We start from the raw sequence: 57,671 nt of genomic DNA, 5'->3' as shown, positions 1-57,671 counted from the left end.
CAAAAGTAGAACTTTTACAACAAAACTTACAGTGAAGTTATTAAAAGTTATTATACACCAATAGGAGACACTTATTGAACATTGTCAGTAATAAAAAACCCCGAGACATCCTTGCTTTACAAAATGTACGGGGTGGTTTTCTTTAGAAATTAATTGAGCTGTTTAAAACAACTTTTTAAACAATAAATAAGCACCATATTTTCCTACGGAGTTCAATACCAACTGCATCCAATTGGAAGGCCGCAAATCCTCCTTCAAGCCGCCTTTAACGCCTTTCAGTTCCTCCAAAGCAATCTTCCGTTCCAAATCCAATCGCTTTAAATCGTACTCTATCTCTGCAAACGAATTATACTTTTTCATAAAAATCAATTAAAGAATTTAGGTGACATGATCTGTATCACTTTTTTGTTGATAATATGTCGAAGCAGATACACCAAAAGGGCCATTAGCAAAAAGAAACCTCCTACGATGGTTGTGGATAAGGCATAGTCGTCCAAAATTCTCCCTAAGGCGATGGCTGCTGCAATGGCAAAAAAGAAAAAGCCGATCAATACAAAACTTCCTATTAAAAGGGCTTTGCCTAATAAGCTCATAGAAATAGTGAGCTGTTCAAAGACCTTTAACTTCGCATACTCCTTGGATTTGATCAAAAATACTTCGCCTGAATCTACAGCTTTGGATGATGCTTCATTTAATGACTCAAACAAATTCATACTAGGCTTTTTGATATTTCTTGTTTTGAGCTTTTAGGTCCGCCAATTTTTTCTCCAACACAGAGATAACGTCCTCCGCTTTCACACTAGCCTCTTTAACCAAGCTTTCTAAATTGGATCCAAGCGAATCCTTGTCATGGCTCATAAAACTTGAAACCTTATCTTTTAAGTCGTGTGCCTTGGAACTGGCTTTATCCTTTAAATCATGTGCGGTACTGTTAAACTTGTCCGCTGCCGACATGGCTTCATCCGCAATGCGTTGTCTTGTAACACTACCCTTTTCTGGTGCAAAAAGAATTCCTAAAGTAGCGCCAACCGCGGTTCCTACCAAAAGTCCGAAAAGTGAATTACTGTTGCTCATAATACTATGTTTTTTTATGGATTAATATTTTCAGTGCTTGCTACTAATCGAATCGAATCTACAAAATAACCATTTTATATTTCGTACACTAAAATTAACGCTAAAACCTTAATTAACAATGATTAAACAAAAATATTTTTGCAAATTTCAAAAAAAATGGCCAATCAAAATTGATTGGCCATTTAATATCAAATTGAGCTAGGTTTAACTAGTAAAATACGATAGGATAGCCACCACTATGACAATTAAAAGTACCGAAAGCACAATATCAATTGTAGCATAACTACCTTTTGAAGCCGCCCTGTCTTCAGCTGTTAAGGTCCCAAAAGACAGACCACTGATTTTCGCATAATTTGGAGCGCCCGTAGCCAAACTAACAGTTACACATAAAATCACGGAGAAAATAAACATGAAGATAGCCATATGGGCAAAGTTGATCGATGCAAAAGCAAACATAAGGCTATCCACCGTTTCCCCTGAAGCAATTTGTGGCTGGTAATAAATTTCGGCTCCCAAACGCAAAATCAACAATACCAACCCTGCCATTAAAGTGGTAATGGCCGCTTGGGAGTTGACACGTTTCCAGATAATCCCTAAAAGGAATACTGCTGTTACTGGAGGCGCTATATACGACTGTACATTTTGAAGATATTGGTACATCACTCCTCCTCCAATTTTTTCCATAATAGGAATCCAGATAATCCCCAAAACCACAATAAAACTGGTCGCCACTTTACCAATGGTAAGCAATTCCCGTTCACTTTTTTGTGGTTTTAACTTCTTATAAATATCAATAGTGAAAATCGTAGAACAGGAATTAAACACCGAAGCCAAAGAGCTCATCAAAGCCGCCATCAATCCTCCAGCTACCAAACCTTTCAAACCTACGGGCAACAAAGTTTTCACCAACATAGGAAATGCTCTATCGGCTTTCTCTACACCAAACATTTCAGGGTTTTGAATGGTCAAGGCAAACGCGATGATACCAGGAATCAAAAAAATCAAGATAGGTAACAACTTTAAATAGGCCCCAAAAATGGCCCCTCTTCTACCAATTTTAATATTATGGGCTGCCAAGGTACGCTGCACGATATATTGATCCGTACACCAATACCAAACCCCAACCACGGTCCCTCCAAACAACATCCCAGTCCAAGGAAAATCGGGGTCACTTATGGGGCGCCACATATTGAAATGGTCTGGGCTCACGGCTGTCACCGTTTCCCTTAATTGCGACCATCCTCCAACTTCCTGCATTCCTAAATAAGTAATGATCATGGATCCCAAAATAAGGATAACCGTTTGAAGGGTTTCCGTATAAATTACAGCTTTCATCCCTCCTACTACGGTATAGATTCCTGTGAAAATCACAATGCCAATCGCTCCGTACCAAAAAGGAATCCCCAACAATTCAGAAACCACAATTCCTCCGGCATAAATGGTTACCGATACCTTTGTCAACACATAGGCCAACAATGAAAAAACCGACAAGAACCATCTCGAGCGACTATCGAATCGTTTTTCCAAAAATTCAGGCATGGTAAAGGCACCGCTTCTAATGTAAAAAGGCAAAAACAACCATCCCAAAAGCAGTACAATCCAAGCATGAAGTTCGTAATGCGCCATTGGAGTTCCCGATTCAAAACCTGTTCCGGCCAAGCCAACCACGTGCTCCGACCCGATATTGGAAGCAAAAATAGAGGCCCCAATGACGAACCAGCCCACATTACGGCCTGCTAAAAAGTAATCTTCTGTGTTTTTATTCTTTTGAAGTACCACCCATACCGCCACGGCAATTAGGGCCAAAAAATAGAGTCCCAAAACCCACCAGTCGGCGGTTTGCAAAACTGTTTCCATAAATATTAGTTTAGTTATTAGGTATTATGATTTTTACAGATGTAAGGTAAGACTTATATTTAAATTATTATTTGATAATTTCGAGGGTGGTCACACTCTTTGGAGCTACCAAATCCAAAGCCACCTTCAAATCTTCTGTGATGGTTGCCGACTTACTTTCCCTATTCAATAATGCAGATGTTTCAAAAGCAGAAACCGAACTGACTTGAGGTATTTCAAAATGAATTTTACTCACCGTAGAAATGCTTTGATTCAAAATAACAACCACAATTTTATTGGGGCTGTCATACGCCGTAATGTGCAACCCTGAATTATCTTGATCGGTTAGGCCTACCCTAACATATCCAGGTCTCACAAATTTTGAATAATGAGAAAAGGCATAGCCTCGCTTCAATATTTCCCCTGCTTGGGTACCTTCGGTTCCGTCCCCGATAAACGAATAATAGCGTTGGATATACCACCAAATATATGCATTCCAATTATGGCTCATGGCATTATGCATAGATGCCAACATTTCCATAGTTTCCTCCCAAATATCGGCTTCACTATAAGTACTCCATGCAGGCATATCGGGATTTCCTGTATTTAAGTTCATTAAATATTCGGTCATCCAAATGGGCTTGTCATGTTGTTCTGCCAAAGGAAAGTCTGCCAATCCTCCTCCGTAAATATGCCCTCCTACTATATCAATATTGGCAACCGCCTCAGGCCTATTCAACAAGGTATTTGTAAACGATTGACTAAAATTAAATGATTCCGGAGCCACCAAACTGGCATTGATATCACCGCCAAAGGCAGCTATAAAATCTCCCATTGTTGTGGCATTCCAATCACAGGATTCATAACTTACCTGTATTTCCGGTTCGTTTTGCACGGAAATGGCATCTATGCTCACCCCTTGTCCTGCCATAAAACTTAAATACTCATTAAGGTGATTTTTATAGGCCTCATAATATTCGGGTAACAAATGTCCGCCTACTGTATTGTTATTGCTCTTTAGATTGGCCGGTGGCGACCAAGGTGAAGCCATCAAGGTGACACCATGGTTTTGGGCTGCTTGCAGGGAAGCTACGGTTTGTGACCATTGCGATGGGTTTGGTGAAATACGGTCTCTAAAAATACTGAGCCCCAATTGGTCTTCTCCCAAGCCAAAGGCTTTTTCCGCTGCTTCTCCAGACAAATAATTGGATGTCCACATCCTGTTGGCCCCACCAAAACCAGAAATAGTCTGATATTGCTCTTCCAAATTAATGGTAACTACTTTGGCTGGTGTTGGGGAAGGGTCAGGGATTTCATAGTCGTCTCCTCCGCAATTGAACGAAAGCAAAGCACCTGTTAAACAAAGAGATATGATGAACAAAGGTTTGTACTTTCTCATAAATAGAATGGTCTAAATGTATTGGCTAATAATGTTCTCAAACAACTCCTGCTTACCACTTTGCAGAGGGATTTCTCCTTCTTCTGCAGCGATATCATATAAGTCTGACAGGTCCAATTTTCCTTTTTCAAACTCTTTCCCTTTACCTGAATCGAAAGAACTGTAACGTTGTTTTCTTAAGGAATCGTAACCCGAATATGAAATGATTTTGTCCGCAGTAATCAAAGCCCTTGCAAAAGTGTCGGCACCACCAATATGGGCTAGAAAGAGATCTTCCAAATCTGTAGAATTTCGGCGGACTTTAGCATCAAAGTTCACGCCTCCTCCTTGCAGTCCGCCCGCTTTTAAGAAAACTAACATCGCTTCGGTAACTTCCTGTATATTGTTAGGAAATTGATCGGTGTCCCAACCATTTTGGTAATCCCCTCTATTGGCGTCGATGCTTCCCAACATTCCCGCTCTGGCAGCCACTTCCAGTTCATGCTGAAAGGTATGCTGCGCCAAGGTGGCATGGTTGACTTCCACATTGATCTTAAAATCACGCTCCAAGCCATATTCCTTCAAAAACCCAATGGCCGTAGCCGTATCAAAATCATATTGGTGCTTAGTAGGCTCCATAGGTTTGGGTTCAATGAAAAATGTACCTTTAAAACCTTGTTTTCTGGCATAATCGCGCGCCATGGTTAAAAATTGTGCTAAGTGGTCCAACTCCCTCGTCATATCCGTATTCAACAGGGACATATAACCTTCTCTACCACCCCAAAACACATAGTTTTCTCCATTTAAAGCGATGGTGGCATCAATGGCCAATTTCACTTGCCCTCCTGCTCTTGCCAATACTTTGAAATCCGGATTGGTGGCAGCACCATTCATATATCTTGGATGTGTAAAACAATTGGAAGTTCCCCAAAGCAACTTTTTCCCACTGAATTTTTGTTTGTCTTTGATATAATCTACAATGGTACTCAAACGCTTCTCGGATTCGGCAAAAGTGGGAGCTTCTTGCACCAAATCAAAATCGTGGATGCAATAGTAATCAAACCCTATTTTGTCCATAAACTCAAAAGCGGCATCGGCCTTATCTTTGGCTGCCTGCATTGGTTCTGAGGATTGGTCCCAAGGAAAATTCTGGGTACCAACTCCAAATGGATCTGCTCCCTGACCGCAGAAGGTATGCCAATAGGCCACTGAAAATTTGAAATGCTCACGCATGGTTTTTCCAGCTACCATTCTGTTGGGATCGTAATATTTAAACGCCAATGGGTTGTGGGACAAATTCCCTTCGTATTCAATATGCTTAATTCCCTTGAAATATTCTTTAGTTGCCATTTTAATAATGTATTTTTTTATGTTATGATGTATTTTATTTGCGAATAATGTGTTATGGATTATTTATATACCGTTGTTCCAAATCCTGCTCCCACAGTTGAAATGCCTCAGTATAGGGAGCTTTATCCTTTACGGGACCATAAGTACATACCTTCTCGTTATCTGAAAAAACTTCTTCCAGACTATTAAAATCTCCCATGCTTACTCCTGCCGCCCTTGCGGCTCCAATAGCTCCGGTAGTATCTAGGATATCTATTTCTGAGTCAATAAGGGTTGCCAAAGTACTAGCAAATATTTCCGATTGGAACAGGTTATCATTCCCTGCCCTAATGTTGGATACCTTTACCCCATCTCCCTTCATAATGTTGACTCCATAAACAAACGAAAAAGCAATGCCTTCCAAAGCGGCCCTAAACAGATGTTCTGCATGGTGTTTATTAAAATTTAGGTTGAATATGGCCGCGCCATCATTTGTGTTGTTCATCATGCGCTCCACGCCATTTCCAAAAGGAATGACACGTAAACCTTCTGCCCCAATAGGAACATTGGCCGCCATAGTATTCATCTGTCTATAATTTTCGCCTTTCAAAATATGCTCCTTCATCCAACTATATTGAATCCCTGCGCCATTAATATTGAGAAGCTTACCTATTATTGGATTCTCTTTAGTGTAATTTACATGGGCAAAATTGTTGATCCGTAAACTCTCTGAACTTTTTGTCTCATCAGTCACGGCATACACCACCCCCGAAGTCCCGCCCGTAGCGGCTATCTCCCCTGGACGCAAAACATTCAAGGACAAAGCATTGTTGGGCTGGTCTCCGGCACGATACAACACAGGAATACCACTTGGCAATCCAGTGCTCTTGGCGGCTGTTTTTGTAACCGAACCTTGAACAGAGAAGGTGGGAACTATTTTAGGAATCAAACTGCGATCAATTGCCATATAATCAAACAACCAATTGGCAGTGGTATTAGCATTAAAATCCCACATGATCCCTTCGGAAAGTCCAGAAATTGTCGTAGTGGCTTCTCCTGTAAGCTTAAGAGCAATAAAATCTCCCGGCAATAAAAACTTATGCACCTTTTCATATAGGGAAGGTTCGTTGTCCTTGACCCATTTTAGCTTGGAAAGTGTGAAATTCCCAGGGGAATTCAATAAATGAGACATGCACTTTTCTTCTCCCAAATAATGAACTACCTGATTCCCTATTGCCGCAGCCCTACTATCGCACCAAATAATTGAAGGTCTCAAAACCTCAAAATCCTTATCCACCAAAACCAAACCATGCATTTGATAGGCAATCCCCACACCTTTTATTCTAGCTTTATTTACCCCTGTTTGCTTTATCAATTTTTGAGTAAGCACCCCCAAATATTCCCACCAAAGGTTAGGGTCCTGTTCCGCCCACCCTGTTTTTGGAGACATGATTTCCATTTCCTTTTCTGGATATTGGGTCAGCCCTATAACCTTGCCTGAAGCTGCATTGACCAATGCGGCCTTAATAGATGAACTTCCTAAATCATATCCTATGTAATACATCACTTAGTTATTAATTAAAATGACCTTAAAAATGCTCGCTGGAAGCGTACATAGCCAACATGCTCCCCACAAATCCTTTCGCGACCTTGGTGCTCAATAATGAAGCATCAACATTGGCCTTTAGCAACCGCCAATCGTCATCTTTATTTTGTTTATAATAGAAATCGTAATACTTGGTGCGTCCCACAATTTTCACCCAAAGATCATGGCTGCTTTCTTCTAAAACTTTGGAGGCCAAAATCTCCAGTGAATCCCCAAAACTTTGCTCTAAAAACACCTCTGTGTTACCTTGCTCATTGAAACGTTTCCCAATGAATAGGTAATGTTTTTCATTTTGAAAGGCTACCAATCCAGACGCTTGAGATGTTTGGGAAGGTTGGAATGAGAATTTTGAGGCCACCTCAAAACTAGTATGCTGTTGCCGCCTTCCGATAAAGGAAAACTTGGATTCGTCATGCATACTTTCGGTTCGGGCCTCCATCAGCAGTTGTCCATCTTTAAAATGGTAAAATGGCCCTTTTGGAGTTCTAAGAAAATTCCAAACCAGATCCAACGAACCCGATGAAAATTCGTCTCTAGACAAAAAATTGCCAGTGGTTGGATCCACCTTTTCTTTGCTTAAAGGTAAATCTGGTCTTTCATGTACAAACGGATGGGCTTCTGTGCCTTTTACAAAAACAGGCCAACCATTCGCCTCCCAGGTCACAGGCAGCATAAAGGTTTCCCTCCCCGTGTTATAATAGTCATCATCGTAAGGACGGCATCCCAAATACACGCCCCACCAATCGCCGTTTGGCAATTCCACAAAATCCGCATGGCCTGCAGTGGTAATTTGGTCTGGACGATCCTTGGACAAATGTCTTTGGGTCAATATAGGATTGTTCTCATAGCTTACATAAGGGCCGTAAATATGTTTGCTCCTGAACACCACTTCGGAATGGTTATACCCTGTCCCCCCTTCGGCACAAAACAAATAGTAATAGCCATTCTTTTTGAAAATATGTGGGGCCTCAATCCACACAGGCTCCTTGGCCATATCGGTACCGCCGTCAACCAACAGCTTTTGGTTGGAGACTATTTTTTGACGTTTCAAATCGTATTCCCAAGTATAAATAGCTCGATGCCCATTGTGTTTTGAAATATTTCCTGGCGGCGGACCATTATGTGTGATGTAGACTTTACCATCGTCATCAAAAAACAAATCAGGATCTATACCATCAATTTCAGGTAACCAAATAGGATCAGACCAACCTTCTTCTGGATTTGTACTGGTAACAATAAAATTGCCTTTGGAGCTAACATTGGTGCAAATCACATAAAAAGTCCCTTGATGAAATCGAATGGTTGGCGCAAAAAGTCCTCTGGACACCCCTCCTGTAAAATCTGCTTGCGATTTTCGGGTGATGACATGACCAATCTGCTTCCAATTAACGAGATCGGTGCTTTTAAAAATAGGAAGCCCTGGGAAATATGAAAATGAAGAGGTTATTAAATAATAACTATCTCCTGCCCTACAAATACTGGGGTCTGGGTAGAAACCCGCCAATATAGGATTTACATATTCATTTTGTGTTGGACTATTGTTTTCAAAAACGGCATCTTGTCCTTTATATTCAAACCAATCGAAAGCAACAGTTGGATTGTACGCAATCGGTTGCTTTAAATTGGAAAAATTTTTGGTATTGGAAATTAATCCCAAACCTAAGCTCAATACGGCAACCGACAAAAACAATTGATTTTTGAAACTCCTCATAAATGGCAACTAAGTGTGTAACCTTCTTTTTAATTCTTGACAATTTACAAAAGTTTTATATAAAATTTAACAATTAAATAATTTTTATCCCTAAAATTTTAACATTACTAATTTTTGAACTAAAAAAATTCAACAATCGGTAATTTGTTAAAAAAGATTATTTTTGTAGGTACGTTCAAAATTGATCTATGACACAAAAAAAGGACATAACCATCTATGATATTGCCAAGGCCCTCAATTTATCCACTTCCACGATTTCCAGAGCCTTAAAAAACCATCACAGCATCAGTAAAAAGACCATAGAAAAGGTAAAACAAGCGGCTCAAGATATGGGCTATTCCCCCAATACGATTGCCGCCAGTTTACGTAACAACAAAACCTACACTATTGGCGTCCTTATTTCAAGGATCAATCGTCCCTTTATTTCGGCTTTGATTAGTGGTATTGAAGAACGCGCGCAAAAGTCGGGATTCAATGTCATTATTACCCAGTCCAACGATTCTTATGAAAACGAAATCAATATGGCACAGGCCCTTTATAACAGTAGGGTTAGTGGGATTATTTGCTCTCTGGCCATGGAAACCAGGGACACATCTCACTTTAAACAGTTCATGAACAAAAATATCCCAATTGTGTTTGTGGACCGTGTGCCCAAGGACATCGAAACCTATCGAGTGATGATCGACAATTACTCCGCAGCCTATAAAGCAACCAAGCACTTAATTGAACAAGGCTGCAAGCGAATTGCCCATTTTGCAGGATCCCAATACATGAACATTTATAGTGAACGGAAACGAGGATACATGGAAGCTTTACGTGATTACAATTTGGAGGTAAACGAAGACCTCATCATCCCTTTCAGTACGTTAAGTTATGAGGAGGGTGAAAAAGCCACCAAAAAACTACTGAAAATGGAGAATCCCCCTGATGGTATTTTTTCCGCCAATGACACTACGGGTGTAAGCGCCATTCAAATAGCCAAGCGACTCAATGTGAAGGTTCCCAAAGAATTGGCCGTCATTGGGTTTAACGATGACCCTATTGCATCCATCATCGATCCAGGCCTATCGACGGTAACACATCCCGCCTATAAAATGGGACAAACCTCTGCCGAAAAAATAGTAAAGCACCTTAAAAATGCCCTTGATGATGATATTACTGAAGTTACATTTCTAAACACAGAAGTGGTGGTTAGAGAGTCGTCAAAGCGAAACTAAAACACAACGCAATAAACCTTGGTCTACTTTAGTTCTATAGTAACTTCTCCCATTTTTGGAGCGCCCAATACAATACTTTTTTTCATGGGACTGGAACCTCCAATATAGATTTTGAAAGTCCCTGATTCAATAAGTCGTTCTCCTTTGTCGTTTACCATTTCAAAGGCCTTTGGCCCCAACTCAAAGGTTAAGAGCTTGCTTTCCCCGGCTTTAAAATGACTTCTTTTCACTCCTTGCAACTGAAAATTGGGAACCTCAAAACTCGCATCCATATCAGTCACATATAACTGTACCACTTCATCGGAATCTACCTTGCCTGAATTAGTAACCTCAACCGTTACCTTTACGGTTTCATTTGAGCTAATGGAATTAGAAGACAATTTTGGAACGCCATAAGAAAATGAGGTATAGGAAAGTCCAAATCCAAAGGGGTACAAGGGCTCCTTTTCCATGTATTTATAGGTACGTCCTTTCATGGTGTAGTCCTCATAGGCCGGCAGTTGTTCATAAGATTTTGGAAAAGTAATTGGCAATCGTCCCGAAGGAGACACCTTCCCAAAAATAATATCTGCAATGGCATTTCCGCCTTCTTCTCCCGGATACCATACAAACAACACCGCATCCGACAAAGCTTGCACTTCTGCCAGATCAATGGGGCTACCACCTGTAACCACGGTAATGATTGGGAGCTGTCCTGCTTCTTTTCGCAGTTTTCTCAAAAATTCCAATTGGTTCGCTGGTAATCCATATTCAAAGCGATCTCCAAGAGTGGCTGAAGCTATAGACTCTCCTTCCTCCCCTTCCAATAGTCCTGAAATCCCCAAAACAGCAATAGTGGCATCACTTTTCCCAGCATTTGGAGTGGTCCAGTCCTGAGGGTTGGCATTTGGACGGTCCAACATAATTCCCATTCTGTATTGCAACTGACTGGCATGGTCTACCGCTCCTGCAGTGCCTTCCAAAACGGTGACCAACTTAGGATTCACTCCAAAATAATTCCCCAGAAGAACATCGCTATTTGCCGCATGAGGACCCGTTACAAAGTATCGTGCCAAGTCATTCTTTAAAGGCAACGCACCATTATTCTTCAACATGACTATCCCCTTTTGCGCTACCTCCCTGGCCAAGGCTCTATGCGCTTCACTATCCACAACATCCACAGAAATATCATCATAGTGATGACTCCCTGCCGGATCAAAAAGTCCTAATTTAAAACGAGTTTTCAATAAAGTGGCCAACTCCCTGTCTACTTCGGCCTCAGTTAAAAGCCCTTGTTTTACCGCTTCTGGAATCCCCTCCAAATAGGTGCTACCACAATTCAAACTCACTCTACTTTTAACAGCCAAAGCTGAGGCTTGGGCCGCTGTTTTTACGGTTCCATGTCCGCCTTTATCAGACGGCGTGTAAAAATCCACGATGGCCCAACAGTCACTCAATACATGTCCCTTGAATCCCCATTGGTCCAAAAGCACATCCGAGATCAAATATGTATTGGCACAGCAAGGCGCACCATTCGTACTGTTATAGGCACACATAACGGCTTCTACATCGGTATTTACCAAGGCCTCAAAAGCAGGCAAATAGGTTTCCCACAAATCTTTCGGATTGGCTTTCGCATCAAACTCATGGCGTAACTTTTCAGGCCCACTATGCACCGCATAGTGCTTGGCACAAGCGGCCGTTTTTAAATACTTGGGATGATCTCCTTGAAGCCCCTTTACGAAAGCAGTTCCCAAACGCGAGGTCAAATAAGGGTCTTCCCCGTAGGTCTCCTGGCCCCTGCCCCATCTAGGATCTCTAAAAATATTGATGTTTGGCGTCCAAAAAGTCAAGCCACTATACCGTTTAAAATACCCTTTGGCCTTTGAGGCATTGTGCATGGCTCTGGCTTCATCGGAAATTGCCGAGGAAACCCGTAAGGCCAAATCCTCATCAAAGGTAGCTCCCAAACCTATGGCCTGTGGAAATACCGTAGCCACTCCAGAGCGCCCCACCCCATGCAAGGCTTCGTTCCACCAACTATATGGCGGGATTCCCAGCCGTTCGATGGCATTGGTATTGTGCATCATCTGGTCGGCCTTCTCTTCCAAAGTCAATCTTGAAATCAAATCTTGCACCCTGTCATCCAAGGATAAGGATGGATCATAAAACGGAAAATCGTAGTCTGGCCGGGACTCCGTTAAAGCTATTTCCTTGGAAGGATTTGAAGCCTCCTTGGAACCAAGCTTTTTCTGGCACCCTAAAACTGTCAAAAGAACGGTTGCTACACCTAGTAAAACAGTAAGAGATTTCGTTCCATGTATTGAAAAGCGCATAATATTATTAAATTGATAATAAAACCAAATATCAATTAAAAAAACAATAAATGCAAACGATTGCATTTATTGTTTTGACAATAGCTTTATTTTTGTTTATTTTACACTTAATTCCATTTTGAGGTGTTTTAGCCCTTCAAAATATGTCGTAAAATAATCTTTTCACCCATGCCTAAATATTTAAAATGGCTCTTTACTTTTGGTGTTGTTCTGGTCTTACAAAGTATGGCTTACGCAACCGATGGCTATAAACTATGGTTGGACTATAAGACCATTTCCGATAGTACACTTTTAAAAGAATACCAATCGTTGGTAGGAAGTGTTCAAGCTTACGGAAACTCAGAAACCATAGAAAAAGCCAATAGGGAACTCCATGAAGGGCTCTCAGGTTTATTGGGAATGAATGCCAAAAAACTCAAAGGAACATATAGCATTGTTATTGGCACTTATCAAACCCTACCAAAAGATATTGCCTCACAGTTTTCGAATGGGTTGGAGAACATCAATGAAGAAGGGTATGTGATAAAATCACTTGGCAATCACATTGTGATTACAGCGAAAACTGATATAGGTGTCCTGTACGGAGCCTTTAACTTTTTAAAACGTCTTCAAACCCAACGATCCATTGAAAATTTAAATATTACTGATAGTCCTAAAATAGATATAAGAATTTTAAACCATTGGGATAACCTAGACCGCTCGGTAGAGCGCGGTTATGCGGGGTTTTCCCTTTGGAACTGGCACCAACTGCCGGATTACAAAGATCCCCGTTACGAAGATTATGCAAGAGCCAATGCTTCCATTGGCATTAACGGCACCGTACTTACCAATGTCAATTCCAATGCTTTGGTGCTTACACCTCAGTATTTGGAAAAAGTGAAAGCCTTGGCGGATATTTTCCGTCCTTATGGCTTAAAAGTATACCTCACCGCACGATTCTCGGCTCCTATGGAAATTGGAGGCCTACAAACCGCCGATCCCTTGGATGCGAATGTCAAAACCTGGTGGAAAAACAAAGTGGAAGAAATTTACACCTATATCCCAGATTTTGGAGGCTTTTTGGTCAAGGCCAATTCCGAAGGACAACCCGGACCTCAAAACTATGGTCGCAACCATGTGGATGGTGCCAATATGATGGCAGAAGCTTTAGCCCCTTTCAACGGCGTGGTTATGTGGCGTGCCTTTGTATATTCGGAACACGATGCTACCGATAGAGCCAAACAAGCGTACAACGAATTTGTACCCCATGACGGGCAATTCAAGGATAATGTCATTATTCAGGTGAAAAATGGCCCTATCGACTTTCAACCAAGGGAACCCTTCCACCCTATGTTTGGCGCCATGCCCAACACCAACCTCATGATTGAATTTCAAATCACTCAGGAATATATGGGAGGTGCTACCCACCTCGTCTATCAACCTAAATTATTTGAAGAAGTTTTTGAAGCCGATACCTATCAAAAAGGTAAAGGCTCCACGGTGGCAAAGGTGATTGATGGCAGCTTGCACAACAAAAAAATTACTGGTGTTGCTGGAGTTTCCAATATTGGCACCGATCGTAATTGGACTGGACACCATTTTTTACAAGCCAATTGGTATGGGTTTGGTCGCTTGGCTTGGGATCCCTATTTAAATTCTGAAGACATTGCCAAGGAATGGACAAGAATGACCTTTTCCAACAAAGCAAAATTCGTAGATAAGGTAGCGGACATGATGATCACCTCACGGGAAGCTGTGGTAAATTATATGACTCCTCTTGGCTTACACCATATCATGGCAACCGGCCATCATTACGGCCCAGGTCCTTGGGTGGGCAATCTTTCTAGACCGGAATGGAACCCTGTCTATTACCATAAAGCGGATAGCAAAGGGATTGGTTTTGACCGTACCCCTTCAGGCAGTAATGCTACAGCGCAATATGCGCCCGAGGTGGCAGCCATGTTCAATAATCTTACAAGCTGTCCTGAAAAGGATTTATTGTGGTTCCACCATGTACAATGGTCCTACAAACTAAAAAACGGCCACAGCCTCTGGAATGGTATGGCCCTAAAATATCAAGAAGGCGTTAATCAAGTGGCACAAATGCAAACTACTTGGAACCAATTGGAAAACGATGTCGATGCGCAACGCTTCAACGAAGTGAAAATGATGCTGAATATTCAATATAAAGAAGCCAAATGGTGGAAGGATGCCTGCCTATTATATTTTCAACAGTTTTCAAAAATGGAGCTTCCAAAAGGAGTTGAAGCCCCTGCACATACACTAGAGTATTATCAAAATTTACAATTTCCATATGCCCCTGGCATACGGCCACAATGGTAACAATTAAATGACAAAAAGAACACATGAGTAAAATAGCAATTGTAACAGGAGGAAATTCGGGATTAGGTTATGCCACCGCAAAAAAATTATGCGATAATGGGATTGTTACCTATATCATTGGACGGTCGGAAGACAAAACTAACGCGGCCTGTGAGGAAATAGGTCCAAATGCTGTTCCGGTTATTTTCGATTTAAATAATTTAGAAGGTATTCCGGACATGATTCAGGATATTGCCGGTGATGGAAACATAAACATCCTAGTGAATAATGCCGGAATCAACCTTAAAAAACCTTTCGAGGACGTCTCTGATGAAGAATTTTCAAGCATTATTCACACCAATGTTTTGAGCGTGTTTGCCGTTAGCCGAGAGGTGGTTAAAATCATGAAACAGCACCAAGGTGGAAGCATTGTCAACATCAGTTCTATGGCGTCTCAATATGGCATTCCAAAGGTAATCGCCTACACAGCTAGTAAAGGCGCTATTGAAGCTATGACACGCTCTATGGCCGTAGATCTGGCCCAGTACGGCATTCGTGTCAACTGTATCGCTCCTGGTTTTATTAAAACCAAAATGTCGGCCAAAGCCTTGGACAATGATCCTGAACGTAAAAACAAAGTATTGGGCAGAACCCCGATGGGTGTTTTGGGAGAACCTTCCAACATTGCAGATGCCGTGTACTTTTTCGCCCTAAATGAAGCTAGTTTCGTCACTGGTACTGTATTACCTGTGGACGGTGGTAACAGTATTGGATTTTAAAATTTAGAGGCCATGATACAAATGCAACAAACAATGAGATGGTTTGGGCCTAATGATACCATAAGCCTAAAAGACCTGAGGGAATGTGGCATCACTGGTATTGTAAGTGCCCTACACCACATTCCTGTGGGGGATGTATGGGAAATTGAGGACATCCAGAAATATCAGCAAACTATTGCCGATGCAGGACTGGAATGGACCGTTATTGAAAGTCTTCCAGTTCACGAAGACATTAAGCGTCGATCAGGGAACTACCAAACCTATATTGAAAACTATAAACAAAGTCTCAAAAATATTGCCCATTGTGGCATAAAGGTCACCACCTACAACTTCATGCCCATTTTGGATTGGGTAAGAACTCATCACAGTTTTACAAATCCAGATGGAACCAAGGCGCTATTGTATAATCCCAAAGCTTTTATCTACTTTGATGTGTTTCTGTTGAAACGCCCGGGAGCTGAAGTTGACTATTCCGAAGATCAAAAAGCGGCCGCCCTAGCTTATGGGGAACAGCTTTCACAAGAAGATAAAGCAACCCTCTTTAGAAATGTACTCTTGGGACTTCCGGGAAGCAAAAAGAACTTTACTGCAGAAGAAATCCTGTCTCTTTTAGATAATTACAAAGGCATTGACGACGATGCCTTACGAAACAATTTAATTCATTTTCTTAAAGAAGTAGCACCAGTGGCAGAAGCCTTGGATTTAAAACTTGCCATCCATCCAGACGATCCGCCATTTTCGGTACTGGGATTGCCTAGGGTGATGTGCACATCCAAAGACGTTCAAGCCATTTTTGACGCAGTGCCTTTAAATGCCAACGGCCTATGTTATTGCACTGGCTCTTTTGGGGCCCATCCCGATAATGATTTAGTTCAGATGATAGACGATTTTGGAGAGCGCATTCATTTCTTGCATTTGCGCAACGTCACCAAAGAAACAGAAGGTGTCTTTAGAGAATCTGAACACCTTTATGGCAACAATCCAATTGCGCAAATTATGGAACGTCTTATTGCTCTTATGCAAGAGCGACAAATCAGTCTTCCTATGCGGCCTGACCACGGTTTTTTACATTCCATTGAAGAAGGCAAAGAGCAATATCCCGGCTATTCCTTGGTTGGCCGATTAAAAGGATTGGCTGAATTGCGAGGATTGGAACTTGGCATCATTCACGCTTTAAAAGGTCATTGAAATGAAAAGATTTACAAAATTTCTAATCATATAAAACCAAAGTAATGAAGGCACTTGGTATGAACCTACTAAATATTGCTTTGGGGCTTCTTTTACTTTGTAAAGTTCAGGCCATCCATGCGTCTTCCGGTCAATCCAATGACTCTATTGGTTATATTTCTGTTCACCCAATCGAACAAGGGTTCGCAATTTTCCATGACCAAAAGATTGCTCCAATCATAGTAAGTGCTGAAGAATACCCCGGTGTAAAGCGGGTTGCTACCCACCTTCAAAATGATCTTGAAACAGTCACCTCATCCAAGCCCAAACTTCAAAATTCAATTCCCAAAAAAGATAAAAACATTATTATAATTGGCTCTTTGGAGAGTCCAATTATTCAAGAGCTTGCCCGCACTGGAAAACTTGACATCAATCCATTAAAAGGTCGCTATGAAAAACACATCATTACAACGGTAAAGGCCCCTTTTAAGGGTATTGACCAAGCCTTGATCATTGCGGGAAGTGATAAACGAGGAACCATTTATGGCATTTATGACCTTTCTAATGAAATTGGGATAAGCCCTTGGTATTATTGGGCTGATGTCCCTGTTTCTCAAAAGGAAACCCTTTTTGTAAAGCCAGGAACCTTTACCAAGGGAGAACCAAAAGTCAAGTATCGCGGTATTTTTATAAATGACGAAGCTCCGGCACTTCGAGGATGGGCCAAGGACAAATTTGGAGGTTTTAACGCTCAGTTTTATGACAAAGTCTTTGAACTTATCTTAAGAAACAAAGGCAATTTTTTATGGCCTGCCATGTGGCAGCCCTCTGCTTTTGCCGATGACGATCCAGAAAATGCGCGATTAGCAGACGAATATGGCGTAGTGATATCTACCAGCCACCACGAACCTATGATGCGCGCCCACGACGAATGGCGACGCTACGGAGTGGGCCCATGGAATTTCACAACCAACAAAGAACAGCTACTTGAATTTTGGAACGGAGGCATTCGGCGTATGAATGATTACGAAAGCATTGTCACTCTTGGAATGCGTGGCGATGGAGATGAAGCTATGAGTGAGGACACTGCGGTAGATCTATTGAAAGAAATCATTTCTGAACAACGTGGAATCTTAAAAGAGGGCACAAAAAAACCTTTGGAAGACATCCCTCAAGTGTGGGCACTCTACAAAGAAGTTCAAGATTATTACGATAAAGGAATGCGGGTTAACGACGACATTATGATTCTTTTTTGTGATGACAATTGGGGTAACGTTCGCATTCTACCCAAAAAAGAAGACCTTGATCACAAAGGCGGATTTGGGATGTACTATCATTTTGATTTTGTTGGTGGTCCTGTTTCATACAGGTGGTTAAACGTCACTCAAATTGAACGCGTATGGGAGCAAATGAACCTTTCTTATCAATGGGGTGTAAAAGATTTATGGCTGGTTAATGTTGGCGACATAAAGCCCATGGAACTCCCCATTAGCTTCTTTCTCGATTTTGCCTGGAATGCCGAAGGAATCAAATCTACAGACCTCCCCGCTTATTATACCAATTGGGCCACACAACAATTTGGTCCAACACATGCCAATGACATTGCTGAAATATTGTCGCTTTATACCAAGTACAACGCAAGACGTACCCCTGAAATGCTAAAACCAGACACCTACAGCATCGAAAACTACAGGGAAGCAGAAAGGATTATTCAAGAATATGATTCCTTAGTTGAAAAAAGCAAGCGTATTTATCAGCAATTGGATGAGAACTATAGACCTGCATTTTATCAATTGGTACTTTCTCCTGTGGAGTTATGCAGTAATCTTAACAAAATGTATGTCGCTATTGGAAAGAACAGGTTATACAGTCAACAAGGAAGAGCCTCTGCCAATAACTATGCCGAAAAGGCTAAAGAACACTTCTTAAAAGATTCTCTGTTAACCGAACAATACCATCAATTGAATAATGGCAAGTGGAAGCATATAATGTCGCAAACCCATATAGGTTATACCAATTGGAACAATCCACCCGTAAACAAGATGCCAGATATTTCGGTTTTCAATGCTCATGAGAATGGCAAGCTAGGCTATGTAATTGAACACGGCAAACCTTCCGACCCCGAAAAGGATCAAACCGATAAGTCAGGAGTCTATAGTCAATCCTTTTCAAGCTTTGACCCTATCAACGACCAAACCTATTACATCGAGATTTTTAATAAAGGGCAAGAAACAATAGATTATGGGTTACATGCAAAAGAAGAATGGATTAAACTTTCATCCAAGGGAGGAACCCTACAATATGATGACAAAATATTTGTAAGCATCGATTGGGACCTAGCTCCCAAAGTTAAACACCTAGGGGAAATCCTTATGTCCTCTAACGGAAAGGATATATCGCTTCAGGTCCCTATTTGGAATACTACACAAACAGCCAAAGGTTTTGTTGAAAACAACGGGGTGATAGCTATTGAAGCCTCACACTATTCAAACAAACACGACTCTAAGGAGGTGCAATGGATTGAGGTTCCCAACATGGGAAGAACCCACTCTGCCATAACCGTAATGCCTTCCAATTCTGATACGCAGGAACCAGGTCTAAACACACCTTATCTTGAATATGAATTCACTATATTTAAGGATAGTGAAATCGTGGTGGAAACCTATCTTTCCCCCACCTTAAATTTCAAGAAAAATGAAGGGTTGCAATTTGCCATCGCCATTGACCAAGAGGCTCCTCAAATAATCAATATGCATGAGGGCGAAGACGTACCTGATTGGGAATACCCTGAGTGGTGGAACAAATCTGTGGCAGATCATATCAAGAAAAAACTTTCGAAACACGACAATATTAGCGCAGGGACTCACAAATTAAAAGTATGGATGATAGATCCCGGAGTTGTATTTCAAAAGTTTGTTATTGACCTTGGAGGATTACGGCCAAGCTATTTAGGGCCTCCAGAAAGTAATTATGTAAAAAAGTAGTGGAAACAAGCCGAAAAACCACCTAAATTTTGGAGTAGGCATAAAGAAAAATCATTTAAAATGAAAAAGATATTTAAGCTCCTTATCTGTGTGCTCATCGTTTCCTGCAGTAGCAGTGATGATGGAGGTAGCGGCCCAATTGTAGGCGGTCCAACCAACCCCAATCCAAGCACATCAGACTATTTAAAAGATCAAGTGAATTTTCCAATAGGAAATACAGTTTCTGCAGCTGAACTAGCCTCTAGTTCAACAACCAACACGGCCTTTAAGGAAGTATTACTTAACGATTATAACAGTATTACGGCAGGCAATGATATGAAAATGTACAACATGTACATGGGACCAAACAATTACGATTGGAGTGATGGAGATGCTATCGTAGACTATGCCAGAGACAACGACCTACGCGTTCATGGCCACACTTTGCTTTGGCATCCAGAATATGCCATTCCCAATTGGTTGGAGAATTTCTCCGGAACCGATGCCGAATTTGAAACCCTTGTGAAAGACTACATTCAGGCCGCAGTAGCGCATTTTTCGGAAGCTTTGGATAATGAGGGCAATCCTATAGTACAGAGTTGGGATGTGGTAAACGAAGGCTATGATGGCGGTGCTTTAAGATCTACCTTATTTCAGCAGCGTATTGGGGATGATTATATTGCCAAGGCCTTTCAATGGGCCAGGGAAGCCGACCCAGATGTAAAATTATTTTACAACGATTACAATATTGCAGGGACGCCTGCAAAAAGAGCTGCCATCCTAAATATGGTCAGCCAATTCCAAACCAACGGTACTCCAATTGATGGTATCGGGATGCAAATGCACCTCAACCACAATTGGCCTACGAGCGATCTACCATTGGCCATCCAGGAAATTGCCAGTACAGGCTTATTGGTTCATGTTTCGGAATTGGATGTGAAAGTGAATTATGCCGATGATATCACAGAATTGACTGCAGAAAGAGCAGCTCTGCAATCAGATCAATACCAACGTGTGTCCTATTACTACAAAACTATGGTTCCAATCAGTCAACAATTTGGAATCACCATTTGGGGTGTTAGGGATGTTGATAGCTGGCTGTATGACAATGGTACCGAATGGCCTTTGATGTATGATGCAGACTTTGAGCCCAAACCTGCCTACGATGGATTTAAAGATGGGCTAAACGGCATGGACGTGCAATAAAAAACATAGATAAAAGAAAAAGCCTGCACAAGAGTGCGGGCTTTACTTTTTTAGTTAGTTAGTTAGTTAGTTAGTTAGTTTTTCCAAAATAGCTATTTATGGGCTTGGTTGGCTTTAATATTTTTAATCACTTCCAACATCGTATCCGTCCAAATAACACCTTCATGAGCCTTTAAATAGCGTACTAGAGCTTCATGGGCCTCCAAAGACACATTCAAGGAATGTCCTCCACCTACACCATGGAATAAAAACACCAAAAGCCCTTTCGATTCCATAGCCTTTTCTACTTCGGCAATCAAAGCTTCCCCCGATTCTCCATTCACTCCAAAACACTTGATAGCGTAAGGGTCAATGGCCTCAATGGTTTCAATGCCTTTATTCACGGTTCTAGCACCTGCCAAATCCTCTTTCAACAAATCCATAAAAGTTCTGTCTCCTATGGACATATCTCCACAAGTAAAGGCAAAGGTGCGTTCGGTTTGATGATCCAAAACACCCAAGAAGGCATTGGTCAATCTAATTTCCTCCACCATTTTGTCAATACTGTAAGTGCTTAGATCATAATTGGGATTGACCCATTCCCTGCCTGGAAGATTTCCCAAACAAGGATGGTAAAGGGTATGATTTCCCAATTCGTGGCCATGAGTAGCTAAAGTTTGCCATTCCGCTGTACGGGATGTAAACCCATTGGCACCTGCCGTAATGTAAAAAGTGGCTTTCATTCCCAATTCATCCAATAAGGGAGCTACGTTGTCCAAGTGCACATCCAAGGCATCGTCATAAGTCAACACCACTGCACATTGCTTTCCTTGCCAAGGCTCTTTATTTAAAGTTTCAGGGTCATAGTTTCTAAAGGGGGATGCCGGTAAGCCTTCTTTGTTGTATAAATTGGCTTCCACTGGATTATTACCCCACGCATATCTTACATATTGGGGATTGGAAATATCGGGATGACTCAACACTACCGTATTGTTTTCAATTTTGGCATTCGCCTTTACAAATTGTAAATCGGCTCCAGCTATCTCAAAACCTCTCAAGGTTTTCCCATAAGCAATCAAACCGCCTCCTACATGATTAAAATTGACCTGCAAAGCATTATTATTTTTGGTACTAGAAGTGAACAAGGGCCCCGAAGCCACCAAGTTTTGTTCACCATAAGCCAAGGAACGTGCCTGTAATGCCAAGCGCTTTCCAACAACCTCCTTATTCAAGGGGTGGATGTCATTCCATTCTCCTGCATCTATAGCGACTGCCATTCCGGTATTTGGTATGTATAATGTTTTCAATTGAGCCTCCCGTAATTGCGCCCACTGACTTTCTTTTTCCCTATTGAATTGCTGCATATAATTGGGCAATTGTACGTACAGAAAAGGGAAATCACCTTGGTTCCATTGTGTTCTCCAATCTTTAATAAGAGCTGGAAATTGTTTCGCGTACAACTGGGGATCAAACGTATTAGACTCTCCTTGGTAAAAGAGCACGCCCTTAATTTTGAATTGCGTTAAAGGAGCTATCATCTTGTTGTACAGCCCCAAGGGCTTCCACCTGATAAAAGTTCGCGAAGCCAAGGGCGACATGGAAGTACCCAAACGATAATTCCATGTTCCCTTTAAGTCAATTGTATCCTTGCCAACAGCAAGGTAATAAGGCTTATCGTAAAAGAAACCTCCCTTTCCGGATTGGTTTACGACCCTAACGGTAATGACATTTTTACCAGCTTTTAAAATATTGGGAGCCACCTCATAGCGCCTTGGCGGATATTGGTAACTAATACTCCCCACCTGCTGCCCATTGATATAGGTAAAATCTTGATCGACCATACGCCCCATCATAAGCTTTGCCGGTTTACCGACCATCGACTTAGGCAAATCGATTGTTTTTCTGAACCATACGGCCCCATTCACAAATCCCAAGGACTGGTCTGCCCAAAACCCTGGCAGCATCATTTGGTCCCAAGTGGAATCGTCATATTGGATATCATACCATTTAGTGCGCTCATTCATTCCCAAATCATTTGCATTCAATTCACCATACCAAGACCGTTCCCTTTTTTGATCCGCTTGAGTAATAGCTTCTATAAGACTATCATTTTTAAACTCTTGAGCCTCTTGGTAATCCTTTGGAAACTCCTTAAGTGCCTCTTCACTCAAAAAACAAGACACACGGGCTCCTCCAAGAGCAGCATTGACCAACCCTATGGGCACTTGGTAGGTTTCATATAATTCTTTGGCAAAAAAGTAGCCCACTGCAGAAAACTTATAAATGGTTTCGGGGCTAGCCTCCAACCATTGCATTGGGGCATCAAAATCGGTTTGAGGTTGATGGAAATCGTAAGCATCGACCACCTCAACTTGGCGGATAAAGGCATTTTTTGAAGCTGCAATTGCCTTTGGATATTTCTCCTTGACCCGTTCCATGGAAATTTCCATATTGGACTGTCCAGAACAAATCCATAGATCTCCAAAAAGAATATTGTTCACTTCAATTGTATTACTGCCTTTAAAAGTCATTTGGTAGGGACCTCCCGCCTTTTGGGGCGCCAAGTAGAATTCCCACTCCCCGACTTCATTCGAAACAGTCCTAAAATTTTGATTGTTGAATTGCAAATGCACCGTTTCTCCAGCAGAGGCCCAGCCAAAAAGCCTGAGTTCCGTATCTCTTTGCAAAACCACACCATCGTTTAAAAGTTTGGGCAGCCTAATTTGAGCCATCAGGCTTGATGAACAAACAAAAAGCACAACAATTGCCACTGACATTTTTAAGATTGATTTGGAGTCCATAGGAAAATTATTTTCTATTTTTTTAAATGTAGTTATAAAAAAACCGTCAGGCTTCAACTGCCTGACGATTTCACAACTAATTCAAAACTAATTCTAATTTACTAACGCTGTTTCTATGTTTTAATCGCAGGCATCGTATGGCACCACCGACACATCATCTACAAAGAATGTTTGTGTAGTTGCCCCCATATCGAATAGCAATCTGTACTCCCCGGAAGGGACTGTAGCTGCATTTACCACGAAAGAATAATAGGTCCAATCTTCTGGGATTGATAAATCATCTGAATAAAAGAAATCGGAACCGTTACCATCCCATTGCGACATGGAGATTCTGAATACGCCATCAGGTCCTGCAGCTTTTGCCCAGAAACTAATTTTGTAGTCATTTCCGGCCTCCATATCCATTGGGTCTGATGCCATTTGCACATCCCAAGGGTTACCACCTGTACCGGTGGACGTCATGGAAGCCGATCCCGAATGGGCTTCTGCTGTTGAAGTATCATGAGTTCCATTTAAGGTATTCCACCCCGTAAGACCATCTTCAAAGCCTCCATTGGCAGCCAAACTACTTTCAACAACTTCATATTCTTTTACCGTTACTGCATCTACAAAAAAGGTTTGTGTGGTGGCTCCCATATCGAAGAGTAGTCGATACACCCCTGAAGCAACAGTTTGAGCTTCTACGACAAATGAGAAATAGGTCCAATCTTCCGGAATGGATAAATCATCCGAATAGAAGAAATCAGAGCCATTGCCATCCCATTGCGACATGGAAATTCTAAAGATGCCATCAGGTCCTGCTGCCTTAGCCCAGAAACCAATTTCATATTGAGTTCCCACAACCAAATCCATCGGATCTGAAGCAATTTGTGTATCCCAAGGATTATTTCCTGCACCAGTTGCGGTTAAGGATTGATCACCACAATAGGCTTCTGAAGTTGATACGTCATGTGCACCATTTAAAGACTCCCATCCCGTTAAACCATCTTCAAAACTTCCGTTTGATAATAATTCAGGTGGTCCTGCCACTGCCGCAAATGCTCCTGGAACCAAAGCAATATGGTCAATCCCGAATGGCACACTTCCCATTCCCATATCCAACACCACTTTGTGAGTTGGCAGATCATTGGTCACCGTGAAGGTCCAAGTATATGGCAACCAATCCGCATTGGAAATCTCAACGGTGTCGCCATAAAAATAATCGGCCCCATTTCCATCCCATTGAGAGACAGACACACGCATTTGAGCTCCTGCAGACTCTGCTTTTGCAAATACGATAACCGTATACTGTTCACCAAAAGTTAAAGGCGTTGGTGTACTGGCAAACTGACGATCCCAAGGATTGCCTCCTGCCGGCTCCACTCTCATGGAACGTCCACCTCCATAGGCAGCATCTCCCGTTAGTTCGGTCATTGTTTCACCTCCATTAAGCTTTTCCCATCCTGGAAAATCATCTCCAGAGCCTTCACTTAATGTACTATTCACTAGAAAATTATGTCTTGCCACAAAAGCTGTTGAGGCAGTAGTTTCTCCAAATTCATTACTAACGGATAGATCCAAAAATGCATTGTCATCAACCCCAGCTGGTACGGTCACCACAAGTTCGGTATCGGTATTGGACACAATGGTTGCAGGCACATCATCTATTGTCACTACAGGATTATATTCAGCATTAAAACTGGTTCCTGTTATTGTAACGTTGTTACCGATAGCTACAAAAGCATCAAAGTTTTGTATAATAGGTACCGGAGTTAACAATACTTCTATATTAAAGTGTACTCTATAATCATTTACCATGGCCAAAGTCACCACATTGTTTCCAACTTCGGCATTTTCAGGAACAACAAATGTTAGAGAGCCATCCTCGCCAAGAGAAAATTCCGCTTGTTTATCTCCAACAAAGACAAACTGTACATAATCGAAATTTGAGCCTTGTATGGTTACACTTTCCAAAGGATACACCGATGTAGGATTTACCTCTGTTACCGAAACTTCAGCAAAATCGTCATCATCGTTACAGCTCACTATTGAAGTTGCCAAAACAACTACTGTACATAGATAAAATAGATTTTTAATAACGTTTTTCATAATAATCGATTTTTTAGTAACCAGGGTTTTGTTCTACGCCAAGCTGATCCACAAAATTCTGGGGAATCGGCCATCTTGTATGTTTTTCTTGAATGTTTGCGGAGGCACTAGGGTTGTGCATTTGCACGCGCTCCACTAAAATTCCTAATCGTTTAAGGAATCCCCATCTATGTCCTTCATGACCCAATTCTCGGGCATGCTCTTCAATAATGTTCTCCATACTCAATGAAGAAAAATTGTGAGAAGCATCTCCAAAGGCACGCTCCCTAAGAGTATTGATGAGGTTAAGTGCACCTCCCTCATTACCGTTTCTCAAATGAGCCTCAGCTCCTAAAATATAAGCTTCGGCCAATCTATAAACAATAACGTTTCTAAAACCTTGTGCCTCGGACTCCAATCTTCCATAAGTACCATCTTCCCAATTTTTGGAGCAAGAAGGATCCAAATAATGAATTTGATCATCATTTGAAGCCCATGCAAGAAAATAAGGGCTTTCTGCTGTTAGCTCATCTCCTGCTTGCAAATCACTTCCACCTTCTAGTCCAGTATCAATATTATCAGGGTCATCTACAGTCCATGATAGCTTATGCCATGCTTCTAAACGCCCATCCCCCTCTTCAAATAAACTCCAATAGTAATCCGTTGGGGATAAACGAGACCATGGTCGTCCCCCTTGTTCTAGAGTTCTTGCAACTCCAGGAACCCTATCATATAAAGGCACATACATTTGTATGGTACGCTGAGGTCTGTTTTGATCGGCTGGGTTAAAAATCCAAGAGAAAATTAATTCTTGATTATTTTCTTCTCCTGTTTTACCTCCTACCGTTCCAAAGATGCCATCCAGAGGTTGCAGTTGTGCACCCAAAGCAATTACATTTTCTGCAGCAGATGCCGCTTCTGCCCAATTGCCTAACCATAAATGCGCTTTTGTTAACATTAAATAAGCCATCTCTTTAGAAGCTTTCCCAACATCATTGGTTTCCATCCTTGTTCTTAACAATGGAATGGCCGCTTCCAAATCGGAGATAACCAATTGCATCAACTCATCTCTATTTGACAAATCTGCAGTGAACACAATATCATCAACGCTTTGGGCCAAATTCGCTACCACTGCGTTATCCCATCTTGTCGCCAATTCTAAGTAGGCATATGCCCTCAAAGCGTAGGCCTCCCCAATAAGTTGGTCTCTTAGAATTTCTTCCTGAGTATTATCTACAGGAGTTTCTCCTCCAAATGCAATCACCACATTACAGCGGTCTATTGCCAAATACAATTGGTTGAATACATCTTCCACTCCTGAAGCATCACCGATACCGCTAGTGGCATCAAAGGCATTACTATACTCCATCATACCGCGCATACCACCTTGGGGCACGTCATCCATATTGGTACCCGACATAGCAATATCAGTTCCACATTGTTTGTAACAAGAAATATCGTTGGCTTCGTGAATGGCTCTTGCATTTACATAAACATCCAACATTGTGGTTTGTAATCCATTGATACTCGCCACAGCAGATGATGTGGGAAGTCGATCCCTTTCGGTTAAATCTAATATTTCATCCTCACAACTCGATAGAGCAAGTAGCGATGAAAGGCAAACTATATAAATTCTTAATTTTCTCATATCTGTTTTTTTAAAATGTAATAGAAGCACCAAACGTCCATGTTCTTATGATAGGGTAACTTCCTATACCTACTTCCGGAGAATAGGAGTTATCAAAATCGGTCCAATATTTTAAGTTATTTCCTCTAGCGTAGATAGATAATCCCTTAACAGTAGAATCACCCAACAATTCTCTAGAAAAATTATAGGTCAAAGAAATATTTCTAAGGGCCACAAACGATGCGTCTTGGGTTTTCACTGCGTTACCTCTAATACCACTCCAATCAGGACTCCCTGCTCTAGGGAATCTATTAGAAGGATTATCTGGAGTCCAGTAATCCACAGCTACTTGATTCCCCCTACCTGTATAGGTTCCATAAAAATTATTGATTTTAGTAAGCCCTTCCACTACTTCCACCAAAGCCGAAAGTTGAAATCCTTTAAAGGTTAAAGTATTGGTAATTCCTCCATACCAATCTGGGGTATTTTGATTACCTAAAAACACTCTATCCTCTCCTGGGGTAATAGCTCCATCATCGTTCACATCCAAGAATTTGGCATCGCCTGGGACCTGCCCATAAGAAGCTGCTTCATCCGCCTCTTCCGTTTGCCAAATGCCAATAAACTTATAGCCGTAAAGAACATCTATACTTTGTCCTATCCACCAACCGTTGGCAGGATCATCCTGAGGATTTCCATTGGCATCAACTTGGTTAAGACGGACAATCTCATTTCTATTGGTAGCCCAGTTAATTGCTGCATCCCATACAAAATCTTCAGTCTGGATAATGCTTCCCTTTAAAGTTACTTCAACTCCTCTATTTTCAGTCTCCCCAATATTGGTAATATAGCTGGTATAACCATTTATAATAGGAATTAACTGAGGTAATAACAAATCTGAGGTTTTGGTATTATAAACATCAATAGTACTGGTCAATCGATTATTGAAAAGTCCAAAATCCAATCCAATATTAAACTGCTTACTGGTTTCCCATTTCAAATAAGGATTCCCCAAACTTCCTTTGGAATATCCTACAATATTTTCTTCTACCACATCTTCAATGGTGTTAGGGTCGCCATCTTGATCAACCAATATTGTTGAACGAACAACATTAGGATTTGACAAGTAACGATAAGTCCCGATACGATCATTACCTAAAGTTCCATAACTTACACGCAACTTCAAGAAATCCATAAAGCTGCCATCGCCCCAAAAAGGTTCATTATGAACGTTCCAGGCTCCTGATACAGATGGAAAAGTTCCCCATCTATTGTCATCCACAAACTTTGAAGAGCCATCTCTACGAAGCGTTCCTGTTATAATATAACGGTTATCAAACCCATAACTCACTCTTCCTACATAATAAACCCTACCGCTTTCATCGGTATCCCAAGCAATTCTTTGATCATCCGTAGCGGTATCGTCAATTGCGTGATACCCTAATAAATCTGTTGCTAATTTATCAGAAAAGGCATCCATACGTTCCCATTCATCCTTTTGGAAACCATATACGAATGTTGCATCTATACTATGTTTCCCAAAATCCTTCTTATAGTTTAAAATATTATCTACTAAATAGTTTACAGAATTAGTTTTCTGTATTTGAGCAGTACTAGGATCACCATCAATATAATCACTGGAAGTAAATCTTCCAAAAAATTCATTTCTACCTTCTGCAAATGTATTCAGTGTATAAGTTAGTCCATTAAATATCTTGTACTCTATGTAAGGGTTGATATAGGTTCTGTTGATTTTTCTATCCACGATAGACTCATTATATCTATGGAATGGGTTTACCTGAAACTGATCATCTGTAATAAACTTGGCATAACTACCATCTTCATTGTACAAATCTCCCAGAGGCGTATTAGTAAAAATTGGAATAAACGGTGCAAAACCACCATTTACGTTAAAATCTGTAATGGACCTTGTACTTGTCTCGTCGGCATCACTTAGCGTATACTGCACTCTAGCTCCTATCTTGAACCTATCTGTTGGACGATACTCACCATTAAAACGGAATGAATATCGATTGTAGTCTGATGCAGTTACAATCCCTGTCTCCCGATACATATCTCCATTCATATAAAAGCTAAGCTGCTCGGTTCCTCCAGACACAGAAAGGTTGGCATGTGTTGTAAATCCTTGTCTAAGAATTTCATCCTGCCAATCCACAGATCTACCTGCAATATAATTTTCATATTCATTCGGATGCAGTGCTCCACTCAAATCGGTTCCCTGCCCAGAATCTAAGAGATATTTTACATACTCATCTCCATTCATGATGTTAACCCTGCTCCCTACTTCATTAATAGCAGAAGACGCATTAACGGTAATCGTAGGCTTGCCCGCTTTACCAGATTTAGTGGTAATCAAGATTACACCATTGGCTGCTTGAGATCCATAAATGGCTCCGGCACCGGCATCTTTAATAATGTTTACCGATTCGATATCGTCTGGGTTAATTTCATTGATGTTTCCCGGCAAAGGCACTCCATCTACCACAATAATAGGTTGGTTGGCATCAGCTATGGAAGCACTTCCTTCTCCCAAGGAATTCGTTCCTCGAATCGTAAAATTCACACCTGAACCAGGCTCCCCACTTCCTCTAGTGATACGTAGTCCTGAAACCTGCCCTCTAAGCGCTTCAACCGCATTAGGGACTTCAACCTTTTCAATATCTTCCGCATTCACCGTGGTAATGGCACCCGTTACGTTACTTCGTTCCATGGTACCATACCCTACAACCACTACCTCACTCAATTCTTCAAGGTCCGGTTGCATGGTTACATTAATAATACTACGTCCGTCCACCACAATTTCTTGGTCTACGTATCCTAAATAGGTATACACCAAAGTAGCGTTAATCGGAACGTTATTCAGCGTATAGTTCCCATCAAAATCGGTAGCAGTTCCTGTCGAGGTCCCCTTTACAATGATACTGACTCCCAATAATGGGCCATCGGCATCGGAAACCGTTCCTGAAACACTAACCGTTTGTGCTTGCACTGCCAGGGCAAAGGCCATGAGCAGCAATGTTAAAAAACCCTTTTGGGGTCTCTTCCTGTAATTACTTTTGAATTGATCGGTCATTTTGTCAAAATATTAATTTAAGGTCTGTTAATTTAAGGTTATGGTATTTTTAACCTAGTATAATTTTGATTTTGATAAATATACGCAATTATTTCATTTACTCAATCGGTTGCGTTATTTTTTTGTTAATTTTTTACAACAACTCAACGTAAATCAATAATTCAAAGCTAAATAAATTACGATATTCGCATAAAAATGAGTATTTTTACATGTGTTAACAGGGCGTGATTTTTGATATTTCTTCGATTTAATCAACTTTCGTGCAATTTTTTTAAAAGCGATCCGTCATGAAAAAACTACTCCATTTTTTAGCCATTTTTATACTTATAGTATCCTGCAACAACTCTAAATCCTCTAATGTTTCGGAAGCCATTGAGCCCGAAAAAAAAGATAAAATGATGACGCAAAAAAAGTCCCTGGAAGGTGCCTGGGAATTGGTTAGCTTTTATAATTATCAGGACAATGAAATAGTCGATTCTTTCCAAACCAGCGAAGGCTACCGCCAAGTGAAAATGTATACAAAATCAAAGGTCATGTGGTGTAAAAATGTACCATCGGACTCATCCGAATGGTTTGGATACGGACATTACGAGATCAAAGGGGATACACTCACCGAAGTTTTGGATTACGGGTCAAGGGTCATGACCAAAATCATCGATTTAAAAACCGAATTCAACAACGAACTCCAGCTGGGAGAGGATTCCTTTACCCAAATTGAGATTGATGATGAAGGAAATCGCATCTATTCCGAAAATTACAAACGTATAGAATAGGCCCTACACAACATATTATTAATAATTCCCTCCTGTTCACCGCTTTGATACAACTAGACACCTCTTTTTTTTTCAAAGAATTACCTTTAATAGGTATTTTTGATATATGAATTTCAGCCCTTTTAATAACCGATACCTCCTTATCAATTTATTAATAGGTATTGGCTTGGTCAGCATTCCGTTTTTAACCTCTCCCGATCTAGGATCAGGTTTGGAAATGCTAAAAGTAAAACCTTTTCAACGTAGCCTTTTAAGCTACATCCTATTAGTATTGGTGTTTTATGGCAACTACTATTTTATTGTCCCCAAGTTCTACATAAAAAAGCGTTGGCTTTGGTTTTTGGGGCTTTCCCTTTTAGGGTATTTGCTGGTATTTAATTTGCCACAAATGCTCATCCCGGAACAGCTTCCAAATTCTATGGGAAGGCCCATGATGCCTTCTTTTCCCCCACAGCCAAGAAACCCTTTATTGCCATTTGGCATCTTTTCAAGAGACAGTTATTTCTTCCATTACATCGTAGTATTTTTATTGTCTTTGTTTTTAAGATTGGAAGAACATTTGCATGCCGTACAAAACGAGAAATTGGCTACCGAGGTTTCCTATTTAAAAGCACAGATCAACCCCCATTTTCTGTTCAACACCCTGAACAGCCTATATGCACTCACCCTAACAAAGTCTGACGAAGCCCCTAAAGCGGTAATCAAATTATCTAATCTTATGCGCTATGTGGTCACGGAAAGCGACCAAAAAATGGTAGATCTTAAAAAAGAAATCGACTATATTCAAAATTTTATTGCTCTCCAAAAGCTTCGTCTTTCCAATGACACCACAGTGACAGCCAATTTTACCGGGGACTTTTCCAATAAAAAGATAGCTCCCCTGTTGCTGATTAATTTTATTGAAAATGCCTTTAAGTACGGCCCTTCTGCAGGAAACAACTCAGAGATTGTTATCGACCTCTCTGTAAACAAGGAGAATTCCTTATTTTTGATAGTGGAAAACACCTTTTCAAACAAATATCAAGACGAACAATCCTCTACCATGCAAGGCCTAAAAAACACCCAACGCCGCCTAAACATAGTATACCCAAATGCGCATAAATTAACAACCTCTGTTGATTCTGGAAGGTTTAAAATTGCTTTAAAACTCGACTTGTCATGATAACTGCGGTTGCTATAGACGACGAACCATTAGCACTTAAGGTCATTGAGACCTTTTGTGAGGCAATTTCAGATATCCAACTTGAAAGAACCTTTACCAATCTTACAAATGCAAAAAAATATATCAACAAGTTCCCTGTTGATGTAATTTTTTTGGACATTGAAATGCCCAATATTAACGGTATCGATTTTTATGCCTCCCTTGGCAAACCTGTTAAGGTCATTTTTACCACGGCCTATGACGAATATGCCGTAGAAGGTTTCAACTTGAATGCAACAGACTATTTGCTAAAACCCTTTTCTTTAGAGCGTTTTACGGAAGCTGTGTCAAGAGCCAAAAAGAGCATTGACCTTGAAAGAAGCCAAGAAAACACGACGTCAATACTATCCATTAGGGCAGACTATAAATTACATCGTATCCCCATTGGTCAAATCCTATATCTGGAAGCTATGGACGATTATGTAAAAATTCACATCCAGGACCAAAAAAGTTTAGTGACTCGCTCTACCATGAAAGGGATCCTTGAAAAATTACCGAAAACACAGTTTGCCAGAATTCACAAATCCTATATAGTACCATTACACAATATCAAGAGCATTGGTGCACAGGAATTGGATCTTGGTTATGCAAAACTTCCCATAGGTAACAGCTACAAAAAGAACTTAGATGCACTCTCCTAAAAGTGCATTTAGTTAATAAACCGCAAAATTTCTCGCATTCCCCTCTATTTATTCGTTTTTTTTAAGTCATTTCATAATTTGCTTGCATAATTAAAAAAATCCTACTTATGAAACGAAAAGATTTTTTGAAAAACGGACTTTTGGGAGTTGGAACCATTGTTGCCATTCCAACCGTTCTAACAGGCTGTTCCAGCGATGATGATGGCACAACCGGTGGTGTAACTGGAGATACTTCCGGGAATAACTCTGGGGGAAATTCAGGTAACACCTCAGGGGATTGCGAACTGTCCCCTAGCGAAACCAAAGGCCCATTTCCCATCAAAACACCATCGCAGCTGGTTAGGGAAAACATTATAGGAGATCGTTCTGGAGTAGCCTTCCTCATGACCCTTACCATCCAAGACAAAGATAACGACTGTAATCCCATACAAGGAGCCATGGTTGATGTTTGGCATTGCGATGCAGACGGCAATTATTCGGAATACGGTGGGGTGCAAATGCAGCAGGCCGATTATACCAATGAGCATTTTTTAAGAGGACGCCAAACTACCGATACCAACGGACAAGCCTCTTTTATCAGTATTTTTCCAGGATGGTACATGGGGAGAGCCCCACATATCCATGTAGAAATTTTGGACGCAAATGGCAATTCCTTAAGAGTCACACAAATTGCTTTCCCTAAAGATATTTGTGATACCGTGTATGCTACTTCAGGATACCACGGTACCGCAGACACGGCCAATGAAACCGATAATGTGTTCTCTGACAGTTTAGATGATAACATGGCCGATTCCATCACCGGAAACACCACCGATGGATACACCCTAACAAAAGTGATTACGGTATAAACTAGCGTGAAACTTCAATAACAGTGAAGCTTTAGTAATTACTTAAAAATTCCAATGTTTCCATTTTTAGAGTTGTTAGCCGAAAAGAGGTGTCCTAATGTTGGCACCTCTTTTCATTTCTCCTGCCCCTCAACGTCCTTCCCTATTCACTTTATTTCAACAACTTAAGCGTATGGCTGAAAATTTTTAAAGAAATTCTCTTGAATTCACTTTTTTTATCATAATTCACTAATTTTCAGATTTTTGTAGTAAAAGTTAGACTTTTTTTTTACATTAGATACTGATTATCAAGCCCTTCTATAATTCAGTTCCTACTTACAGCTATTAATTAATCATTTAATCTCAAAAATCATGACACAAAAACTTCACCCACTAAGGATGATTCTTTTGCTGCTACTGCTGCCTTTGTTCACCTTCAGCCAGAACAAACCAAACATTTTGGTTATCTGGGGAGATGATATTGGTACTTGGAACATCAGCCACAACAACCGAGGTATGATGGGTTACAAAACCCCAAACATTGACCGGATCGCTAAAGAAGGGCTTGCCTTTACCGATTATTATGCCCAACAAAGTTGTACGGCAGGTCGTGCTGCTTTTATTGGAGGCAATGTACCGGTAAGAACAGGAATGACCAAAGTAGGATTGCCTGGAGCTGCCCAAGGTTGGCAAAAAACCGATGTGACCATGGCCACCGTTTTAAAAAGCCAAGGCTATGCTACAGGCCAATTTGGTAAAAACCACCAAGGCGATTTGGACGAACACCTCCCAACCATGCACGGTTTTGATGAGTTTATGGGGAACCTTTACCATTTAAATGCCGAAGAAGAGCCGGAAAACTATGATTATCCAAGAGATATGAAAATGAAAGATGGCCAAACCTTTTTGGAAAAATTTGGTCCTCGAGGCGTGCTTCATACTTGGGCCGATGGCAAAGGTGGACAACGTATTGAAGATACCGGACCATTGACCAAAAAACGCATGGAAACTATTGATGACGAAACCGTGGCTGCTGCCAAAGAATTTATAAAAAAACAAAATGCAGCAGGAAAGCCATTTTTTGTATGGTGGAATGGCACCAGAATGCACTTCCGCACCCATGTTAAGGAAGAACATCGCCATCAAGGCAATGACGAATATACAGACGGGATGATAGAGCACGATATGCATGTTGGGCAACTTCTGGATTTACTGGATGAATTGGGAATAACCGACAATACCGTGGTGATGTACTCTACAGATAATGGTCCACATTACAACACATGGCCAGATGCTGGAACCACGCCTTTTAGAGGAGAGAAAAACTCCAATTGGGAAGGTGCTTACCGCGTTCCAACCTTTATCAAATGGCCAGGGCATTTCCCTGCAGACAAAACTTTAAATGGTATTGTATCGCATGAGGACTGGCTGCCTACCTTTGCGTCCATAGCGGGAGCTCCTGGCATCAAGGACAAAATCAAAAGCGGTGCATCTCTTAATGGAAGAAGCTATAAAAATTACATTGATGGATATGATTTAACCGATTACCTCACAGGAAAAACTGAGGAATCACCTAGACACGAATTTTGGTATGTCAATGATGACGGGCAAATTGTAGCCGCACGTTATGATGACTGGAAAGTTATCTTTTTGGAAAACAGGGGTGAAAAATTTGGCGTCTGGATGGAACCCTGGGCAGAGCTTCGGGTCCCAGTTATTGAAAATTTAAGACGGGATCCATTTGAAAAAGCCCAACATAACTCCAACACCTATTACGATTGGCTTTTGGATCGTGCCTATGTATTGGTCCCAATACAGGCATTGGCAGCTAATTTCCTAATGACCATGAAAGACTATCCGCCTAGTCAAACACCAGGCTCCTTTAATTTGAGTGCCGTTGAAGAAAAACTAAAATCAACTATAGGCGGAAACTAAAAAACACTCAATACATATTAAATCCAGTTTCAAGCAGAAAATAGCGTGAAACTGGATTTTTTATTTAGAATTCAAGTCTTAAGCTAGTGGATGCACTAACGCTCCTACTTAAGCAAATGTCCTTCGGACATTCACGATAACTTCAAAAACTGAACCAAAGGGTTCGGACTGCATATAAGATAAAAAATCGTTCATTTTACCATTTTTATATCGTAACTTTAAACCACCTTACGCATAATCAGTCTTTTACAAATTATTCACAGACAAGAAAAGTTAAGAATAACTGCTTCATAAAGATTGACACCTTAACAAAACTACACGCTTCTAGGTTATAAGCATTCATAGGTTCTAAACATTCAAAAACAATTATTTTGAACGGTTCATCATTAATCAAAAAACCATAAAACCATGAGAACAAATGCTTTAATTATTTTATTGTCTATATTCATTTTGAACTGCGAACCCACTGATAGCCAAGTTAACATGATAGACATTGAACCAGACTTGATTGCTAAAGACCAACTTTATGGGGCTGGAGCTGAAGGAATAGTAGAACAGAAAACAATTATTACCAATGAAAGAGCCTGGAAAATTCTATTAGCCCAAATGAATTCTGTAAATAATGTTTCAGATAATTTTTCGGAAACAGATATTGATTTTTCTCAATACTTAGTAATTGCCGTATTTAGCGAAGTCCTTACTAATGGAGGCTATAGTCTTGAATTTAATATGACTACCACCCCCGAAAACATCCTATTTAGGGTACACACTATAGGTGCCGACGATATTGCAACTACTGTAATGACACAACCTTTTCTCATTGTTAAAATTCCAATTTCCAATTTGCCAATTGTATTTCAATAAACCACTTCTTACAGCTATCATAGTTCATTGCGTTGGATTTCAAACTGAAATTTAACGCAATGATACTTTTATTCAATTCCAACTAAAAGCAAAATATTTAATGGCTACCACGACTAAAAAATATCACATATAAATTCTAATTTTACGTGATTTTAGTAGTTAACACATTTTAGGGTAACATATGATGTAGCCCAATAAAACACAATACTTTCCAATAAAACCAAATACAAGGGAGTTTAGTAGCAAAAACACAACAATGAACAAGAAGCATTACGGAGAAAAACCCAGCAACGACCATTTAACCAAATATGCCAAAAGCCCCAATTGGCGCAAGGACAAATTTCAAAACTTGGAGGCAACCTCGATGTCAATCAGCATCCAAAACCTTCCAAAGTTACTTTACAAACAGTTTTTCAAAAAGCTGAATCGTGAACCAAAAATGCCGCTCCCAATAGAAAGGTTTGACAAGGAACAGTTCCTTTCCGCTTCGGATGGCACCAAATTTATTTGGTACGGCCACTCCGTGGTCTTAATGCGCATGCTGGGAAAAACCCTACTGATTGATCCCATGTTAGGACCAGATGCAGCACCAATTGCGCCCTTTCCTGTAAAAAGATTTAGCAAAAACACCTTGGACCTGATTGAAGAATTCCCAGAGATTGACCTTGTGTTGATAACCCACGACCATTACGATCATTTAGACTATAAAAGCATCAGAAAACTGAGGTCAAAGGTGAAACAGTTTTATGTGGCCTTGGGGGTGGGGCGTCATTTGGAGAAATGGGGAGTTCCTAATGATCAAATCACCGAATTCGATTGGTGGGAAAAAAGTTCCTTTGAAGGGATCGATATCTCCTTTACTCCTACCCGCCACTTTTCAGGTAGAGGACTTACCGACAGGGCCAAATCCCTGTGGGGAGGATGGGCCTTTAAAACACCTCATGAAAACGTATGGTTTTCTGGCGATGGTGGCTACGGCAAACACTTTAAGGAGATTGGCAAACGTTTGGGACCTTTCGATTTTGGGTTTATGGAGTGCGGCCAATACAATCATAATTGGCACCTTATTCATATGTTTCCCGAAGAAAGTGTACAGGCGGCCCTGGATGCAAAAGTACAATGCATCATGCCTGTGCACTGGGCAGGTTTTTCCTTGGCGCAGCACAGTTGGCAAGAACCCATAGAAGCTTTTTTAGATGCTGCACAAGGCAACAAGAGTGCCCATATCCATCCAAAATTGGGTGAATTGGTCGATTATAAAAATCATGAGAATACAATTTGGTGGAAATAAGGCCCATTGCAAACTGCTGAACATAATTTTCAATTACCCTAATATTCCAAAAGAGACTGCATGAAAAGTCATGTCAGCCTCTTTGTTTTTTTATCTAAAATATTTATCAAATATGCACTTCGATATGAAAAAAACACATCATTTTCCTTCGACAGGTTAACAGTCATTGAAGGGAATTTCTATCTATAACTGTCAAAATACATCAATGGCGTCCACCCCCATAAAAATCCACACCTACATGAGGTGATACATGGGGTCCATTAGGACCGAAGCGCATGTCAACACCCACGTTGGTATGGGCAGAGCCACATGCGGCCAAAAGGAATAGAAAAAAAACAGCTACGATTACGAATAAGGATTTTTTTATTTTCATTTTAAGGAGTTTTAATGTTATTGATTCCAGATTTGAATGGCAAAAGGAGCCCCGTTAGGATCTTGGATAATGGCAACAGTACCATTTCTAATATTATCTTGAGGTTCAAGCATTATTTTGGCACCCAAAGAAGTGGCCTTCGTAGTAACACTCTCTACATCTACTACTTTAATGTAAGGCAACCAGGCAGACCTCATATTTTCAACCGGATTCTTCATTACACCGCACAGCTTTTGGTCTCCTGATTTCAAGATGAAATAAGGCACCTTCTCTTCATTGTTCTCCACAGCCGCATAGGGAGCTACCCCCTTATAATATCCTAGAGAGCCTGAAATGTCATTGGTCCAAAGCTCGTTCCAAAGCCATGAATTATTGGCTACTTGAAATTGAGGGTCTCCAGTCTCAGAATGCACGTAAGCAATATAAGCACCCTGTGGATCTTGAACCAGGGCAGATCGACCTCTCCCTTTAAAATTGGAAGGTTTAAATAAGGTCTTTCCTCCTTTGGCTGTATTGTATTCAACCGCTTTGTCAACATCGGTCACTGAAACAGAACTTAGCCATTCCCCAGAAGGATGCGTTGATACATTTAAAGGAATAATACCGCCAATAGCATGGCCTCCGCTATAAATGACATGGTAAGCCATGTCATCGGTTCCAAGCGACTTGTAGGTCCATCCAAATAGACTGGAATAAAAATCCATAGCTTGCTTTGGGTTCGGAGTGATCAAATCATGCCAAACAATCTGACCGTGATTGTATTGGATTGAATCAGTGGAGGACAAAGTAGGATACTCCGTCTGATCGCATGAAAACGTAAAAAACAAAAACAAGAGGGCAATTAATTTGGGGATTCCATTTTGACTAACTTTCATATTTACAGAGTTTTACAGTGAACGTTTATTCATATAAAGATAAGAATTTTGTTAAAATAATTGAAGGAGGAATATGATTAAAAAAATCACCTATACCTGCAAACGGAAATGTCATTTATACCCCACCAAGGAACTGGACTGCTTTTTCTTTTTATTGGGTTACAACTAAACTTCAATAGGGAAAATTGGTTCTCATTAACTATCTTTAAACCAACAATGCGTACGCATATTGTTGATTGGAAAATCGAACACTGGTTAACATAGAGATGAAAAACTTCGATACCTTGAGCATACAATCCTTAAAATGGCGAAAACACGTGGACTTTGAGATTATCTATAATCGTGTACTCAAAATTTTGAGAAGGAAATAAAAGGTTTAAAACAATCGAGATTTTAAGCAAATCTTAAGACGAACCTAATAAACACTTTATAAAACACAAAGCATCTTTGTATTATGAGAATACTAGTAGTCGAAGACGAACCTGGAATTGCCTCCTTCTTAAAACAAGGCCTGGAAGAGGAAGCTTTTGCTGTGGATGTAACCGACAATGGTAAATCGGGACTGGATTTGGCCTTATCTGGAGCGTATGATCTTCTGCTCTTGGACTGGATGCTCCCAGGGTTGAGTGGCATTGAAATTTGCAGACAGTACCGCAAAGAGTTTCCTTCTACCCCTATTATTTTATTGACGGCCAAGGACACCTTGGACGACACTATTTTTGGATTGCAATCTGGAGCCAACGACTACATAAAAAAACCCTTTCATTTTGAAGAATTACTGGAACGCATCAGGGTACAATTACGGCCCAAATCGGGCAACCACTCTACTTTCAGCTTAGGAAATATTAAACTGAACATAGACACCCATCAAGTATTTAAAAATGAAGAGGAAATACATCTTACCCAAAAGGAATTTGCCCTTTTGGAATTCCTCTTAAGAAACAAAGATAAGGTATGCCGAAGAACCCGTATTATAGAAAGTGTATGGGACATTCATTTTGAATATAACACAGGGGTTATTGATGTTTATATAAATGCCTTGAGAAAAAAGCTCATGTTGACCGATGAAGAGAATTATATCCAAACCGTACGGGGAGTTGGTTATATCGCAAAGGAATTATGAATTTAAATTTTAAGAATAGAATTGCACTGCATTACATGGTGGCCACGGCCTTAATCATGATCGTGATCTTTAGTGCCATATTCTTTGTAGTAAAAGGTGCTGTTCTTGGAAATCTAGATAGCGATCTATCTTACGAGGCTGAAAAACATGCTGGAGAAATTAAAACGATTGGGGATAGCATTCACTTCATCAATAAAGCCGAATGGGAAGAACGGGAACACCGAGAACTACAGGTAAATCCCGTCTTTATTCAATTGATCAACAAGGAAGGTGGCTTGATGGATAAGTCTCCCAATCTTAAAGGGGCACAACTTCCTTTTAAGGACATAGAATTTGGAGGGCATTTCAACACAAAATTAAATGACCGTAAGATCAGGCAGGTGCAAATTCCTGTAGAAAAAAACGGAAAAATCCAGGGATACATCTTGGCAGCCATGTCATCCGAGGCTGCGTATTCCGTCATTCAACAGCTAAGAAACATCTTATTGATTTCCTTTTTAATCGTGCTTATAGGACTGTATTATACCTCTCGGTTCTTAGCGGGAAGAAGTATCATTCCCATTCAGGAAATTACCAAAACCATTACGCACATTTCCAAAGACAACTTAAAGGAAAGGGTAACGCCTCCCCAAAACCAAGATGAAATTTATATGCTCGCAACTGGCTTCAATGCCCTGCTCGAACGTATAGAAAAAGCTTTGGAAAGAGAAAAACAGTTCACATCAGATGCCTCGCACGAACTCAGAACTCCCTTAGCCGCCTTAAGAGGAACCTTAGAAGTGCTCATCAGAAAACCCAGAACTCAGGAGGAATATGAGGAAAAAATTAAGTTCGGCCTCAAAGAAATTGAAAAAATCACCTCCACCCTAGAGCAACTTTTACATATCGCCCATTCAGAAACCTCATCCACCATACAGGCTAATGCAAAAGTAAGCCTAGCTCCTCTTATCAATGAATCCATTTTAAAATATAAAACAGACATTACCGCAAAGAACATCTCCATAAACCTCGAAAGGGACTTCAATGAAGAGTTGCCGGTTCCTCAATATTACAGCAAGATCATTATCGACAATATTTTGAGCAATGCCATTAAATATTCGCACAATAATTCCACGGTTCAAATTAAGGCCCATTCTAATGGTAAAAGGGTGGCCTGTATTATTAGCGATTGTGGAGTAGGCATTAAAAAGGAAGATTTAAACAAGGCCTTTGAAAGCTTTTTTAGATCGAAAACCCTTAATCACGAACAAGTGGCTGGTAATGGCCTTGGACTCTCCATTGCTAAAAAATGCGCCGATGCCATACAGGCCGATTTAACTATAGAAAGTGAACTTGGCCAAGGAACCAAAGTTACCATCCTTTTTTAATACTTCTAAAACCTCCAAAACACTCAGAAAATCAAAATCTTAAGCCAATCTTAAGAAACTCCTCAGCAAGGCTTTAGGTTACTCCTCTACATTTATGCTGCATTAAAACAAGCAGTTACATGTTAGAGAAAATCATTCACTATAGTATCCATCATAAACTAATCGTACTGCTGTTTTCCTTTGGCATCATTGCGTTTGGAATTTATTCGCTAACAGAAATCCCTATTGGTGCCGTTCCAGATGTTACCAACAATCAAGTCCAAATCATTACCACTTCCCGGAATCTGGCCACCGAGGACGTTGAAAAATTCCTCACCTATCCCGTAGAGCTAGAAATGGCAAATCTCCCTGATGTGAACGAAATCAGGTCTATTTCAAAATTTGGACTCTCGGTGGTTACGGTGGTTTTCAAGGATAACATTGGCACCTACTTACCCAGACAGCTTATTGCTGAAAAACTTAAGGCCGCTGAGGAAAAAATCCCCGCAGGGTTTGGCAAACCCTTTATGGGCCCCATCTCCACTGGATTGGGAGAAATCTATCAATATGTAATTGAAGTAGATCCTAAATACAAAGACCAATATTCCCTTTCGGATGTTAGGACCATTCAGGATTGGATTGTGAAACGCCACCTATCGGGTATCCCTGGAGTTGTGGAAGTAAACACTTGGGGAGGCTATTTAAAAGAGTATGAAGTGGCCATAGACCCTGAGAAACTAAGAAGCCTAAATATTTCTTTATCGCAAGCGTTTACAGCCCTCGAAAAAAACAATAGCATTGCCGGAGGTGGATATATCGAAAAAACAAACCAAGCCTATTTTGTGAGAGGTGAAGGCATGGTAGAATCATTGCAGGACATCGAACATATTGTGATCGAGAACAGGGAAGGCACACCTATCTTTATTAGGGATGTAGCCTCTGTAGGATTTGGGCATGCTACCCGTTTTGGAGCAATTACAGGTAATGGTGAAGGCGAAAAAGTATTAGGCCAAGTAATGATGTTGAAGGGCGCCAATTCCAAAGCGGTAATTGAAGCTGTAAAGCAACGCGTGGCACAAATTGCTCCTACACTACCTCCCGGCATAAGCATCAATCCATTTCTTGAAAGAAGTGAGCTTATTGAAAAAACTACCTTAACCATTGCAGAAAACCTCATCTTGGGTTGTTTGATCGTGATTTTTGTGGTTGTCCTATTACTAGGTAATTTTCGCTCTGGATTAGTAGTTGCTTCAGTAATCCCTATGTGCCTGCTCTTCGCCCTTTCCCTGATGTACATCTTTGGTGTAGACGCTAATTTAATGAGCCTAGGAGCCATAGACTTTGGGATTATTATTGATGGGGCTGTCATTATAGTGGAATATATCGCTTATAAAATCACCACTCAACGAAGTAAACTACTATCAATCCCTGACACAGAAAAACAAAATTTTATAGATAACATCACTCACATGGGAGCAAGTAAAATGATGCATTCAGCTGTATTTGGGCAACTCATCATCATCATTGTATTCATACCTATTTTATCTTTGGTTGGTGTGGAAGGCAAAATGTTTCGCCCTATGGCCCTAGTATTTTGCTTTGCCCTAATTGGAGCCATGCTACTTTGCTTTACCTATGTTCCGGTTATGGCTTCCTTATTTATCAAACCTACAGATCCCAATAAAACTACCGTTTCATCTCGTCTCGTTTCTTTTCTGGAAAGTAAATACAAACCCACCATGGCTTGGGCCCTAAAAAATAGAAAGTTGGTTCTAACATTGGCATTTTCACTACTTATCGCGACGTTCTTCCTATTTACAAAAATGGGCGGCGAATTTGTTCCAACATTAGATGAAGGCGATTTCGTTATCCAACCTGTACTTAAAACAGGAACTTCTCTGAGCAAGACCACCCAAATCACCACACGTATCGAAAATATATTAAAAACATTTCCTGAGGTGGAACAGGTAGTAAGCCGCATTGGGGCTGCCGAAGTCCCTACAGACCCCATGTCTATGGAAGAAAGCGATGTCATCATTAAACTGATTCCAAAAGGCGATTGGGTTTCTGCGGGGTCCAAGGATGAACTGGCCGATAAATTCAAGGAAGCCCTTTCGGAAATACCGGGTGTCGATTTTGAGTTCACCCAACCAATCGAGATGCGTTTCAATGAGCTCATTACAGGTGTACGGGCCGACTTGGCCATTAAGATTTTTGGAGAGGATCTCGACATCTTGTATAAAAAGGCTCTGGAAATAGAAAAAACAATTCAGCATGTGGAAGGAGCCTCAGACATTACCGTTGAGAAAGTGGCCGGGCTTCCGCAAATGTCTGTTAAATACGATAGGATGAAAATAGCAAAATACGGATTGAACGTGGCAGACCTAAACAATATCGTTACCACAGGCTTTGCTGGCACTCCCGCCGGTACAGTCTTTGAAGGTGAAAAGCAATTTGATTTGGTAGTCCGCTATGATAAGGAGCACCACCGGGACATTCAAGATATTGAAACAGCAACAATTCAACTACCAAACGGCAATCAATTACCCCTAAGTGAATTTGCGACCATCAATTATACAAAAGGTCCTGCAAAAATTTCACGCGACAACACAAAAAGAAGGATTGTGGTAGGAGTCAATGTGCGAAACAGAGACCTTGAATCTGTAGTAAAAGATGTACAAAAGCTAATTAATGCGCAAATCAAACTTCCCGTGGGCTACACCATAGAATATGGTGGTCAATTTGAAAATCTAAGAACGGCCCGTGAACGCCTCATGTTTGCCGTTCCTATTGCACTTGTTTTGATATTCGTGCTGCTCTACTTTGCTTTCGATTCGGTTAAGGAAGCCCTGATCATTTACAGTGCTATCCCTATGTCTGCCATAGGCGGAGTCATTCTACTTTACTTAAGAGGACTTCCTTTCAGTATCTCGGCCGGTGTAGGCTTCATTGCCCTATTCGGAATTGCAGTATTAAATGGCATTGTTCTTATTGAAGAGTTCAAAGATCTAAAAGCACATGGTATCAATAATATCAACGAACGCATTCTAATGGGGACCAAGAATAGACTCCGTCCCGTATTACTAACGGCATCTGCAGCAGCATTAGGTTTCCTCCCTATGGCTATTTCTACTTCGGCAGGCGCCGAGGTACAAAAACCATTGGCCACAGTAGTAATTGGGGGATTAATATCAGCAACAGCCCTAACCCTCATTGTATTGCCCGTCCTCTATGCCATTTTTGATAGAAAAGGCAAGCGCTCAAATCTTAAGCGCCAAGCGGCAACCCTAATTACCTTAAGTATAATGATATGGCCAGAATTTATAATAAGTCAAAATACCCCCCTATCTCCAGAAGAAGCAGTAGCCATAGCCTTAGAAAACAATCAAGGGCTTCAAGCATCTGCTTTAAAAGTAAATCAAAGCGATCAATTAATTGGCAGCGCTGTTGATATTGGTAAAACAGAGATTTATTATAATAAGGACAATAATAACATAGCCCCCAACAACCTTCCCTTAGATGTGTGGGGGATAAATCAATCCATACAATTCCCTACCGTCTATGGCGCCCAACGCAATGTTATGAAAGGCCAACATCAATTATCGGAGGACCAATACAAGATGGATGAATTCATCCTTATCAAAGAAGTCCTAAAGACTTATTATGAAATTGCCTATTGGCAAAACATGAAGCAAAACTACACTTACCTAGACAGTCTTTATACAGCTTTTGCCTATGCAGCGAATAGAAAGTTTGAAATGGGAGAATCGAATTATCTTGAGAAACTAACAGCTGAAACCAAAAAGAAAGAAATCTCATTGCAACTACAACAGGCCGAAGAGAACATTCACAAATCCAATATGGTATTGGGGCAATGGCTTCAAACCGATTCCACCTACACCATAACTCCCTCTGCTTTGGTAAAATTAGAGTTACACCCTTTGGACACTATTAATAATCCTACCCTGCAATATTACAGAGATGCGGCCAACCTTACCGAGAGACAAGTGCAATTGGAAAAACAAAAGTTACTACCCGGTCTTAATTTCTCAATTTTCAATGGTACCAACAATGGGCCTGATTCAAAATCTTACTCAGGCTTTCAAGTAGGGGTTGCCATTCCTGTTTGGTTTGGTTCGCAAAGATCAAAAATACGTGCTGCCCAAACAGCCAATAGCGTTCTTAACCTTGAAAGAGCAAATCAAAAAATACAAATGTCGGCCAAATTTCTAGCCATACAATCGGACCTTAGAAGATTTCAAGAAGCCCTTAACTATTATGAACAATCGGGTAAAGAATTGTCTGAACAAACGGTGTTCCATGCTTTGCAAGCATTTCAAAATGGCGAAATAGACTTCCTGCAATACATCCAATTACTGGAAAATGCCAAAGACATAGAAACCAATTACCTCACTGCCCTATACCAATACAACATGACAGTGCTGGAAGGCAATTATTTAATACCCTAAAAATGAAGTATTCTAAAAATAAGACCATGAAAACCAAACTTATCATTTTCATATATACCTCACTCCTTGTGATGGCATCCTGCACTTCCAATAAAAAGGAAATCCCATTAGAAGAGGCGAATCCCAATGTGGACAACGGGAGTATTCAACTATCCAAAACCCAATTCAAATCCTCTAATATGGTTCTAGGGCAATTGCAAGTGCAGCCCTTTCAGCAATCGGTTAAAGCAATGGGAATGATTGATGTTCCCCCAGAAAACAAAGCCTCCATTAGCAGCTATTTTTCGGGTACCATTAAAAGTATCAAATTACTTCCCGGCGAATATGTAAAACGCAACCAAACACTTTTTACGCTTGAAAACCCACAATATGTGCAAATACAACAGGAATACCTTGAGGCTAAGGGGCAGCTTAGTTATTTAAAATCGGATTATGAACGACAAAAAGCCCTGGCTCAAGAAAAGGTAAGTTCCCAAAAGAGCTTCCTTAAGGCAGAATCCGATTATTTGGTAACCCTGGCAACATTTGAGTCCATAGCCAAAAAGCTAACACTTATGAATATTGACCCAACGTCCCTTTCCCTGGACAATATTCATACCAGCATTGCCATAACCTCCCCTATCGATGGCTACATTACCAAAGTGAATGTTACCAAGGGAGCGTATCTAAATCCATCAGAGGTCGCTGCTACCATTGTAAATACCACCCACCTACATTTAGAGCTGAATGTCTTTGAAAAGGAACTGCAAAAAATTAAAATTGGCCAGCCCATCCTGTTTAAAATTCAAGATGAGGACAACAGTATTTACCAAGCGGAAGTCCATTTAATCAACAAAGCGGTGGATCCAGAAAAAAGAACCATTGCCATTCATGGCCACCTCTCGGAAGAGGCTGAAAAAATAGGCTTTGCACCTGGCATGTATATAGAAGCTCAAATTTTTACCACATCGACTTCTAAACCAGCTTTGCCCTCCGAAGCTATTGTAGAGACGGATGGTAGGCATGTGGTTTTAATGCTTCATGAAAAAACAGACACAGGCTATACCTTCCTCCAAAAAGAAGTACGCCCTGGTATGACCGATAAAAATCAAACTGAAATCTTGAATGCACAGGATTTTAAGGACGACACACAATTTTTAATAAAAGGCGCCTTTAATTTAATAATGGACTAGTCATGAACTCTGCACAGTTGCACTTGGCGCTTACCCACCTACCTCTGGTAGGCATCTTCTTGGGTATCCTTGTCTTGATAGCGGGAATGATTCTAGAACAAAACACAGTAAAGCTTACGGCTTATGCTATCTTTATCTTTAGTGCCTTGATATCCATTTTTGCCTTCTACTCTGGAGAAGGCGCCAAAATTGTACTTGACAATGTGAGCAATATAAGTGAAACCCTCATTCATAAACACGCGGAATACGCCGAGGTATTTTTTGCTGCTTCTCTATTGTTGGGAGCACTATCGCTAATCGGTTTTATTGTAAATGTAAAGTTCTCACAATACGACAAAATCATAACAGTTTGCGTATTACTCTTAGCCCTTATTAATGCCAGCCTAGCAATTTATGTAGGAAGCAGTGGCCACGCCATACGACATTCAGAAATAAGAACCCACACCCAAATGATCCCATTGGAAAACTTGAGCGACTAAATGTTCGAAATGGTATACCACACATATTTATCCTTCTCTTTTTGAAAACACTAATAGACCTCCGTTGAAAAATAGCTAACTTTATCCAACTCTAGATTATATTTAAATAGACGTACCATTATTCCCCCTAAATAGCTCAAAAAATGGAAAAACTTATCATGTGGAACATAATGACACTTGACTACTGCTTTGAAGGCCATGAACTTGGAATTTATAATTTCACAACAGCAATTGGGGACGTGAGCTAAAAATTACCCAATAATACGTATGGCATAGTTTACCATCCTCTCCTATTTTTAATACCGAATTGATTTTTCTTACAAAAATTAAAAGAAATGACTAATTTTATTGAACTCTATCGATAATTCATAAAGCTCCAATTGAACCAATCACACATAAATCCTCAAAATATTTAAACCTTCATGAAATACATCTTAACCTCTATCTGCTTATCATTGCTATTGACTTGCGCTTCTCATAAAGCAACAAAAGACAATAAGTGTCCAAAAATCTACAAAAATGATTTCAAAGAAATATTACATGAAAAATATAAAACGGTTTACAATAACGACACCATAGCATTCAATGAAATTCGATTTGAATGCGTTTATTCTCCTTTCTCCACCCATAAAGTAATGTATGACAAATACGGAAAATGGAATAGAGAAATATTTCCAAGTAATAGTAAACATCCCATACTAGTTTGGGAAAATATTGATGTTTTCTCCAATGGTAAAAAATACACAATATTGACCAACGGGTTGGAAGAATGGAAATATGTCTATGCCTCTGTAATGGTGTTTGACGAAAATGAAACAGACCAATTGTCGGATACTTCACCCGTAAAAGTTTCACTCACCAACTTTTTTGCCGATTTAATACAAAACAATAATTCTGAAAATGAGGAGTTTTATGAAATTTATGGAAATTTGATTCACCCAAAACAGCCGGAAAGCATAAATTAACATCCAAACAAATTGTATTTTCTGATTGAAACCATAAGGTCTTAATATCTTCCTAAAACTTCTTATTGGAAAAATTTTAGTGGAAAGACCTATCCCCAACTGTTACAAATTCAATCACTTGTCGTCTTATAACCACAGAGCTATAAAAGATGGCATTTTCAATCGAACAATTTTTAAAGTCCGGGAAAGACATTGAATATTCCAAAAATGGCTACATCCTGCGGCAGGGAGACCTCTCGAAAAGAGCCTACTTTGTCAAGGAAGGCGTAGTAAGGCATTTTGTCATTGATTTGAAAGGAAATGAAAAAACCATTAGACTTTCCAAGGAAAATGATTTTTTCTATTCCTCCAACATTAGCTTTTGGACTGGCGAACCCTCCTATATAAACTGTCAGGCCTTACTAAATACCAAACTGTTGTACTGGACAAAAAAAGAACTCGACAACCGAAGTACTTCCCAACCAGATTTCCTTGCCTTTGAAAGTGCCAAACTAAAAGACTTTATCATTGAAAAACACAAAAAGGAACTCGCAGGGCTTACCCAAAATGTAACACAACGACTATTGGAATTCAGCGTAAAAAACAGCTCCCTTTTTAACCGAATTCCTCATCATATCATTGCGTCCTATTTAGATATGACCCCAGAAACATTGTCGCGAGTGAGAGCCAAACTTAAAACTGTAAAATATTGATTTAGATCAATGTAAATATATTTTTAGCATTATAGTTTTGTTGGATCAATCATAAAAACATAAAACCATGACAAAACAATCCGCAATTTCATTGGCCTTTGCCCTATTCCTATTGTGCGCCTGTTCGGTTGATACCATTGAAGAATCAGGCGTAGATACAAGCCAATCTAGAGAGTTGCCAACATTCACCAAAATTGAGAGTGAAGGTGTTTTTGAACTACATATCATCCAAAGCAGCGACCAATTGGTGGAAATAACAGCCGACAATAACATCATTCATTTGGTCAAAACAGAAGTGAGCAACAACACCCTGAAGTTATACTTGGACGAGGATAAAAACTACAGGGACATCACAGTAAAGGCCACAATTCAAGCAGCAAATATTACCAGCATCAAAAATTCAGGTACTGGAGACATCACCGTGATGGATGTGGATCTAGCAGGCAATTTTAATATCGACAATTCTGGAACTGGAGATATTACCATGTATGGCATATCCGAAGGCCTAAGTCTTACAAATGAAGGTACTGGAGAGTTTCACGGGTTTGATTTCTTCATCGACCACGGCAATATAAAAATTGAAGGCAGTGGCGATTGTGAAGTGAATTGCAGCAATCAATTGGACGTAAACATTGAAGGTAGCGGCAATATTTATTATATTGGTAATCCCGTTATCTCTGCCCAAATTACGGGATCTGGAGAAGTAACCAATGTCAACTAAAAAAGCTCAAAACCAACCTAAACATTTAAAGTCACCTATGAGATACTTAATGCTTTTCATTACGGCACTTACAGTGTCTTGTGCCCAATCGGTTCAAAAAACACTTAACGATACCAAGCTAACAGAAGAATTGGATAGCTTAATTGAAGTACAGGATTTCTTTCAATTAAAAAAGCGTTACTACTCCCAAAAAAATAATCTGAACCAAGAAAATAGCCTCTACTATGAGGCTATCATTCTGAATCGTTTTAACGACTTAGAAGCATCCAATTCCAAAATTGCCGAATTGCTCAATTTGGAAACTTTGCATCTTAATGACACCATGTTCAACAGGATTTACGACACCAAACTTTTAAACCATGTAAATCTATATCAATATAAGGCTGCGGCAGCAACCAGTGCACATATCTTGAAAAATTACCGCCTTGTGAATGACTCCGCAAAAATTGAAAATTTGGAAAACGAATTAAAGATTTGGACATCCTTGGCAAACATAGGGCCCCAAGAAATTATCAAAAGTGAGGACGCGACAATCCCCATGACCAAAGACAAGGTGGGACTGTTTAATATTGACGTCTCTATTAGCAACAAAACCTACAATTACATTTTTGATACTGGCGCCAATATTTCAGTTATAAAACGATCCTTGGTCGAAGAATTGGGCCTCACCTACATCGAGTCGGATTTTTATGTTACCGCTTTCACAGGTGAAAAGGTAGATAGTGATTTGGCCATTGCCAAAGAACTCAACATAGGAAATCTTACGTTTAAAAACGTGGTGTTTTTGGTCTTGAATGATGAGGATATTTCCTTTCCGCAAATTGAGTATTTTATCAACGGAATTATTGGGTTTCCTGTTATTGAAGCCATGGAGGAAGTGCGCATTTCAAAAGACAATAGCATCTTCACTCCCAAAACAGCAATTGACTACAAGCAAAACAACTTTGCTTTGGACGGCCTTACACCTATCATTGCCGTAAAATACCAAAACGACACCTTAAGCTTTGGATTTGATACTGGGGCCAAAAGCACCTCTCTTTATGCGCCGTTTTACAGAAAATATAAGGAAGAAATTGAACTGCACTATACCGCTCAAACCTTTACATCTGGCAGTGCGGGCGGCATTATTGAGTTTGAAGGTTATGTTATGGATAGCATCCCTTTAAGCATTGGTAATTCCAAAACCACTCTAAGCAGCTTGCAACTTCATAAAAACGATATAGAAGCAGACGTCGATCATTTCTATGGCAATCTAGGTCAGGATTTTATCAAACAGTTTGATGAAATGATCATTAGTTTTAAATACAGTTCGGTGATTTTTAAATAAGCCATTATAGACTTCTAGTCCTTGTGGTTTACTTCCTAAATTTGGATCAAAACCAAAACAACAAACCAAATGCAACCAAAAAAATATACTAACATGACAAACTACATTGATGGCTTCGTTCTTCCCATTCCTAGGGTGTATCTGGACGCCTATAAACAAGTGGCCGAAGAAGTAGCTGAGATTTGGAAAGAGTATGGAGCCATTGCTTACTTTGAATTTGTTGGTGACGATCTGCATTTAGACGGCACAAAATCTTTTATTGAAAGTGTAGACCTTAAAGAAGACGAGGAACTCATCTTTGGCTGGGTGCTTTTTCCATCAAAGGAGATTCGCGACTTAGCTAACCAAAAAGTACCTACAGACCCAAGGATGAAAGAATTGGTAGAACCATTAATGATCCCTAAAAAATTGATTTTTGATCCCAGCAGAATGATCTACGGAGGGTTCAAGCCTTTGATACAATCCAAACAATAGAATTTGAAATATCAAGCAAGTCTGCTAATGGAGTTCAAACAGCAGCTGACAGTGCCTAATTACATGCATTTCTTTTGTTTTTGCCTTATATAGGAATGCCTTTCATAACAAAGTATTTGTATCAAACCCAATCCACAAAAAAAGCCGAACATCTCTGTTCGGCTTTTTGTCGGGGTGGCAGGATTCGAACCTGCGACCTCCTGCTCCCAAAGCAGGCGCGATAACCGGGCTACGCTACACCCCGAGTGGTTATCTAATCCATAAGAACATCGCAATGCCCTTAAATTGGGTGTGCAAATATATAGCTTTTCTTTAAAAACCAACAACAATTATTCATAAATTTAAAAACCTAATAAAATTGCCCAATGACATTCAAAAACCTTGCAATTATATGCAGTCTCACGCTTACCCTCTACTCCTGTGGGCAAAACAAAACACAAGTGAATGATAACCATAGTTATGAGCTCGTCGTCAAGGACCTCGATATCCCATGGGGATTTGTGTTTCTCCCTGATAATTCCATACTCATTACCGAAAAAAAAGGAGCGTTAATACATTTCAAAAACGGCACAAAAATCAATATTAAAGGTGTCCCCGAGGTTTACAACCGAGGACAAGGCGGCTTATTGGATATCCAACTCCACCCCAATTACCAAGAGAATGATTGGATCTACCTCTCTTACGCGTCTTCCGAAGGTGATGACCAAGGTGGTAACACTGCTCTCATGCGCGCAAAGCTTCAGGGCAATGGTCTTGTAGAACATCAATTGTTGTATAAAGCCACTCCCAATACTACCAAAGGCCAACATTTTGGATCCCGAATCCTCTTCGATACTGAAGGGTATCTATATCTTTCTATCGGGGAACGCGGTAATAGAGACGAAAATCCCCAAGACCTAAGCCGTGATGGAGGAAAAATGTACCGTTTTCATGATAACGGAAGTATCCCAACAGACAATCCATTTATCCACACGCAAAATGTAAAACCCGCAATATACTCCTATGGCCACCGCAATCCTCAAGGGCTGGCCCTACATCCTCAAACTGGAGACATTTGGAGCCATGAACATGGGCCTAAAGGAGGCGACGAAATCAACATCATCAAGGCGGGTGCCAACTACGGTTGGCCGTTGGCCAGTTATGGCGTCAACTATAGTGGTACCAAATTCACCCAGAATACTTCTCTTCCGGGTATGGAACCACCTATTCACTATTGGGTCCCTTCCATTGCTCCTAGCGGAATGGCCTTTATAACCAGTGACAAATATCCCGACTGGAAAGGAAATTTATTGGTAGGATCTTTAAAATTTCAGTACCTTGACAACTGTTATTTGAACCACAACAAAGTCGTCAAGGAAGAGCGTCTATTGGACGGTTTGGGACGTGTGCGCTCTGTGGTTCAAGGACCCGATGGCTACATCTATGTAGGCATTGAAAACTTAGGAATTGTCAAACTATTACCCTCAAAACAATGAATCTATACAACCTCTTTATGGTATTATACCTCGCTTTGGGTGCAAACGAATATACGCCGGTACAAAATGCCGCCCAACAGGACAGTATAAAAAAAGGAAAAGTGGTTTATGAAAACTTCTGCATGACCTGCCATATGGCCAATGGCGAAGGCATTCCAAGAGCCTTTCCTCCCTTGGCAAAAGCCGATTACCTAATGAACAACCGAACAGAAAGTATCAAGGCCATAAAATATGGGCTTTCCGGCACTATCGTGGTCAACGGCAACACATTTAAAGGCTCCATGGCCCCCATGGGACTTTCCGACAAAGAAGTGGCCGATGTCATGAATTACATTACCAATTCATGGGGCAACCAAAACGATAAAATGGTGACCGAAAAAGAAGTTTCGGAAATTCGTCCTTGATTATTCTTGTAAATATTTAAATTTGCTTCATCAATAAAGAGGAATTATGCTAGTTATAGGGATTGCAGGAGGAACCGGCTGTGGCAAGACAACGGTAGTGAACCAGATACTCAAACAATCGCCTGATGGTGAGATTGGTATAATATCGCAGGATTCTTACTACAGAGATACCACACACCTTAGTTTCGAGGAACGTTCAGCCATCAATTTTGACCATCCTAGGTCCATCGATTTTGAATTGCTAGAGGAGCACCTTCAAGAACTCAAACAGGGAAACGCTATCGAACAGCCTGTCTATTCGTTCGTAAAGCATAACCGTACGGGAGAAACCGTCACAACCTCCCCTACCAAAGTGATGATTGTAGAAGGTATTTTAATCCTTACCCACCCCGAATTACGCAAATTGTTCGATATTAAAATCTATGTACATGCCGATAGCGACGAGCGTTTGATCCGTCGTCTAAAACGGGATATTACCGAACGCGGAAGGGATTTGGACGAAGTTCTGTCGCGCTATCAGGACACTCTAAAACCCATGCATGAACAATTTATAGAGCCTACCAAGGAATATGCCGATATCATTATCCCTAATAATAGATACAATACGGTAGCCATAGACATTGTAAAATCCATTATCAACCAAAGCCTATAATCTAGTTGACCTTTAAAATAAAATACCTTAAGCCCTTTAAAAATCCATTTGTGCTCCTACTGGTAGGCTTTGCCGTTTGGATGCTCTTTTTTGATGCCAATTCTTGGTTTATTCACCATGAACTCAATACTGATATTAAAGAATTGGAAGATGAAAAGGAGTACTACCAAAAAGAGATTGCCAAGGACAAAAAGGCCATTAAAGCCTTGAGCACCGAAGAAGGGCTTGAAAAATTGGCCAGAGAAAAATATTATATGAAAAAAGCTGACGAAGAGATTTATATCATTGAATACGTAGACAGCTTAACAAAACAATCTTACCATGAGTAAACTGGTATTTAATGAGTTTGAGGAGGTATCTTCCAAACAATGGAAACAAAAAATACAAGTAGACCTTAAAGGTGCCGATTATAACGACACCCTTATCTGGAATACCAACGAAGGGATTGATGTAAGGCCGTTTTATCATCTGGATGAAACGGAACTGCCATTTCCCTCCCCCAATACCAAAGCCTCTCTATGGGCCATCAACCAGACCATTTTTGTAGCAGATGTTGAAAAGTCCAACGCCAAAGCCAAAGAGGTTTTAAACCGCGGAGCCGAAAGCATCACCTTTATCGTTCCCTCTTCTGGAGTGAATATAAACGTTTTAATGAAAGGACTTCCAAATACAGAAACAACCTTTCATTTCACCCTGCAATTTTGCTCAGATACCTTTGTAAAAGAACTAAAAAACCTGTTGGGAACCACGCCTCACACCGTACAAATTGACGTTATAGGGAATTTGGCCAAAACAGGAAATTGGTACCGCAACTTAAACAGTGATTTTGAAGCCTATAAAAGCATTGTTGCCATTACCAATGGAATTACTATCAATATGGAGCTCTACCAAAATGCGGGAGCCAATCATGTGCAGGAATTAGCGTATGGCTTGGCCCATGCCAATGAATATCTCAATCATTTGGAGGGTAACCCTGCAATTAAGCCTACTTTCAAAGTGTCCGTGGGTAGCAATTACTTTTTTGAAATTGCAAAGCTTAGGGCGCTACGTCTACTTTGGGCCTCCTTGGCTGCCGAATATAAGGCAGACGAAACCTGCCACATAATGGCCACACCTACCAAGCGCAACAAAACCCTGTACGATTACAATACTAACATGCTACGTACCACTACGGAATGCATGACGGCTATTTTGGGAGGAGCAGATACTGTGGGCAACTTGGCTTATGATGCCATTTACCACAAAGACAATGAATTTGGCGAGCGTATAGCACGCAACCAACTTTTGATGCTCAAACATGAAAGCTATTTCAACAAGGTGAACAATCCTGCCGATGGCGCCTATTATATTGAACAGCTCACAGAACAATTGGCAGAAAAAGCCTTGGAATTGTTTAAGGACATAGAACAGCAAGGCGGCTTATTGAGACAGTTAAAGGAAGGCACCATTCAACGTAAAATTAAGGAAAGTGCCACAAAAGAACAGGAAGCCTTCAACAAAGGGGAACTAGTACTTTTGGGCACCAACAAACACCCCAACCCAGAGGATAAAATGAAAGACGAGTTGGAACTTTACCCCTTTTTAAAAACCAATCCGGTAAAGACCCTTATTCCGCCAATCATAGAAAAGCGATTGGCAGAAGCCCTGGAACAACAACGAATCAAATCAGAATAACCAAATCATTTAAAAATTATGAAATTTAAATTAGTGACATTATCAGTAATCTTAAGTTTTACCTTGTTCAACTGCAAACAGGAATCCAGCACACCGGAAATCCCTCTATTGTATGCCAACCGCAATGAAATCAAGCTCTGCAATACTAAGGACTCCTTATTATTGAACGAAGCCCTGCAGTCCTTTGAAACGGATCTATTGGACACCTATGGAGATGAAAAAAAGAACAGCAATAGAGCCTACACCCAATTTTTCAATGCTGTGAGAACCAAAAGAATCGACTATACCGTAATGGTTTCAGACCATACCAAGGAAGTCATGGAAGCCTTGAAAACTCAACCGGGGCTCTGGGCAACCGATGGAACAGAATACCACCTAAACTACAACAGCCCTATTGTAGAGTGTGTAAGAACAAATATGGCAGAGTCGGGATTTAAAACCACTTTCAATGCCTTATTGGACACCAATAGTATGAGCTACAGAATGTATGGAGAGGCTATTAGAAAACAAACAACCATCTTAAGCAAGGATAAATACTTGGCTCTTTTTGTTGCCTTGGATATTTACTACGCCAAATTGTTCAATGTGAATTTCACCAAAGCTGAAGGAGCAGCTTCAAACATTGACTTTAATGCGGCTCCTCCCAAAAAAGAAGACAGCCACGAAGGACACAACCATTAAAATTGATAAAAAAATTGCCCTCTATCGAAAGGAAATTATAAAAATATAAAATTCAATATGGCAATGGTGTTCTTCAAAAAATGATACTCTAATGCAAAGAAAAAACCTTCAACATATAAGTCTAAAAAGGACTTTGACTGCTTCTCAAGAAAGTGCTCAGGATACCTTTCAAACAGCCGAGGACATTCCGGTAAAAAGCACCTATTCCCAAACTGATTTAAAAGAGGTGGACCACCTTAACTTTGTCGCAGGGATAGCCCCCAATTTACGAGGTCCCTACAGTACCATGTACGTGAGACGTCCTTGGACTATCAGGCAATATGCTGGGTTTTCCACAGCACAGGAAAGTAACGCCTTTTACAGAAGAAATTTGGCCGCGGGTCAAAAAGGACTCTCCGTAGCCTTCGATTTGGCAACTCATAGAGGCTATGACTCCGATCATGAACGCGTTGTTGGAGATGTGGGAAAAGCAGGTGTAGCCATTGACTCCGTAGAAGACATGAAAGTGCTTTTCGACCAAATTCCATTGGACAAGATGAGCGTTTCCATGACTATGAACGGCGCCGTATTGCCCATCATGGCATTTTATATTGTGGCTGCCGAAGAACAAGGCGTAAAACCAGAACAACTCTCTGGAACCATCCAGAATGACATTCTCAAGGAGTTTATGGTGCGTAACACCTACATCTACCCACCTACGCCTTCCATGAAGATCATTTCGGATATTTTTGAATACACCAGCCAGCACATACCAAAATTCAACAGTATCAGTATTTCTGGCTATCAC

General features: G+C 40.5%; 45 protein-coding genes and 1 tRNA gene (1 of these 46 cut by a window edge). 30 read left to right on the top strand and 16 right to left on the bottom strand.

Annotated features, from left to right (window positions below; translation table 11 throughout):
* Window positions 1-162: 162 nt before the first annotated feature.
* The 8 genes from ZA05_RS13955 to ZA05_RS13920 form a co-directional block, all read right to left on the bottom strand.
* Entirely contained in the window at window positions 163-360 is a 198-nt protein-coding gene (locus ZA05_RS13955) for a DUF6327 family protein (RefSeq protein ID WP_053992300.1), read from the bottom strand.
* A 5-nt stretch (window positions 361-365) separates the two neighbouring features.
* Window positions 366-713 (bottom strand): hypothetical protein, encoded by a 348-nt coding sequence (locus ZA05_RS13950; protein WP_053992299.1) that lies wholly within the window; start codon window positions 711-713, stop codon window positions 366-368.
* A 1-nt stretch (window position 714) separates the two neighbouring features.
* Window positions 715-1,074 carry a YtxH domain-containing protein gene (locus ZA05_RS13945; protein WP_053992298.1) on the bottom strand — a complete coding sequence of 120 codons (360 nt, stop codon included), beginning with the start codon at window positions 1,072-1,074 and terminating at the stop codon, window positions 715-717.
* 204 nt (window positions 1,075-1,278) lie between these two features.
* Window positions 1,279-2,931 (bottom strand): sodium:solute symporter, encoded by a 1,653-nt coding sequence (locus ZA05_RS13940; RefSeq protein WP_053992297.1) that lies wholly within the window; start codon window positions 2,929-2,931, stop codon window positions 1,279-1,281.
* Window positions 2,932-2,998: 67 nt separating this feature from the next.
* Complete coding sequence (locus tag ZA05_RS13935) at window positions 2,999-4,309, bottom strand: hypothetical protein (protein ID WP_053992296.1); 1,311 nt, start codon at window positions 4,307-4,309, stop codon at window positions 2,999-3,001.
* 12 nt (window positions 4,310-4,321) lie between these two features.
* Complete coding sequence (gene xylA / locus ZA05_RS13930; RefSeq protein ID WP_197276099.1) at window positions 4,322-5,638, bottom strand: xylose isomerase; 1,317 nt, start codon at window positions 5,636-5,638, stop codon at window positions 4,322-4,324.
* Between the two features lie 52 nt (window positions 5,639-5,690).
* Complete coding sequence (locus ZA05_RS13925; RefSeq protein ID WP_053992294.1) at window positions 5,691-7,181, bottom strand: xylulokinase; 1,491 nt, start codon at window positions 7,179-7,181, stop codon at window positions 5,691-5,693.
* Between the two features lie 25 nt (window positions 7,182-7,206).
* Complete coding sequence (locus tag ZA05_RS13920) at window positions 7,207-8,934, bottom strand: glycoside hydrolase family 43 protein (RefSeq protein ID WP_053992293.1); 1,728 nt, start codon at window positions 8,932-8,934, stop codon at window positions 7,207-7,209.
* 188 nt (window positions 8,935-9,122) lie between these two features.
* Between ZA05_RS13920 and ZA05_RS13915 the strand changes: the two genes are divergently transcribed.
* Window positions 9,123-10,151, top strand: coding sequence for a LacI family DNA-binding transcriptional regulator (locus tag ZA05_RS13915; RefSeq protein ID WP_053992292.1), 1,029 nt, complete (start codon window positions 9,123-9,125; stop codon window positions 10,149-10,151).
* 23 nt (window positions 10,152-10,174) lie between these two features.
* On the opposite strand, the gene ZA05_RS13910 is transcribed toward ZA05_RS13915, so the two are convergent.
* Entirely contained in the window at window positions 10,175-12,466 is a 2,292-nt protein-coding gene (locus ZA05_RS13910) for a glycoside hydrolase family 3 C-terminal domain-containing protein (protein ID WP_082333792.1), read from the bottom strand.
* Window positions 12,467-12,634: 168 nt separating this feature from the next.
* On the opposite strand from ZA05_RS13910, the gene ZA05_RS13905 reads away from it, so the two are divergent.
* The 5 genes from ZA05_RS13905 to ZA05_RS13885 are packed head-to-tail and all read left to right on the top strand — an operon-like array spanning window position 12,635 to window position 20,882.
* The gene (locus tag ZA05_RS13905; protein WP_053992291.1) at window positions 12,635-14,788 is read left to right on the top strand and encodes an alpha-glucuronidase family glycosyl hydrolase; all 2,154 of its coding nucleotides are present in this window, start codon (window positions 12,635-12,637) and stop codon (window positions 14,786-14,788) included.
* A 23-nt stretch (window positions 14,789-14,811) separates the two neighbouring features.
* On the top strand, window positions 14,812-15,546 hold the full coding sequence (locus ZA05_RS13900) for an SDR family NAD(P)-dependent oxidoreductase (protein WP_053992290.1): 735 nt from the start codon (window positions 14,812-14,814) through the stop codon (window positions 15,544-15,546).
* A gap of 21 nt (window positions 15,547-15,567) precedes the next feature.
* Window positions 15,568-16,734, top strand: coding sequence for a mannonate dehydratase (gene uxuA, locus ZA05_RS13895; protein ID WP_197276104.1), 1,167 nt, complete (start codon window positions 15,568-15,570; stop codon window positions 16,732-16,734).
* Between the two features lie 44 nt (window positions 16,735-16,778).
* Window positions 16,779-19,697, top strand: a complete 2,919-nt coding sequence (locus ZA05_RS13890) for a glycosyl hydrolase 115 family protein (protein WP_053992288.1) — start codon at window positions 16,779-16,781, stop codon at window positions 19,695-19,697.
* Window positions 19,698-19,757: 60 nt separating this feature from the next.
* Entirely contained in the window at window positions 19,758-20,882 is a 1,125-nt protein-coding gene (locus tag ZA05_RS13885) for an endo-1,4-beta-xylanase (RefSeq protein ID WP_053992287.1), read from the top strand.
* A 92-nt stretch (window positions 20,883-20,974) separates the two neighbouring features.
* Here the strand turns inward: ZA05_RS13885 and ZA05_RS13880 are convergent, their stop codons facing one another.
* From ZA05_RS13880 to ZA05_RS13865, 4 genes are all read right to left on the bottom strand, one after another.
* Entirely contained in the window at window positions 20,975-23,662 is a 2,688-nt protein-coding gene (locus ZA05_RS13880) for a sialate O-acetylesterase (RefSeq protein ID WP_197276098.1), read from the bottom strand.
* A 120-nt stretch (window positions 23,663-23,782) separates the two neighbouring features.
* A complete protein-coding gene (locus ZA05_RS13875; RefSeq protein ID WP_082333783.1) occupies window positions 23,783-25,750 on the bottom strand; it encodes a carbohydrate binding domain-containing protein in 1,968 nt (655 codons plus the stop codon).
* Window positions 25,751-25,763: 13 nt separating this feature from the next.
* Entirely contained in the window at window positions 25,764-27,377 is a 1,614-nt protein-coding gene (locus ZA05_RS13870) for a RagB/SusD family nutrient uptake outer membrane protein (protein WP_082333782.1), read from the bottom strand.
* 10 nt (window positions 27,378-27,387) lie between these two features.
* Window positions 27,388-30,384, bottom strand: a complete 2,997-nt coding sequence (locus ZA05_RS13865) for a TonB-dependent receptor (RefSeq protein ID WP_053992284.1) — start codon at window positions 30,382-30,384, stop codon at window positions 27,388-27,390.
* Window positions 30,385-30,737: 353 nt separating this feature from the next.
* Here ZA05_RS13865 and ZA05_RS13860 point away from each other — a divergent pair, with 353 nt between their 5' ends.
* The 7 genes from ZA05_RS13860 to ZA05_RS13830 all read left to right on the top strand — a co-directional run bounded on the left by ZA05_RS13860 (window position 30,738) and on the right by ZA05_RS13830 (window position 37,982).
* Window positions 30,738-31,223 carry a hypothetical protein gene (locus ZA05_RS13860; RefSeq protein ID WP_053992283.1) on the top strand — a complete coding sequence of 162 codons (486 nt, stop codon included), beginning with the start codon at window positions 30,738-30,740 and terminating at the stop codon, window positions 31,221-31,223.
* Window positions 31,224-31,329: 106 nt separating this feature from the next.
* Complete coding sequence (locus ZA05_RS13855) at window positions 31,330-32,385, top strand: sensor histidine kinase (protein ID WP_053992282.1); 1,056 nt, start codon at window positions 31,330-31,332, stop codon at window positions 32,383-32,385.
* Window positions 32,382-33,065, top strand: coding sequence for a LytTR family DNA-binding domain-containing protein (locus tag ZA05_RS13850; protein WP_053992281.1), 684 nt, complete (start codon window positions 32,382-32,384; stop codon window positions 33,063-33,065). Before ZA05_RS13855 ends, ZA05_RS13850 begins: the two co-directional genes overlap by 4 nt.
* A 107-nt stretch (window positions 33,066-33,172) precedes the next feature.
* On the top strand, window positions 33,173-33,913 hold the full coding sequence (locus ZA05_RS13845) for an intradiol ring-cleavage dioxygenase (RefSeq protein ID WP_053992280.1): 741 nt from the start codon (window positions 33,173-33,175) through the stop codon (window positions 33,911-33,913).
* Between the two features lie 351 nt (window positions 33,914-34,264).
* Entirely contained in the window at window positions 34,265-35,827 is a 1,563-nt protein-coding gene (locus ZA05_RS13840) for an arylsulfatase (RefSeq protein WP_231632498.1), read from the top strand.
* Between the two features lie 408 nt (window positions 35,828-36,235).
* Window positions 36,236-36,691: a protease complex subunit PrcB family protein gene (locus tag ZA05_RS13835; RefSeq protein WP_053992279.1), complete on the top strand. Its 456-nt coding sequence runs from the start codon at window positions 36,236-36,238 to the stop codon at window positions 36,689-36,691.
* Between the two features lie 256 nt (window positions 36,692-36,947).
* Window positions 36,948-37,982 carry an MBL fold metallo-hydrolase gene (locus ZA05_RS13830; RefSeq protein WP_053992278.1) on the top strand — a complete coding sequence of 345 codons (1,035 nt, stop codon included), beginning with the start codon at window positions 36,948-36,950 and terminating at the stop codon, window positions 37,980-37,982.
* Window positions 37,983-38,184: 202 nt separating this feature from the next.
* Here the strand turns inward: ZA05_RS13830 and ZA05_RS18230 are convergent, their stop codons facing one another.
* Together ZA05_RS18230 and ZA05_RS13825 are read right to left on the bottom strand one after the other, a co-directional pair.
* Window positions 38,185-38,355 (bottom strand): hypothetical protein, encoded by a 171-nt coding sequence (locus ZA05_RS18230; RefSeq protein WP_157514713.1) that lies wholly within the window; start codon window positions 38,353-38,355, stop codon window positions 38,185-38,187.
* A gap of 17 nt (window positions 38,356-38,372) precedes the next feature.
* The gene (locus tag ZA05_RS13825) at window positions 38,373-39,230 is read right to left on the bottom strand and encodes a VOC family protein (RefSeq protein ID WP_053992277.1); all 858 of its coding nucleotides are present in this window, start codon (window positions 39,228-39,230) and stop codon (window positions 38,373-38,375) included.
* Between the two features lie 454 nt (window positions 39,231-39,684).
* Between ZA05_RS13825 and ZA05_RS13820 the strand changes: the two genes are divergently transcribed.
* From ZA05_RS13820 to ZA05_RS13775, 10 genes are all read left to right on the top strand, one after another.
* Window positions 39,685-40,353: a response regulator transcription factor gene (locus ZA05_RS13820; protein ID WP_053992276.1), complete on the top strand. Its 669-nt coding sequence runs from the start codon at window positions 39,685-39,687 to the stop codon at window positions 40,351-40,353.
* Window positions 40,350-41,720, top strand: a complete 1,371-nt coding sequence (locus ZA05_RS13815) for a HAMP domain-containing sensor histidine kinase (RefSeq protein WP_053992275.1) — start codon at window positions 40,350-40,352, stop codon at window positions 41,718-41,720. Before ZA05_RS13820 ends, ZA05_RS13815 begins: the two co-directional genes overlap by 4 nt.
* Before the next feature lie 119 nt (window positions 41,721-41,839).
* Entirely contained in the window at window positions 41,840-46,168 is a 4,329-nt protein-coding gene (locus tag ZA05_RS13810) for a CusA/CzcA family heavy metal efflux RND transporter (RefSeq protein ID WP_053992274.1), read from the top strand.
* A gap of 26 nt (window positions 46,169-46,194) precedes the next feature.
* A complete protein-coding gene (locus tag ZA05_RS13805; protein WP_053992373.1) occupies window positions 46,195-47,340 on the top strand; it encodes an efflux RND transporter periplasmic adaptor subunit in 1,146 nt (381 codons plus the stop codon).
* 2 nt (window positions 47,341-47,342) lie between these two features.
* Window positions 47,343-47,819: a hypothetical protein gene (locus ZA05_RS13800; protein ID WP_053992273.1), complete on the top strand. Its 477-nt coding sequence runs from the start codon at window positions 47,343-47,345 to the stop codon at window positions 47,817-47,819.
* Between the two features lie 422 nt (window positions 47,820-48,241).
* Window positions 48,242-48,784: a hypothetical protein gene (locus ZA05_RS13795; protein WP_053992272.1), complete on the top strand. Its 543-nt coding sequence runs from the start codon at window positions 48,242-48,244 to the stop codon at window positions 48,782-48,784.
* A gap of 149 nt (window positions 48,785-48,933) precedes the next feature.
* On the top strand, window positions 48,934-49,476 hold the full coding sequence (locus tag ZA05_RS13790; protein ID WP_053992271.1) for a Crp/Fnr family transcriptional regulator: 543 nt from the start codon (window positions 48,934-48,936) through the stop codon (window positions 49,474-49,476).
* A 67-nt stretch (window positions 49,477-49,543) separates the two neighbouring features.
* Complete coding sequence (locus ZA05_RS13785; RefSeq protein WP_053992270.1) at window positions 49,544-50,197, top strand: GIN domain-containing protein; 654 nt, start codon at window positions 49,544-49,546, stop codon at window positions 50,195-50,197.
* Entirely contained in the window at window positions 50,187-51,524 is a 1,338-nt protein-coding gene (locus ZA05_RS13780; protein WP_053992269.1) for a retropepsin-like aspartic protease, read from the top strand. Before ZA05_RS13785 ends, ZA05_RS13780 begins: the two co-directional genes overlap by 11 nt.
* A gap of 93 nt (window positions 51,525-51,617) precedes the next feature.
* Window positions 51,618-51,998 carry a DUF1428 domain-containing protein gene (locus ZA05_RS13775; RefSeq protein WP_197276097.1) on the top strand — a complete coding sequence of 127 codons (381 nt, stop codon included), beginning with the start codon at window positions 51,618-51,620 and terminating at the stop codon, window positions 51,996-51,998.
* 169 nt (window positions 51,999-52,167) lie between these two features.
* Here the strand turns inward: ZA05_RS13775 and ZA05_RS13770 are convergent.
* Window positions 52,168-52,242 (bottom strand) — tRNA-Pro (locus ZA05_RS13770).
* 121 nt (window positions 52,243-52,363) lie between these two features.
* On the opposite strand from ZA05_RS13770, the gene ZA05_RS13765 reads away from it, so the two are divergent.
* From ZA05_RS13765 to scpA, 7 genes are all read left to right on the top strand, one after another.
* Window positions 52,364-53,473 carry a PQQ-dependent sugar dehydrogenase gene (locus tag ZA05_RS13765; RefSeq protein ID WP_053992267.1) on the top strand — a complete coding sequence of 370 codons (1,110 nt, stop codon included), beginning with the start codon at window positions 52,364-52,366 and terminating at the stop codon, window positions 53,471-53,473.
* Between the two features lie 17 nt (window positions 53,474-53,490).
* Window positions 53,491-53,877 carry a cytochrome c gene (locus tag ZA05_RS13760; RefSeq protein WP_053992372.1) on the top strand — a complete coding sequence of 129 codons (387 nt, stop codon included), beginning with the start codon at window positions 53,491-53,493 and terminating at the stop codon, window positions 53,875-53,877.
* A gap of 46 nt (window positions 53,878-53,923) precedes the next feature.
* Window positions 53,924-54,529 (top strand): uridine kinase, encoded by a 606-nt coding sequence (udk, locus tag ZA05_RS13755; RefSeq protein WP_053992266.1) that lies wholly within the window; start codon window positions 53,924-53,926, stop codon window positions 54,527-54,529.
* 50 nt (window positions 54,530-54,579) lie between these two features.
* Window positions 54,580-54,858, top strand: coding sequence for a septum formation initiator family protein (locus ZA05_RS13750; protein ID WP_255350057.1), 279 nt, complete (start codon window positions 54,580-54,582; stop codon window positions 54,856-54,858).
* On the top strand, window positions 54,851-56,203 hold the full coding sequence (locus tag ZA05_RS13745; RefSeq protein ID WP_053992264.1) for a methylmalonyl-CoA mutase subunit beta: 1,353 nt from the start codon (window positions 54,851-54,853) through the stop codon (window positions 56,201-56,203). The genes ZA05_RS13750 and ZA05_RS13745 overlap by 8 nt, the downstream gene beginning before the upstream one ends.
* A gap of 18 nt (window positions 56,204-56,221) precedes the next feature.
* Window positions 56,222-56,884 (top strand): hypothetical protein, encoded by a 663-nt coding sequence (locus ZA05_RS13740; protein ID WP_053992263.1) that lies wholly within the window; start codon window positions 56,222-56,224, stop codon window positions 56,882-56,884.
* A gap of 91 nt (window positions 56,885-56,975) precedes the next feature.
* Window positions 56,976-57,671: the beginning of a methylmalonyl-CoA mutase gene (scpA, locus tag ZA05_RS13735; protein ID WP_053992262.1), read on the top strand. 1,431 nt of this gene lie beyond the right edge of the window; the window shows 696 of its 2,127 coding nt (coding positions 1-696); its start codon is at window positions 56,976-56,978; its stop codon lies beyond the right edge, outside the window.

The sequence above is a fragment of the Mangrovimonas sp. TPBH4 genome, assembly GCF_001280505.1.
Lineage (GTDB): Bacteria > Bacteroidota > Bacteroidia > Flavobacteriales > Flavobacteriaceae > Mangrovimonas_A.
Note: the sequence above shows the minus strand (reverse complement) of the source record. Positions and strands in the feature narration are given on the sequence as shown.

Excerpts from the sequence above, each read along its gene's own strand:
- ZA05_RS13885 (WP_053992287.1), top strand. The coding sequence starts at position 19,758 with ATGAAAAAGATATTTAAGCTCCTTATCTGTGTGCTCATCGTTTCCTGC.
- ZA05_RS13765 (WP_053992267.1), top strand. The coding sequence starts at position 52,364 with ATGACATTCAAAAACCTTGCAATTATATGCAGTCTCACGCTTACCCTC.
- ZA05_RS13815 (WP_053992275.1), top strand. The coding sequence starts at position 40,350 with ATGAATTTAAATTTTAAGAATAGAATTGCACTGCATTACATGGTGGCC.
- ZA05_RS13780 (WP_053992269.1), top strand. The coding sequence starts at position 50,187 with ATGTCAACTAAAAAAGCTCAAAACCAACCTAAACATTTAAAGTCACCT.
- ZA05_RS13805 (WP_053992373.1), top strand. The coding sequence starts at position 46,195 with ATGAAAACCAAACTTATCATTTTCATATATACCTCACTCCTTGTGATG.
- ZA05_RS13900 (WP_053992290.1), top strand. The coding sequence starts at position 14,812 with ATGAGTAAAATAGCAATTGTAACAGGAGGAAATTCGGGATTAGGTTAT.
- ZA05_RS13845 (WP_053992280.1), top strand. The coding sequence starts at position 33,173 with ATGAAACGAAAAGATTTTTTGAAAAACGGACTTTTGGGAGTTGGAACC.
- xylA (WP_197276099.1), bottom strand. The coding sequence starts at position 5,638 with ATGGCAACTAAAGAATATTTCAAGGGAATTAAGCATATTGAATACGAA.
- ZA05_RS13905 (WP_053992291.1), top strand. The coding sequence starts at position 12,635 with ATGCCTAAATATTTAAAATGGCTCTTTACTTTTGGTGTTGTTCTGGTC.
- ZA05_RS13910 (WP_082333792.1), bottom strand. The coding sequence starts at position 12,466 with ATGCGCTTTTCAATACATGGAACGAAATCTCTTACTGTTTTACTAGGT.
- ZA05_RS13875 (WP_082333783.1), bottom strand. The coding sequence starts at position 25,750 with ATGAAAAACGTTATTAAAAATCTATTTTATCTATGTACAGTAGTTGTT.
- ZA05_RS13835 (WP_053992279.1), top strand. The coding sequence starts at position 36,236 with ATGAGAACAAATGCTTTAATTATTTTATTGTCTATATTCATTTTGAAC.
- ZA05_RS13790 (WP_053992271.1), top strand. The coding sequence starts at position 48,934 with ATGGCATTTTCAATCGAACAATTTTTAAAGTCCGGGAAAGACATTGAA.
- ZA05_RS13860 (WP_053992283.1), top strand. The coding sequence starts at position 30,738 with ATGAAAAAACTACTCCATTTTTTAGCCATTTTTATACTTATAGTATCC.
- ZA05_RS13745 (WP_053992264.1), top strand. The coding sequence starts at position 54,851 with ATGAGTAAACTGGTATTTAATGAGTTTGAGGAGGTATCTTCCAAACAA.
- ZA05_RS13935 (WP_053992296.1), bottom strand. The coding sequence starts at position 4,309 with ATGAGAAAGTACAAACCTTTGTTCATCATATCTCTTTGTTTAACAGGT.
- ZA05_RS13865 (WP_053992284.1), bottom strand. The coding sequence starts at position 30,384 with ATGGCCTTTGCCCTGGCAGTGCAAGCACAAACGGTTAGTGTTTCAGGA.
- ZA05_RS13850 (WP_053992281.1), top strand. The coding sequence starts at position 32,382 with ATGATAACTGCGGTTGCTATAGACGACGAACCATTAGCACTTAAGGTC.
- ZA05_RS13840 (WP_231632498.1), top strand. The coding sequence starts at position 34,265 with ATGACACAAAAACTTCACCCACTAAGGATGATTCTTTTGCTGCTACTG.
- ZA05_RS13855 (WP_053992282.1), top strand. The coding sequence starts at position 31,330 with ATGAATTTCAGCCCTTTTAATAACCGATACCTCCTTATCAATTTATTA.
- ZA05_RS13760 (WP_053992372.1), top strand. The coding sequence starts at position 53,491 with ATGGTATTATACCTCGCTTTGGGTGCAAACGAATATACGCCGGTACAA.
- ZA05_RS13800 (WP_053992273.1), top strand. The coding sequence starts at position 47,343 with ATGAACTCTGCACAGTTGCACTTGGCGCTTACCCACCTACCTCTGGTA.
- udk (WP_053992266.1), top strand. The coding sequence starts at position 53,924 with ATGCTAGTTATAGGGATTGCAGGAGGAACCGGCTGTGGCAAGACAACG.
- uxuA (WP_197276104.1), top strand. The coding sequence starts at position 15,568 with ATGCAACAAACAATGAGATGGTTTGGGCCTAATGATACCATAAGCCTA.
- ZA05_RS13820 (WP_053992276.1), top strand. The coding sequence starts at position 39,685 with ATGAGAATACTAGTAGTCGAAGACGAACCTGGAATTGCCTCCTTCTTA.
- ZA05_RS13740 (WP_053992263.1), top strand. The coding sequence starts at position 56,222 with ATGAAATTTAAATTAGTGACATTATCAGTAATCTTAAGTTTTACCTTG.
- ZA05_RS13950 (WP_053992299.1), bottom strand. The coding sequence starts at position 713 with ATGAATTTGTTTGAGTCATTAAATGAAGCATCATCCAAAGCTGTAGAT.
- ZA05_RS13880 (WP_197276098.1), bottom strand. The coding sequence starts at position 23,662 with ATGGACTCCAAATCAATCTTAAAAATGTCAGTGGCAATTGTTGTGCTT.
- ZA05_RS13920 (WP_053992293.1), bottom strand. The coding sequence starts at position 8,934 with ATGAGGAGTTTCAAAAATCAATTGTTTTTGTCGGTTGCCGTATTGAGC.
- ZA05_RS13940 (WP_053992297.1), bottom strand. The coding sequence starts at position 2,931 with ATGGAAACAGTTTTGCAAACCGCCGACTGGTGGGTTTTGGGACTCTAT.
- ZA05_RS13810 (WP_053992274.1), top strand. The coding sequence starts at position 41,840 with ATGTTAGAGAAAATCATTCACTATAGTATCCATCATAAACTAATCGTA.
- ZA05_RS13830 (WP_053992278.1), top strand. The coding sequence starts at position 36,948 with ATGAACAAGAAGCATTACGGAGAAAAACCCAGCAACGACCATTTAACC.
- ZA05_RS13825 (WP_053992277.1), bottom strand. The coding sequence starts at position 39,230 with ATGAAAGTTAGTCAAAATGGAATCCCCAAATTAATTGCCCTCTTGTTT.
- ZA05_RS13795 (WP_053992272.1), top strand. The coding sequence starts at position 48,242 with ATGAAATACATCTTAACCTCTATCTGCTTATCATTGCTATTGACTTGC.
- ZA05_RS13785 (WP_053992270.1), top strand. The coding sequence starts at position 49,544 with ATGACAAAACAATCCGCAATTTCATTGGCCTTTGCCCTATTCCTATTG.
- ZA05_RS13890 (WP_053992288.1), top strand. The coding sequence starts at position 16,779 with ATGAAGGCACTTGGTATGAACCTACTAAATATTGCTTTGGGGCTTCTT.
- ZA05_RS13915 (WP_053992292.1), top strand. The coding sequence starts at position 9,123 with ATGACACAAAAAAAGGACATAACCATCTATGATATTGCCAAGGCCCTC.
- ZA05_RS13870 (WP_082333782.1), bottom strand. The coding sequence starts at position 27,377 with ATGAGAAAATTAAGAATTTATATAGTTTGCCTTTCATCGCTACTTGCT.
- ZA05_RS13925 (WP_053992294.1), bottom strand. The coding sequence starts at position 7,181 with ATGTATTACATAGGATATGATTTAGGAAGTTCATCTATTAAGGCCGCA.
- ZA05_RS13945 (WP_053992298.1), bottom strand. The coding sequence starts at position 1,074 with ATGAGCAACAGTAATTCACTTTTCGGACTTTTGGTAGGAACCGCGGTT.
- ZA05_RS13955 (WP_053992300.1), bottom strand. The coding sequence starts at position 360 with ATGAAAAAGTATAATTCGTTTGCAGAGATAGAGTACGATTTAAAGCGA.
- ZA05_RS18230 (WP_157514713.1), bottom strand. The coding sequence starts at position 38,355 with ATGAAAATAAAAAAATCCTTATTCGTAATCGTAGCTGTTTTTTTTCTA.
- ZA05_RS13775 (WP_197276097.1), top strand. The coding sequence starts at position 51,618 with ATGACAAACTACATTGATGGCTTCGTTCTTCCCATTCCTAGGGTGTAT.